Origin of the sequence: Domibacillus indicus, from assembly GCF_000970685.1 — a bacterium.
Lineage (GTDB): Bacteria > Bacillota > Bacilli > Bacillales > Domibacillaceae > Domibacillus > Domibacillus indicus.
Genome location: NZ_LAJB01000012.1, coordinates 1 through 57,671 on the forward strand (window position 1 = coordinate 1; position 57,671 = coordinate 57,671).

General features: G+C 45.8%; 55 protein-coding genes (1 of these 55 running past the window's edge). 31 read left to right on the top strand and 24 right to left on the bottom strand.

Annotation, left to right across the window (positions count from 1 at the left end; all coding sequences use genetic code 11):
* The first annotated feature begins 144 nt into the window (after nucleotides 1–144).
* Complete coding sequence (locus VP98_RS13590; protein ID WP_046175945.1) at nucleotides 145–945, top strand: YihY/virulence factor BrkB family protein; 801 nt, start codon at nucleotides 145–147, stop codon at nucleotides 943–945.
* A 32-nt stretch (nucleotides 946–977) separates the two neighbouring features.
* Here VP98_RS13590 and VP98_RS13595 read toward each other — a convergent pair whose 3' ends face one another.
* The 5 genes from VP98_RS13595 to VP98_RS13615 form a co-directional block, all read right to left on the bottom strand.
* Complete coding sequence (locus VP98_RS13595; protein WP_046175946.1) at nucleotides 978–1,385, bottom strand: DUF3021 domain-containing protein; 408 nt, start codon at nucleotides 1,383–1,385, stop codon at nucleotides 978–980.
* Entirely contained in the window at nucleotides 1,382–1,840 is a 459-nt protein-coding gene (locus VP98_RS13600; protein ID WP_046175947.1) for a LytTR family DNA-binding domain-containing protein, read from the bottom strand. The genes VP98_RS13595 and VP98_RS13600 overlap by 4 nt, the downstream gene beginning before the upstream one ends.
* 61 nt (nucleotides 1,841–1,901) lie before the next feature.
* On the bottom strand, nucleotides 1,902–2,642 hold the full coding sequence (locus VP98_RS13605; protein ID WP_046175948.1) for an ABC transporter permease: 741 nt from the start codon (nucleotides 2,640–2,642) through the stop codon (nucleotides 1,902–1,904).
* Nucleotides 2,639–3,376: an ABC transporter ATP-binding protein gene (locus VP98_RS13610; RefSeq protein ID WP_046175949.1), complete on the bottom strand. Its 738-nt coding sequence runs from the start codon at nucleotides 3,374–3,376 to the stop codon at nucleotides 2,639–2,641. Before VP98_RS13610 ends, VP98_RS13605 begins: the two co-directional genes overlap by 4 nt.
* A 121-nt stretch (nucleotides 3,377–3,497) precedes the next feature.
* Nucleotides 3,498–4,052 carry a hypothetical protein gene (locus tag VP98_RS13615; RefSeq protein ID WP_046175950.1) on the bottom strand — a complete coding sequence of 185 codons (555 nt, stop codon included), beginning with the start codon at nucleotides 4,050–4,052 and terminating at the stop codon, nucleotides 3,498–3,500.
* A 48-nt stretch (nucleotides 4,053–4,100) separates the two neighbouring features.
* On the opposite strand from VP98_RS13615, the gene VP98_RS13620 reads away from it, so the two are divergent.
* The 4 genes from VP98_RS13620 (at nucleotide 4,101) to licT (ending at nucleotide 7,429) form a co-directional block, all read left to right on the top strand.
* Complete coding sequence (locus tag VP98_RS13620) at nucleotides 4,101–4,610, top strand: dihydrofolate reductase family protein (RefSeq protein WP_046175951.1); 510 nt, start codon at nucleotides 4,101–4,103, stop codon at nucleotides 4,608–4,610.
* 4 nt (nucleotides 4,611–4,614) lie between these two features.
* Nucleotides 4,615–5,628, top strand: coding sequence for a PQQ-dependent sugar dehydrogenase (locus VP98_RS13625; protein ID WP_046175952.1), 1,014 nt, complete (start codon nucleotides 4,615–4,617; stop codon nucleotides 5,626–5,628).
* A 97-nt stretch (nucleotides 5,629–5,725) separates the two neighbouring features.
* On the top strand, nucleotides 5,726–6,400 hold the full coding sequence (locus VP98_RS13630; RefSeq protein ID WP_046175953.1) for a DsbA family oxidoreductase: 675 nt from the start codon (nucleotides 5,726–5,728) through the stop codon (nucleotides 6,398–6,400).
* Between the two features lie 168 nt (nucleotides 6,401–6,568).
* Nucleotides 6,569–7,429 (top strand): BglG family transcription antiterminator LicT, encoded by an 861-nt coding sequence (licT, locus tag VP98_RS13635; protein WP_046175954.1) that lies wholly within the window; start codon nucleotides 6,569–6,571, stop codon nucleotides 7,427–7,429.
* A 1-nt stretch (nucleotide 7,430) separates the two neighbouring features.
* On the opposite strand, the gene VP98_RS13640 is transcribed toward licT, so the two are convergent.
* Nucleotides 7,431–8,894, bottom strand: coding sequence for an FAD-dependent oxidoreductase (locus VP98_RS13640; protein ID WP_231584184.1), 1,464 nt, complete (start codon nucleotides 8,892–8,894; stop codon nucleotides 7,431–7,433).
* A gap of 69 nt (nucleotides 8,895–8,963) precedes the next feature.
* On the opposite strand from VP98_RS13640, the gene VP98_RS13645 reads away from it, so the two are divergent.
* Nucleotides 8,964–9,539, top strand: a complete 576-nt coding sequence (locus VP98_RS13645) for a metallophosphoesterase family protein (protein WP_046175955.1) — start codon at nucleotides 8,964–8,966, stop codon at nucleotides 9,537–9,539.
* Here VP98_RS13645 and VP98_RS13650 read toward each other — a convergent pair.
* The gene (locus VP98_RS13650; protein ID WP_046175956.1) at nucleotides 9,536–10,441 is read right to left on the bottom strand and encodes an AEC family transporter; all 906 of its coding nucleotides are present in this window, start codon (nucleotides 10,439–10,441) and stop codon (nucleotides 9,536–9,538) included. The two genes, VP98_RS13645 and VP98_RS13650, sit on opposite strands and share 4 nt — an antisense overlap.
* Nucleotides 10,442–10,589: 148 nt before the next feature.
* Here VP98_RS13650 and VP98_RS18955 point away from each other — a divergent pair, with 148 nt between their 5' ends.
* The 6 genes from VP98_RS18955 to VP98_RS13680 all read left to right on the top strand — a co-directional run bounded on the left by VP98_RS18955 (nucleotide 10,590) and on the right by VP98_RS13680 (nucleotide 15,233).
* Entirely contained in the window at nucleotides 10,590–10,745 is a 156-nt protein-coding gene (locus tag VP98_RS18955) for a hypothetical protein (RefSeq protein WP_156151396.1), read from the top strand.
* Nucleotides 10,729–11,490, top strand: a complete 762-nt coding sequence (locus VP98_RS13655) for a threonine/serine exporter family protein (RefSeq protein ID WP_046175957.1) — start codon at nucleotides 10,729–10,731, stop codon at nucleotides 11,488–11,490. The genes VP98_RS18955 and VP98_RS13655 overlap by 17 nt, the downstream gene beginning before the upstream one ends.
* A gap of 12 nt (nucleotides 11,491–11,502) precedes the next feature.
* The gene (locus tag VP98_RS13660) at nucleotides 11,503–11,961 is read left to right on the top strand and encodes a threonine/serine exporter family protein (protein WP_046175958.1); all 459 of its coding nucleotides are present in this window, start codon (nucleotides 11,503–11,505) and stop codon (nucleotides 11,959–11,961) included.
* A 24-nt stretch (nucleotides 11,962–11,985) separates the two neighbouring features.
* Complete coding sequence (locus VP98_RS13665; RefSeq protein ID WP_046175959.1) at nucleotides 11,986–12,909, top strand: DMT family transporter; 924 nt, start codon at nucleotides 11,986–11,988, stop codon at nucleotides 12,907–12,909.
* 568 nt (nucleotides 12,910–13,477) lie between these two features.
* Nucleotides 13,478–14,098: a polysaccharide deacetylase family protein gene (locus VP98_RS13675; RefSeq protein WP_046175961.1), complete on the top strand. Its 621-nt coding sequence runs from the start codon at nucleotides 13,478–13,480 to the stop codon at nucleotides 14,096–14,098.
* A 316-nt stretch (nucleotides 14,099–14,414) separates the two neighbouring features.
* Nucleotides 14,415–15,233: an alpha/beta hydrolase gene (locus VP98_RS13680; RefSeq protein ID WP_046175962.1), complete on the top strand. Its 819-nt coding sequence runs from the start codon at nucleotides 14,415–14,417 to the stop codon at nucleotides 15,231–15,233.
* 52 nt (nucleotides 15,234–15,285) lie between these two features.
* Here VP98_RS13680 and VP98_RS13685 read toward each other — a convergent pair whose 3' ends face one another.
* Nucleotides 15,286–15,918: a hypothetical protein gene (locus tag VP98_RS13685; RefSeq protein ID WP_046175963.1), complete on the bottom strand. Its 633-nt coding sequence runs from the start codon at nucleotides 15,916–15,918 to the stop codon at nucleotides 15,286–15,288.
* Between the two features lie 445 nt (nucleotides 15,919–16,363).
* On the opposite strand from VP98_RS13685, the gene VP98_RS13690 reads away from it, so the two are divergent.
* From VP98_RS13690 to VP98_RS13705, 4 genes are all read left to right on the top strand, one after another.
* Nucleotides 16,364–19,261 carry a DUF3427 domain-containing protein gene (locus tag VP98_RS13690; RefSeq protein WP_046175964.1) on the top strand — a complete coding sequence of 966 codons (2,898 nt, stop codon included), beginning with the start codon at nucleotides 16,364–16,366 and terminating at the stop codon, nucleotides 19,259–19,261.
* A gap of 1 nt (nucleotide 19,262) precedes the next feature.
* Entirely contained in the window at nucleotides 19,263–19,655 is a 393-nt protein-coding gene (locus tag VP98_RS13695) for a (deoxy)nucleoside triphosphate pyrophosphohydrolase (RefSeq protein ID WP_046175965.1), read from the top strand.
* A 386-nt stretch (nucleotides 19,656–20,041) separates the two neighbouring features.
* On the top strand, nucleotides 20,042–23,152 hold the full coding sequence (locus VP98_RS18340; RefSeq protein ID WP_052712247.1) for a PAS domain S-box protein: 3,111 nt from the start codon (nucleotides 20,042–20,044) through the stop codon (nucleotides 23,150–23,152).
* 159 nt (nucleotides 23,153–23,311) lie between these two features.
* Nucleotides 23,312–23,722: a VOC family protein gene (locus VP98_RS13705; protein WP_046175966.1), complete on the top strand. Its 411-nt coding sequence runs from the start codon at nucleotides 23,312–23,314 to the stop codon at nucleotides 23,720–23,722.
* 119 nt (nucleotides 23,723–23,841) lie between these two features.
* Here the strand turns inward: VP98_RS13705 and VP98_RS13710 are convergent, their stop codons facing one another.
* Nucleotides 23,842–24,384 (bottom strand): general stress protein, encoded by a 543-nt coding sequence (locus tag VP98_RS13710; RefSeq protein ID WP_046175967.1) that lies wholly within the window; start codon nucleotides 24,382–24,384, stop codon nucleotides 23,842–23,844.
* 301 nt (nucleotides 24,385–24,685) lie between these two features.
* Here VP98_RS13710 and VP98_RS13715 point away from each other — a divergent pair, with 301 nt between their 5' ends.
* Nucleotides 24,686–25,663, top strand: coding sequence for an aldo/keto reductase (locus VP98_RS13715; protein WP_046175968.1), 978 nt, complete (start codon nucleotides 24,686–24,688; stop codon nucleotides 25,661–25,663).
* Between the two features lie 559 nt (nucleotides 25,664–26,222).
* Here VP98_RS13715 and VP98_RS13720 read toward each other — a convergent pair.
* The 4 genes from VP98_RS13720 to VP98_RS13735 are packed head-to-tail and all read right to left on the bottom strand — an operon-like array spanning nucleotide 26,223 to nucleotide 30,338.
* Complete coding sequence (locus VP98_RS13720; RefSeq protein ID WP_046175969.1) at nucleotides 26,223–26,999, bottom strand: PHP domain-containing protein; 777 nt, start codon at nucleotides 26,997–26,999, stop codon at nucleotides 26,223–26,225.
* Nucleotides 27,000–27,014: 15 nt separating this feature from the next.
* Complete coding sequence (locus tag VP98_RS13725) at nucleotides 27,015–27,833, bottom strand: energy-coupling factor transporter transmembrane component T family protein (protein WP_046175970.1); 819 nt, start codon at nucleotides 27,831–27,833, stop codon at nucleotides 27,015–27,017.
* Nucleotides 27,812–29,518 (bottom strand): ABC transporter ATP-binding protein, encoded by a 1,707-nt coding sequence (locus VP98_RS13730; protein WP_046175971.1) that lies wholly within the window; start codon nucleotides 29,516–29,518, stop codon nucleotides 27,812–27,814. Before VP98_RS13730 ends, VP98_RS13725 begins: the two co-directional genes overlap by 22 nt.
* On the bottom strand, nucleotides 29,511–30,338 hold the full coding sequence (locus tag VP98_RS13735) for a cell division protein FtsQ (RefSeq protein WP_407919220.1): 828 nt from the start codon (nucleotides 30,336–30,338) through the stop codon (nucleotides 29,511–29,513). Before VP98_RS13735 ends, VP98_RS13730 begins: the two co-directional genes overlap by 8 nt.
* Before the next feature lie 207 nt (nucleotides 30,339–30,545).
* Between VP98_RS13735 and VP98_RS13740 the strand changes: the two genes are divergently transcribed.
* Complete coding sequence (locus VP98_RS13740; protein WP_052712248.1) at nucleotides 30,546–31,367, top strand: MurR/RpiR family transcriptional regulator; 822 nt, start codon at nucleotides 30,546–30,548, stop codon at nucleotides 31,365–31,367.
* Nucleotides 31,368–31,486: 119 nt separating this feature from the next.
* Nucleotides 31,487–32,296: a sugar-phosphatase gene (gene yidA / locus VP98_RS13745; protein WP_046175974.1), complete on the top strand. Its 810-nt coding sequence runs from the start codon at nucleotides 31,487–31,489 to the stop codon at nucleotides 32,294–32,296.
* Between the two features lie 62 nt (nucleotides 32,297–32,358).
* Here the strand turns inward: yidA and VP98_RS13750 are convergent, their stop codons facing one another.
* The gene (locus VP98_RS13750) at nucleotides 32,359–33,231 is read right to left on the bottom strand and encodes an NAD(P)-dependent oxidoreductase (protein ID WP_046175975.1); all 873 of its coding nucleotides are present in this window, start codon (nucleotides 33,229–33,231) and stop codon (nucleotides 32,359–32,361) included.
* 120 nt (nucleotides 33,232–33,351) lie between these two features.
* Here VP98_RS13750 and fdhD point away from each other — a divergent pair, with 120 nt between their 5' ends.
* The 4 genes from fdhD to VP98_RS13770 all read left to right on the top strand — a co-directional run bounded on the left by fdhD (nucleotide 33,352) and on the right by VP98_RS13770 (nucleotide 38,903).
* Nucleotides 33,352–34,143, top strand: a complete 792-nt coding sequence (gene fdhD / locus VP98_RS13755) for a formate dehydrogenase accessory sulfurtransferase FdhD (RefSeq protein WP_046175976.1) — start codon at nucleotides 33,352–33,354, stop codon at nucleotides 34,141–34,143.
* Between the two features lie 281 nt (nucleotides 34,144–34,424).
* Entirely contained in the window at nucleotides 34,425–37,382 is a 2,958-nt protein-coding gene (fdhF, locus tag VP98_RS13760; protein WP_082087936.1) for a formate dehydrogenase subunit alpha, read from the top strand.
* Nucleotides 37,375–37,992: a DUF1641 domain-containing protein gene (locus tag VP98_RS13765; protein ID WP_046175977.1), complete on the top strand. Its 618-nt coding sequence runs from the start codon at nucleotides 37,375–37,377 to the stop codon at nucleotides 37,990–37,992. Before fdhF ends, VP98_RS13765 begins: the two co-directional genes overlap by 8 nt.
* A 119-nt stretch (nucleotides 37,993–38,111) precedes the next feature.
* On the top strand, nucleotides 38,112–38,903 hold the full coding sequence (locus VP98_RS13770) for a formate/nitrite transporter family protein (protein WP_046175978.1): 792 nt from the start codon (nucleotides 38,112–38,114) through the stop codon (nucleotides 38,901–38,903).
* Nucleotides 38,904–38,970: 67 nt separating this feature from the next.
* On the opposite strand, the gene VP98_RS13775 is transcribed toward VP98_RS13770, so the two are convergent.
* Nucleotides 38,971–39,960, bottom strand: a complete 990-nt coding sequence (locus VP98_RS13775) for a sodium:calcium antiporter (RefSeq protein ID WP_046175979.1) — start codon at nucleotides 39,958–39,960, stop codon at nucleotides 38,971–38,973.
* 153 nt (nucleotides 39,961–40,113) lie between these two features.
* The gene (locus VP98_RS13780) at nucleotides 40,114–40,893 is read right to left on the bottom strand and encodes a Cof-type HAD-IIB family hydrolase (protein WP_046175980.1); all 780 of its coding nucleotides are present in this window, start codon (nucleotides 40,891–40,893) and stop codon (nucleotides 40,114–40,116) included.
* Nucleotides 40,894–41,109: 216 nt separating this feature from the next.
* Here VP98_RS13780 and VP98_RS13785 point away from each other — a divergent pair, with 216 nt between their 5' ends.
* Entirely contained in the window at nucleotides 41,110–41,442 is a 333-nt protein-coding gene (locus VP98_RS13785; RefSeq protein ID WP_046175981.1) for a hypothetical protein, read from the top strand.
* Nucleotides 41,443–41,507: 65 nt separating this feature from the next.
* Here the strand turns inward: VP98_RS13785 and VP98_RS13790 are convergent, their stop codons facing one another.
* Nucleotides 41,508–42,380 carry a cation diffusion facilitator family transporter gene (locus VP98_RS13790; RefSeq protein WP_046175982.1) on the bottom strand — a complete coding sequence of 291 codons (873 nt, stop codon included), beginning with the start codon at nucleotides 42,378–42,380 and terminating at the stop codon, nucleotides 41,508–41,510.
* Nucleotides 42,381–42,555: 175 nt separating this feature from the next.
* Here VP98_RS13790 and VP98_RS13795 point away from each other — a divergent pair, with 175 nt between their 5' ends.
* The gene (locus VP98_RS13795) at nucleotides 42,556–43,362 is read left to right on the top strand and encodes a ZIP family metal transporter (protein WP_156151398.1); all 807 of its coding nucleotides are present in this window, start codon (nucleotides 42,556–42,558) and stop codon (nucleotides 43,360–43,362) included.
* Nucleotides 43,363–43,410: 48 nt separating this feature from the next.
* Here VP98_RS13795 and VP98_RS19125 read toward each other — a convergent pair whose 3' ends face one another.
* Nucleotides 43,411–43,566, bottom strand: coding sequence for a hypothetical protein (locus VP98_RS19125; RefSeq protein ID WP_197076598.1), 156 nt, complete (start codon nucleotides 43,564–43,566; stop codon nucleotides 43,411–43,413).
* 70 nt (nucleotides 43,567–43,636) lie between these two features.
* Nucleotides 43,637–44,104 (bottom strand): GyrI-like domain-containing protein, encoded by a 468-nt coding sequence (locus tag VP98_RS13800; protein WP_046175984.1) that lies wholly within the window; start codon nucleotides 44,102–44,104, stop codon nucleotides 43,637–43,639.
* A gap of 114 nt (nucleotides 44,105–44,218) precedes the next feature.
* Between VP98_RS13800 and VP98_RS13805 the strand changes: the two genes are divergently transcribed.
* From VP98_RS13805 to VP98_RS13820, 4 genes are all read left to right on the top strand, one after another.
* Nucleotides 44,219–45,538 carry an FAD-dependent oxidoreductase gene (locus VP98_RS13805; RefSeq protein ID WP_046175985.1) on the top strand — a complete coding sequence of 440 codons (1,320 nt, stop codon included), beginning with the start codon at nucleotides 44,219–44,221 and terminating at the stop codon, nucleotides 45,536–45,538.
* Nucleotides 45,535–46,533 carry a methyltransferase domain-containing protein gene (locus VP98_RS13810; protein ID WP_052712249.1) on the top strand — a complete coding sequence of 333 codons (999 nt, stop codon included), beginning with the start codon at nucleotides 45,535–45,537 and terminating at the stop codon, nucleotides 46,531–46,533. The genes VP98_RS13805 and VP98_RS13810 overlap by 4 nt, the downstream gene beginning before the upstream one ends.
* Nucleotides 46,534–46,570: 37 nt before the next feature.
* Nucleotides 46,571–47,401, top strand: a complete 831-nt coding sequence (gene dat / locus VP98_RS13815) for a D-amino-acid transaminase (protein WP_046175987.1) — start codon at nucleotides 46,571–46,573, stop codon at nucleotides 47,399–47,401.
* Between the two features lie 123 nt (nucleotides 47,402–47,524).
* Nucleotides 47,525–48,397, top strand: a complete 873-nt coding sequence (locus VP98_RS13820; protein WP_197076599.1) for an SGNH/GDSL hydrolase family protein — start codon at nucleotides 47,525–47,527, stop codon at nucleotides 48,395–48,397.
* 43 nt (nucleotides 48,398–48,440) lie between these two features.
* Here VP98_RS13820 and gdhA read toward each other — a convergent pair whose 3' ends face one another.
* Together gdhA and VP98_RS13830 are read right to left on the bottom strand one after the other, a co-directional pair.
* Nucleotides 48,441–49,820: an NADP-specific glutamate dehydrogenase gene (gdhA, locus tag VP98_RS13825; RefSeq protein ID WP_197076600.1), complete on the bottom strand. Its 1,380-nt coding sequence runs from the start codon at nucleotides 49,818–49,820 to the stop codon at nucleotides 48,441–48,443.
* 225 nt (nucleotides 49,821–50,045) lie between these two features.
* Complete coding sequence (locus tag VP98_RS13830) at nucleotides 50,046–51,383, bottom strand: sodium-dependent transporter (protein WP_046175989.1); 1,338 nt, start codon at nucleotides 51,381–51,383, stop codon at nucleotides 50,046–50,048.
* A 136-nt stretch (nucleotides 51,384–51,519) separates the two neighbouring features.
* On the opposite strand from VP98_RS13830, the gene purU reads away from it, so the two are divergent.
* On the top strand, nucleotides 51,520–52,428 hold the full coding sequence (gene purU, locus VP98_RS13835) for a formyltetrahydrofolate deformylase (protein ID WP_046175990.1): 909 nt from the start codon (nucleotides 51,520–51,522) through the stop codon (nucleotides 52,426–52,428).
* Nucleotides 52,429–52,713: 285 nt separating this feature from the next.
* Here the strand turns inward: purU and VP98_RS13840 are convergent, their stop codons facing one another.
* On the bottom strand, nucleotides 52,714–53,607 hold the full coding sequence (locus tag VP98_RS13840) for a manganese catalase family protein (RefSeq protein WP_046175991.1): 894 nt from the start codon (nucleotides 53,605–53,607) through the stop codon (nucleotides 52,714–52,716).
* 215 nt (nucleotides 53,608–53,822) lie between these two features.
* Here VP98_RS13840 and VP98_RS13845 point away from each other — a divergent pair, with 215 nt between their 5' ends.
* Nucleotides 53,823–55,661, top strand: a complete 1,839-nt coding sequence (locus VP98_RS13845; protein ID WP_046175992.1) for a cation:proton antiporter — start codon at nucleotides 53,823–53,825, stop codon at nucleotides 55,659–55,661.
* 277 nt (nucleotides 55,662–55,938) lie between these two features.
* Here the strand turns inward: VP98_RS13845 and VP98_RS13850 are convergent, their stop codons facing one another.
* Nucleotides 55,939–57,447 (bottom strand): acetyl-CoA hydrolase/transferase family protein, encoded by a 1,509-nt coding sequence (locus VP98_RS13850; RefSeq protein ID WP_046175993.1) that lies wholly within the window; start codon nucleotides 57,445–57,447, stop codon nucleotides 55,939–55,941.
* A gap of 125 nt (nucleotides 57,448–57,572) precedes the next feature.
* Nucleotides 57,573–57,671 carry the end of a LytTR family DNA-binding domain-containing protein gene (locus tag VP98_RS13855; RefSeq protein WP_046175994.1) on the bottom strand. 552 nt of this gene lie beyond the right edge of the window, so only the last 99 of its 651 coding nucleotides appear in the window; its start codon lies off the right edge, out of view — the gene reads right to left on this strand; it ends in the stop codon at nucleotides 57,573–57,575.

Consider the following 57,671-nt stretch of genomic DNA (forward strand, 5'->3'; position numbering starts at 1 on the left):
AGGCATCTTTTTTATTGATTGAATGAAGGACCTGCGGTACACACATACTTTCTAATGAGATGAATAAAATGAAAGGTCTTTTGAGGAGCAGAGTAAAAGCTGGGACGATTGCAGCTCCAGGGAAACAATGAGGGAGGTGAAGGGATGGAAGTGCTCAGGCAAATGCTGGCCCGCTTTTTCAGCGAGCGCTTTTATGACCAGGCAGCGCAGACTGCATACTATTTGTTATTGTCCGCTGTGCCGTTTATTATCTTTATGCTTTCCTTAATCAGCTTTTTTCCCATTAATCAAGCAGCTATCCTTGAGTTTGTCCGTCCTTATGCACCGGGTGAATCCTTTTCCCTGATTGAAAAAAACGTTAGAGCCGTTCTGTCGGCGGAGAAGGAAGAAATCCTGTCACTGAGCCTGGTGTCAACCTTCTGGCTGTCCTCAATGGCTGTACAGTCGCTTGGAAGATCACTGAATGATGCAAATGGTATTGCGAGGGACCTGCCGTTTTGGAAAGGCCTTTTGCGCGACTTCGGTGTTACGCTTATTTTCATGGTAATTGTACCAATGTCCCTTGTTATTCCGCTGGTAGAGAGGTTTTTAAGAGAGCTGATCGCAAAGTCGGATACAATTGAATATTGGGCCGGCTGGCTTGGCAGCTGGTCAGCTGCCCGCTGGGGGCTTGGAACATTATTTTTAGTGGCATTCTTTATCGCCTTTTATAAAATAGTGCCGAATGAGCGGCAGACTGTTCAATTTGTCCTGCCGGGTGCGCTGTTTGCTTCGCTCGGCTGGCAGGTGGTCTCCTGGCTGTTTGGCACGTATGCCTCCATGTTCAGCTACACCCGCTTATACGGGCAGCTGTCAGGGATTATCGTTCTCGTCCTCTGGTTTTATTTAACAGCGGTTGTGATTTTGCTTGGCGGGCTGCTCAATGCGGAAAATGCCCGCCGCTAGAAGGTTCCTAATAAGTATGGAGTCTTCTTTTTTTACAGTCGATTCAATTTTTCGTTCATTCGGCGAGCTTCTCTTTTAAAGTAAAAGTAAAAGCTGAGCCAGATAATCACGTAAATCAGCAAAAAGACAAGAACAGCGAACAGAGCGCTTTGAAGATTAAAAGGAACCCAGCCAATGGTGAAGGCCAGAACGAAATACGGACAGGCAGCGGCGAAGAAGTGCAGGGCGGTCTGCTGGATAAGCCGAAGAGACTGAATTTCAAAGAAAAGAGGAGTCACAGCAAAAAGCCAGCCGCAAAGCATAAAGCCAATCGCATTTTTTACGAAAAGACTGCCATTTAAGCTTTCCTGTCCCGTCCAAACGGCTGCAAAGACAGCAAGCGTCATCAAGAAGGCTCCGAAAAAAACGCCGGCTGCGCCTTGTAATAGAAATCGTTTCATTTGTTTTTCCCCCTATTCAGGTTAAGCGCTTCTTTAATATGGCTGACGTAATGGCGGGAGACATATTCTTTAGCGCCCGATTTAAAGTAAACACAAAGTGTTCCATTAAAAGAAGCTTCAAAGCGGCTTAGCTCGTGCAAATTGGCAATCACCGATTTTGACAGGCGGACAAATCTTGAAGCCGGCAGCATTTTCTCAAGCTCATACAGCTTTTCTTTTAATTTAAAGGCCCCCTCATCTGTTACTGCGATTACCGATTCTTCCGCGGTGTGAAAATAGTGAATGGACGCCGGCTTTAAAATATGCTGCATGTCGCCATTTCTGCCAACGAGAAACTCTGTTTCCCGTCCTTTCAAAAAATCCAGAATCTCCTTAATATCTTCATCGATTTCCCTGCAGTGAATCGTTACTTTTGTTTGCTCGTGGTCACTGTCAATATCAAGCGATACTTTCACAAACAAAACCTCCTTGCCGAATAGTGTTATACAAGTTGAATAAGTGATTTCACATATTATTTTACACTTTTTTCCGGCCAGGCAGAGACAGAATAATACACGATCCAACAAAAACAAAGCTCAAAAAAGAAACGGCTGTCCAGGTGCTGCTGTTCCAGGCAAGCTGCCCGTTCCAGACATCAATAAATAAATGGTTCATATGATACATTGGGTTTGCCCTGGCTGCAGCCTGCACAAAATCAGGCATCATGTTAACCGGAAAAGAAAAGTCGCCGGTTATCATTACAACTTGAAAACAAATAATGGAAAACACGAGAGCGCTCTTCATATTTTTGAAAAACGAGTAAACAGCAGAAGCAGCAGTCATCATAACAGCGTTGAGCAGCAAAAACAGCGTATATGCAACAGCAAGCTGTACAGGCTTCAAGGATAAGTCATAAAGGAAAAAACCGATCGCATGAATGAACAGAAAGCCAAAGCTTGTAATGATAATCGATTTTAAAACACTGGATATAAGCAGGGTTTTAGACGAAACCGGTGAAAGCAGAATGCGCTTCTCCACTCCCTCCGACCGGCTGGCAACCTGGTCGAATCCAAAAGCGAAAAAAATAACGGTGAATGCAATCAGCAGCACAAAGGATGGCGTGGCCATATCTGCATAAGACAGACCGGAATAAGTGCTTTCTTTAAAGAGCTGGCCTAAAAAAATATAGGTTGCCGGCGGAACGAGCAGTGAAAACACCACATAGAAGATTTCCCGGAAAAACATCAGCAAATCATATTTAAGCTGGGTGGCAATCATGACACACTCTCCTCTGAAGAAGGCACATTTTGAAGGTAATAATCATTCATCGACTGATAACCGGAAGCGATGATCCGCCTCACTGTATCAAATTGCTTTGTCCGTCCATTCTCAATCAGCATCACCTTGTCGCAAAAGCGCTCTACTTCATCCATTGAATGGGTGGTAAGAATAACCGTTCCTCCTGCTTTCTGATTATAATGCTGAATATACGCCCAGAGTGTCTGGCGCATATGCGGATCAAGACCGGTTGTCGGTTCATCAAGAATGAGCAGCTTCGGTTTGGACAAAAAAGCAATGGCGAGGCTTACTTTTTGTTTCCAGCCGCCCGACAATTTTTCAAAATATGTTTTTCGGTGAGAAGCAAGGCTAAAGTCTGCAATCATCTGCTCGATGCTTACATCGGATTGATAATACGCTTTAAATAAGCGGAGCAGCTCTTCTACCTTTAGTGATTTATAAAACTGTGTCGGCTGAAGGACAGCGGAAATATTTCTGCGAAGCTCATCTAAAGCGGCGCCGTGCGCTTCTTCAATATTTTTGCCGAACAGCCGCACTTTCCCCTGATCAAAGGATTTCAACGTCATAATGATTTCAAGAAAAGTTGATTTGCCGGCGCCATTTTTTCCGATCACGCCAATAATTTCCCCGGCGTGTGCCTCAAAATGGATGCCTTTTAATACGTGGCGGTTTCCATACGATTTATGAAGGTTCTGCACTTCCACAACGTTCATTGTTTCTCCCCCGTTTCTCTTGATACGTACAGTATAAAAGAGAAACAAACGGCCGGCATTCAAATCCCGCTAACATGCAAAGGATGAACGGTCACCGGCCGGGAAGAAAAGGTAACCTGCATTACGAATTGTCACTTAAAAAAGACAGGCACGTTAAATAATGCGTATTCAAGTAGTCCTGCTTTGTTAAACCTGCTGCCTGGGAAAATCCTTCGTCAAGCAGCTCTTCAAACTCCTCCTCCGTTTCAAAGAAGTGGACAAGCAGCGCCGAGTTTGCCTCCATTGGCAGTGCCAGGCCAATTACATGGGTATATTCGCTTTGAATGCGAAGCTTATTTCCGTTGCTCCAGCCGGTAAATGTGTTTTCTGCAGTCCGGCTCCCGGCAAAAACAAATGGCTGCTTCCATTGTTCCAGTATGTTTTGAATAACAGGTTTCACTGTAAGAGCGAGCTGTTCTTCGATATAATGGAGCCACAAAGAATAGTCTTGAAGCATCGCGTGCCATTCATCAATGGCTGCTTCCACTGCGTCGTGTGTCACATATGTACTTAAAAGCGGAATCCATGTACGGTAGAGCTGTTCCAGTTTATGCTGGTCTGCGTGCTGTTCAATAAAGCCTGGAAATCCGCCGAGAATCGCAGCCAGCTCACGTTTATGAAGAGAAGCAGCTGTCAATATCAAAACCCCCTTTTTAAACTGATTATACGGGAGAGGATGAGAAAGATGGGCAAAAAAATTCTTTATATTGCGGCGAGTCTGGACGGGTACATTGCAGGAGAAGACGGCTCGGTGGGCTGGCTGGATGAAGTGGAAGGAGACGGAGGAGATAATGGCTATCAGGCTTTCTATGAAACCATTGATTCGCTTCTTATGGGACGCAGCACCTATGAAAAAGTAATGGAGCTGACCGATGATTTTCCTTATTCCGGGAAGAAGTGCTACGTGCTGTCGAAGAAGTTAAAAGGCCAGACCGAGCATGTCACGTTTACGAATGAACCGCTCCAGGAAGTGCTGGCACGGGCAGAGGGAAACGTCTGGATTGTCGGCGGGGGCAAGGTAGTCAAAGACTGTCTTGCCTATAATTTGCTTGATGATGTGTATATTACAGTCATTCCCAAAGTATTGGGCGGCGGTATACCTTTGTTTCCCATAGGAACGAAAGCAGATCTTTCACTCGTCAGTGCAGAAAAAATCGGCGATATGGTATCCATTCACTATAAGCGAAAGGACTGACACAATGGCGAAAAAGTGGCTGGCCGCGCTTGTATTGCTGGCAGGATGCGGAGCGCAGGAATCGGAGCAAAAAGAACAGGCAGCGGAAGAAGAAAGAATTGAGGCAGAAGCGCAGGGTTTACATGTTCCATGGTCGATTGAGCAGGCTCAGGATGTATTTTATATTTCCGAAAGGCCGGGAACGATTGCCCGGGTGGAAAATGGACAAGTAGAGCATCAGCAGGTGAATTTGAATGCGCCGCTATCCGAAACGGCAGAAACCGGCCTGCTCGGGTTTGTGCTGAAGCCTGACTTTAGTGAGTCAAAGGAAGCGTATGCTTACTATACGTATGACAAAGACGGAAAGCCGTATAACCGGATTGTCGTGCTGAAGCTGGAGGGCTCACAGTGGGATGAAACAAAAATTGTTCTTGATGGCATTGAATCCGGAAATGTCCACCACGGCGGCCGTCTGGAATTTGGACCGGACGGAGCGTTATATGCCGCGATTGGCGATGCCTCCAATCCACAAGCTGCCCAGGACCCTGAATCATTAAATGGAAAAATAATTCGAATTGCTGAATCAGGAGAAGCCGCTGTTTACAGTCTGGGCCACCGGAATCCGCAGGGCATTGCCTGGTCGGATGACGGGGTAATGTATGCCTCCGAGCATGGGCAGTCGGCAAATGATGAAATCAATTTTATTGAAGAAGGCAGCAACTACGGCTGGCCGCTGATTGAAGGAACGGAAGAAGCAGAAGGGCTGCAGGCTCCGCTTGTGACATCAGGGAGTGATGAAACGTGGGCCCCGTCCGGCATGGTCTGGCATAAGGGTAAATTGTATGCCGCTTCTCTCCGTGGAGAATCCATTTTGGAAATTGATCCTGAAACAGGTGAGACCGCCCAAAAAGTAGAAGGCCATGGACGTATTCGGGATGTTTTTTCTGATGGCAGGAGCTTATATTTTGTCACCAATAATACAGACGGACGTGGAACCCCTGCAGAACGCGATGACAAGCTGTACCGGATTTTAAATTAAAGCCGCTCTTTGCAAAACAAGCATAATTCAGGCCGCAGGCAGATTAGTTGCGGCTCTTCTTATTTCCTCCTACTCTAAAGAAAAGGAGTGGAGAACGATGAAAGTAGAAATTTGGTCTGACTTTGCATGCCCGTTTTGTTATATAGGCAAGCGCCGGTTTGAGCAGGCGGCTGCACAGTTTGATGGAAATATAAAAGCAGAATTCCGCAGTTTTGAGCTTGATCCACAGGCCCCGCGCAAATCAGAAGAAAACGTGCACAGCGCACTGGCGAAAAAATACGGTATGACACGGGAAAAAGCAAAAGCCATGAATGACCAGCTGGCCGAGCAGGCAAAAGAAGCCGGCTTAGAATACAACATGGACACATTGATTTTAGCGAATACACATGATGCCCACCGCCTGGCTCATTTTGCCAGGGAAACAGGAAAAATGAATGAATTTACCGAGCGGGTCTTCAAAGCCTATTTTACAGAATCCGGGCATATCGCAGATTTTGATTTACTGTCACAGCTGGCAGAAGAAACGGGGCTGGACAAAGAAGAAGCGATGGATGTCTTGAAAAGCAGCAAATACAGCAGCCGCGTCCGGGACGATCAGGAAGAAGCCCGCGAGATTGGAATAGAGGGGGTACCGTTTTTTGTGTTTAACGAAAAATATGCAGTCTCGGGTGCCCAGTCTGTCGAAGCGTTTAAACAAGTACTGGAAAAAGTCGCTGCGGACGAGCGGGTAATCGCTGAAAAAACAGAATGGTGCGATGGAGACGGCTGTTGACAGTGAAGATTGAATATGGTAAAAAAGTAGTAAGCGTTTCCAAAAAGAACGAAAATCAGGATTGTTACTGGTAGGCAGGCAAAACCTGAATTTGTGCTGGATGTGTATTTCCGGTGGACAAATTCGGGTTTTTTTGTTTCCAATAAGGCGGAGGTGTGATGGAAGCAGATGGAGATTAAGAAGGTATTTAATAATAATGTCGTGCTCACTCAAAATAACAAAGGGCAGGAAATGGTCGTCATGGGGCGCGGGCTCGCGTTTCAAAAAAAAGCCGGTGAAATGGTCGAGCCTGATAAAGTAGAAAAAACATTTGTTCTCGACAACCGGGGAGTATCCGACAAAATTGGCGAGCTTTTGCGGGAAGTGCCGGAAGAGTATTTAGCCATTGCAGACCGGATTATTTCAATGGCAAAAAACAAACTCGGCTCCGGCATGGACGATTACGTATACGTAGCGCTGATGGATCACATCAGCTTTGCGGTTACACGCCACAAGCAGGGAATGGTATTGCGTAACGCCCTTATTTGGGAAATAAAAAAATATTATCAAGAAGAATTTCAAATCGGGCTGCGGGCGCTCGATGTAATTGAAGAAGTTGCAGGCATCCGGATGGAAGAAGATGAAGCGGCGTCCATTGCCCTTCATCTCGTCAACAGCCGGGTATCCGGTGAAGGGCTGGATTCAGCCGTTCAAATTGTCAAGGTCGTTAATGATACGCTGAACATTGTAAAATATCATTATAAGATGGAGCTTGACGAAACATCTATCAATTACGAGAGATTCCTAACACATCTGCGCTTCTTTGCTATCCGCCTTGTCCGCCGTGAAAAGACAGAAGCAGTGCCCGGTGATGATTTCATGTTTACGCAGGTACAGGCCCGGTATCCTGAAGCATTCGCCTGCAGTGAAAAAGTGGCAGCCTATGTGGAAAAAACATTTAACTGGCCGGTGTCAAACGATGAAAAAGTATATTTGACGATTCATATCCATCGTGTTACTTCAAGGCAGGAGCTAAACCGGCAGGGCTAGTTTAAAGCTCAAACAAGCCGGGCGCAATGGAGCGTGCACAGTGAATTCCGCTCGCTGTTGCGCCGATTGTGCCGCCGCCGGGAAAAATTGAATCGCCGCACACCCAGAGATTTGGCAGGCCGGTACGGTGCGATAAGGAGCCGAACAGTGCGTGGCCGGCTGTCTGCGGGAAGCCGCCGACAAATCCGCCTGGCCGAAGTGTATACCGTTCCCAAGCTTTTGGTGCACCCGTTTCGGCAGCTAAAATGGCTTTTCGAAAATTCGGGTAAACTGTTTCAATAAGGGAAAGCATTTTTTCTGTTAAAGCAGGCTTATACGCATCATATTGTTTTTTTGATGACCAGCAGTCCGGCGAGGAATGAGTCGAAACAGTCATGGTCCGTTTTCCTTCCGGCGCACGCAGCCGGTCATCCGGCGCGGAGACGGACATAAACAAGTGACTGCCCTCGCTCATCGAATCGGCTGATATTTGCTGGAACAGCGGGAATGATAGAGGGAGATCCGCATTATTAAGCGTCAGGTACAAAGTATGCGTCACCCATGTAGGCGTGCCTGCCATCACCCGATGCTTTCCGGACAGTTCCGGAGTGAGTGATGGAAGCTGCTGAATCGCGCCGTTAAAAATAATATGTTCTGCGTGGTATTCATTGCCGCGCTGATCGACAGCGGTCCAGCCGCTGTTTCTTTTTATGGAAACAATTCTCCGGTTTTTCTTTACAGCACCGCCGTTTTCCCTGATTGATTCGGCCAGCACTTCCGCTGCGCGGTACAAGCCGCCTTCCACGTAATAAGCCCCCTCATGATAAATATCAAGGGCTGTTGCAGCCATTAAATAAGAAACATGGCGCGACGTTGTCTGCATGCTGTCAATCAGCTGGCCGTCAAGCAGGCGGACAAACGCTGTTTCTTTCTCAAGGCCATGGGCACATAGCCGGTCCATCAATGTTTTTCGGCCAAAAGGAGCAAGCTTGATATGTTCAGGGCGGAGAGAAGAGAAAAGATAAGCCCACTCGCCGGCGGTTTTCGGCGGCAGAGCAGGGAGCGGCTTCATCAGCCTGCGGATCGAAGCCGCAATTGCCCGCAGCTCGCTGTAAAAAGCGCGAATTCGGCTCGCTGCGTGCGGAAAGCAGTCACAAAGAGAAGCAAGGTGCTTTTCGCGATCGCGGTAATAAGGAATCGACCCGCTCGGAAAATGAATGGTCATTACCTCATCGAGCAGGCGCACCGGCACTTTTTTGCCAAGAAGCCGGAGTACCCGTTCGTGGAGGCCGCCCCGCTCAAACCCCATACCAAGTGTGGCTCCGACAGGAAACAGTGTGTCCCGGCGCCGGAACTTTCCAGCGCAGCCGCCCCACTCCGAGGATGCCTCCACTAATGTGACGTCATGCCCGGTTTTTGCCAAAAGCGCTGCGGCTGTTAATCCGCCAAAGCCGCCGCCGATAATAAGTGTATGCAAAAAAATCACCTCTTTCTCCATTGTGAAAAAAAGAGAAGACAGATGCAATTTTAAACTTTTTGAGAGGAAGACGATTAGATGAAATATGCGCTGCTGGGAGACCTGCATTCCAGTGTAAAAGATACAAAAGCGGTGCTCGCCCATATCAGCCAATGCGTGCCTGATGCAAAAATAATCGGGCTTGGTGATTTATATGAGTGTAATATTGGAAAGCGAAAAGCGGAGACAATCCGGGATATACCAATGAAAAAAGCAGCGCGTATGCCGAAGGAGTTTGCGCCGCTTCTCACTTTTCCATCAGTGAGAGGCAATCAGGAAGAGCGGATTATGCTTGTGACCGGGCGTGATGACTTTAAACAGCTTCCCGAGAAAATAATTATTGACGGAGCTGTTATTATGCATGGCCATCAATGGAGGTGGACAAAGGACTGGCTGCCGGTTCTGCCCAAAACGGATCCACCGCTTCTGTTTTTCGGACACAGTCATGAGGCAGGACTGTACAGGAAAAAGAAACGGCTGCCATTTGTATATGGCGAGCCGGTTTTCTTAAAGAAGAAGCGATATGGCATTAATGCCGGCGCTGTCTGGGGCTCACGCGAATGGGTCCTGTATGACTCCGATGCAAAAACGGTTACCTTTATGAAGGTGGATTAAACACCGATAAAAAACAAAACGAGCGGGATTGTCGCAATGCTCAAAATGGTGGTAATCAGCGTAGTGAACGAGACAAGATCCGGCTCCGTTCCGAATTGAATGGCAAACATGGTGGTATTGGCGGCTGCCGGCATTGCTGCGAGCAGAATCATAACGTCCCTTAGTAAATCGTTGACCGGGATAAACGAGACAATAAGAACCGCCAGAAGCGGCGATACAGCCATCCGAATAATAGAAACGGCATGAACATATTTGTATTCAACCCGCTTTGTGGCAATGACTGCCAGCTGCATGCCGAGTACAATCATAACCGTTGGAATGGACGCATCCGCAACAAGGCCAATCGCATCCATAAAGGTCGGCGGAATTCGGACATGAAGCAGCTGCAGGGCAATGCCAAGAATGGCGCCATGCAGAACCGGCATCCGGACAACGCGCTGCAGGGACTGCTTGAGAGTTGTTTCTTCCTCACCGCCGAATGACGCCGCAAACAAGCCAATTGTATTCATTAAAAATGCCTGGAATACCATAATAATAACGGCATAGTCAAAACCGGCTGCACCAAAAGCAAAGAGCACGACAGGAGCTCCGTAATTACCGCTGTTCATAAACACGCCGCCGAGAATCATTGCGGCCATTTTCTGCCGGGATGCTTTCATAAATGTGCCGGTAATCAGCACAACAATAATTAAGGCAAGCGATAAAATCAGGCAGAAAAGGGTTATGTATAAATATTCCATTGTTAACTCGTTTGTATAAAATGTGCGAAAGGCAAGAAAAGGCGACATTAAATAAAGGGCGGCCATTGAAATAGATCTGATCTCGAACCCGATCAGTTTTTGTCCTATGTAACCAGTGAAAAAAATAAGAAAGGCCGGCAAAACAATCATTAATAAATCCAAAGAAGTTTCATCTCCATTTCATCTCCTTTCTTATCATATCAAAACTTTTAAAAGCAAAATAGCCGGATTTCCATAGACTGCTGCAGGCGAATCGGCTGTCTTCATGTATAAGACAAAATGCTGTTTTTCATAAGCAGAAATAAAGCAGATGAAAAACCGGCTGGCAAACCGTTTGGCTGCATTCGAAAAGGGTAAAGAAGAACTCGTCAGCAATCGAGCCGGCGGGCTTTTTTTTATGTCCGTAAACGTCTATAATGGGGGCATTGATAACGAATGGGGTGATGCGGATGGATGCCTTGCTTGAAAAACAGTATGACATCATGGACGTCAGCCTGCTCGCGGGAAAAATTATGTTAGAGAGCGGAGCAGAAACCTACCGGGTGGAGGATACGATGATGCGGATTGCGCTGTCGTACGGCATTGAAGAGTCGCACAGCTTTGTGACACCGACAGGCATTATGTTTTCCATTGAAACGGATGAACCGACGAAAACAAAGCTAATGAGAATTTCCAGCCGGACAACAGATTTATATAAAGTAAGTGCAGTTAACGCCATTTCACGAAGAATCAGCGCAGGAGAGCTGACTGTTTCTCAAGCATATAAAGAACTGAAGGCGATTCAAAAAGCGCCCATGTTTTTTTCATTCCTGATGCAGATAGCAGCGGCGGCTTCCACAAGCGGCTGTTTTGTCATTTTACTGAAAGGTTCATGGGACAATGTTCTTCCTGCTATGCTGGCAGGAGCGCTTGCCTACTTTCTCGTTTTAAAAGTAGCAGACATTGTACCCACCATGTTTTTCTCGGATTTTATTGCTGCCCTTGCCGGCGGGGGGGCCGCTTATTTGCTTTTTCGCATGGGCCTTGGCAGTGATCTTGACCGGATCATTGTCGGAACGCTGATCCCGCTTGTACCGGGGTTGCTTATTACCAATGCGGTTCGGGATTTAATGGCCGGCCACTTTCTTTCCGGACTGGCGAAAGGAGCGGAGGCCCTGTTGACGGCGCTGGCTATTGGAACAGGGATTGCCGTTGTGATGACGCTGATTTAAGGAGGTGTGAGCTTGACCATTTTAACCAATATGCTGTTTAGCTTTCTGGCTGCGGCAAGCTTCGGCATTATGTTTAATGTGCCAAAAAGCCTGCTGTTTAAGTGCGGAACGGTCGGAATGGCCGGCTGGATGGTGTACTACTTTTTATCGGAGAACAAAATAGACCCGCTCCCATCAACCGTGGCAGCCGCTTTTACGATTGCCTTGATTGGCCACGTTTACGCAAGGGTGTATAAAACACCAGTCATTATTTTTACAATCGCGGGTATTATTCCGCTTGTTCCCGGAGGTACGGCTTACCGCGCCATGCGCTCATTTGTCCAGAACGATTATAATACCGCGATCAATCTCGCAGCAAAAGCGTTTATGATTTCAGGGTCTATTGCACTCGGGCTGATTTTATCGGACGTTTTTTATCAATTGATTCTCCGAAGAAAACCAGCTGTAACAAAAGCGTCTGCAAGAAAATAAGCAGGCAAAGAAAGAAGGGGCATTTTGCAAAGAATAAAGCCATATATTTTGCTGATTTTCGTGATGATGATCTGGGGCTTTAATGTTCCGCTCATTAAAATGCTGGTCGGCACATTTGAGCCGGTAACAATTACCGCCTTTCGAATTTTTATCGCTTCACTTGTTGTGTTCTTAATTTTAGGGAGAATGGGAAAGGTGCACTGGCCGGCGATTTATCATTGGAAGTTTATTTTAGGCGGGGGCCTGTTTAACGTCTTTTTTCATCATTTATTTTTAGGGCTTGGTGCCGCTGGAACAAGTGCTGTACATACAGGAATCATTCTTGGACTTGGACCTATTTTAACGGCGATAATGTCTGTCATTTTCTTCCGCCGGGGGCTTTCTTTTCTACGGGTTCTCGGGATCGCCACAGGCACTGCCGGTGTGCTTGTGACGGTGCTCGGCGGAGGTGGCGGAGTAAGCGGGTTTGTTCTCGGTGACTTGTATATCTTTTTATCCATTACTGCCCAGGCATTCAGCTTTATCCTCGTAAGCCGGGCAGGCCGGGATATGGACCCGCTGCTGTTAACAGGCTACATGCAGCTGTTTGGCTCACTCGGGCTGCTGGTTACCAGCTTTCTCCTGGAACCGGCAGGGCTTGCCTCGCTTGCAAACGTAAACGTTACGATGATCGTTGTGTTTCTGCTGTCAGCTGTCGGTGCGACCGCTGTCGGCCACTTAGTATACAACAACACGATTACAAAAATCGGGCCTGCGGAAGCGGCAATTTTCTTAAACTTAAACACCTTTTTCTCGATCGTCGGTTCAGCGGTCATTCTCGGTGAACCGATTTATTATTATCACTGGCTGGGCCTTCTGCTCATTGTACCCGGTGTTTTAATGGGATCGGGAGCATTGGAGGAAATGATTCGAAAGCGGCGGAAGTCCGTGGCAGAGGTAAATAAATAAACAACATGAAGCCGGGCTAAAAAAGTCCGGCTTCATGCTGTTGGAAAAGAAATTTATTAATCTGGAGAACTTAAACTTAATAAGAGGCATAAACGCAGTACCATTCCTTGAATAAAAGAATGGGAATGGCGCCGGCTCCACGTAATGGTTGTGCAGAGCGTGGTGAAGCGTTTACAATGAAAGTATTACACTGCCGCTGGAAAACAGGGGCCTCTTATTTTCTAACCGCCGCAGAGTTTAATCTTGACTCTGTGGCAACAGTCCCTTTTGTATCCCGGGGAAAGGAACGGAAACCATGCCCCACAAAAAAAGCGCGAAGAACATGAGCCCGAAGGAACTGGAGAAAGAACTTGAATTCCTCGGGATAGAAAATGTCTGCTGAAAAAAGTTGAATGCCTTAGTTCAGGAACGAGAAGCTGCCGAAAAAAAAAGACAAAGTCCAGGCCGCCACCGCTGCTATGATAACTGTTTATACTTTTTCAGCTTTTTGGCACTCAGCCGCTGTTTCAAGATATGGAAGCCTTGAAAAATGAAAGGGAGCAAATAAGACGTGAGAGGAGCCAGAGCGTTGAGCGGAATACTGATCAATGAAGTTAAAACATCTAAAAAAGCGATTGCCATTACGTTTGATGATGGCCCGAACCCCGTCTACACACCGCAGGTACTTGAGATTTTTTCAGAACATGGAAGCAAAGCGACCTTTTTTATGATCGGAGAGCAAATAAATGCGCATCCGGATATGGCCAGGAGAGCCGCTGAACAAGGACATGAGATCGGGAACCATACCTATTCACATGCAAAGCTGTCCGAATTGAACCGGCAGGATTGTGTCAAGGAAATCGCGAGAAATGAAGTTATTACAGAGAAGATAACCGGGCAAAAGCCGGTTGTGTTCCGGCCTCCCTACCTTGATTATAGCGAAGAAACCGAATCGGTTATTCAAGAAAAGGGCTATCCAATGATTGGTGCGCTTAACCTTGGGGCTCGTGATTGGGAACAGCCTGGAGCTGATTTTATATTCAACGAAACGGTAAAGTGGGCAGGAAATGGCAGCATCCTCATTTTTCACGATGGATACGGGGACCGTTCTCAAACGATCGAAGCTGTCCGGAAGCTGGTTCCCGAGCTGAAAGCGCAAAACTACGAACTTGTTACAGTGAGCGAGCTGCTGCGGCTGTCCGGCTGTTAGCCAGGCTGCAGCAATACCAGAAAAAGAAAAAGACTGCCCTTTAATCAGGCAGTCTTTTTCTGTTATCCGGCTATGAATACAGCCTGTCCTTTTTCAAAGGCTGGTCGGCTCTTGCTTTCATATGGCTGGTCACAGCCGGAATTTTTATCACTGCTCTTCCAATTGTTGAAGCGAGAAGGGCAAAGAAACAATAGTCGCCGATTTGGCGGACTTTTTTGTGTTATTTTAAAAAAACGGGGAAATAAGAAAAGAAAGCGATATTAATGGAAGAAGCCAGGTGTTAAGATTTAATTATCTTTATGCAGGAGGGATCTTTATGAAAAAAGAAATGATTCTGCATTCGTTTGACGGAACCGAGCTGTATGTGCAAAGGGATGCACCTCGGAATCCGCATGCAGTGATCGTTATTGTCCATGGGCTCGGTGAGCATTCAGGCCGGTATGAGTATGTCACAGAAAAACTGAACGGGTATGGATACGCTGTTTACCGCTTTGATAACCGGGGACATGGAAAATCCGGCGGGGCAAGGGGCTATATAGAGGATGCCTCCAAGTTCGTTGATGATGCCCACAAAGTGGTCAGGACAGCCCAGCATAACTATCCGGGTTTGCCGCTTTTTATGCTTGGCCATAGTATGGGCGGCTTTATTGCAGCAGCGTACGGTGTCCAGCATAAAGATACGCTCGCCGGTCAAATTTTTTCCGGCCCGGTCATTCAGGAACTGCCGGCTTTTGAAGATTTGAAGCAGCTTGATATGGAAAAAGAAGCATTGACCCGGATTCCTAATGGACTTTCTCACTTGATCTGCCGAAGCCAGGCTATCGTCGAAGACTATGAAAATGACCCGTACAATTTAAAAGAATTCACAGTGCAGCTGTTAACGTCCGTTTTCCATGAAGGTGTACAGAAGCTGCTGAAAAAACTTCCTCTATACACATATCCTTGTTTCATTCTTCACGGCGAAAATGACCAGATCGTTCCTGCTGATTCAGGAAGGTATTTATACGAGCGCATTTCATCTGAAGACAAATCCATCTGTATAATCCCGCAGCTGTATCACGAAATTCTAAATGAAGAAAAAGAAAAAGACGAAATTTTACAGGAAATCTACGAGTGGATTGAAGAGAGGGCCTAGACATTATGCTTTTGCAGGCGGAATAGCCATTATAAAGCGGAGACTATTCTGCCTACAATGTTTTTGCCGTTCCGCACTGTTTTTCTTTTAAAAGAGGGCAGTATGAACACTTTTCACAGCCAGGCACTTCTTTATATAAACAGCACGTAAGCCGGCTGAAGTTTGCCATTGCTTCTTCAGGCGTCCGATTCTGCAGAAATCGTTCGTACTGCTTTAAAAGCGGCAAATCCCTTGTATCCTTCACTATATGCACATACATCCAAAGTACGTAGCCGAAAATGTTTTCACGTGAAATAACCGCGGGCAGCCTGGCGTTTTTCGCCAGCAGCTTAACAACAGGATCAACAAGCCGCGCTGCTATTTTTTCGGCTCCTTCTTCTCCGCACTTCTCCCATTTTTGATGAGACAGCTGAAACAAAATCGGCCAAGCCTCTCCTTCGCCTATTACAACCTCTATCTCATCGGGCGTTCCTGTCCAAATGCGCCTTTCAGCTGAAAAAACCGCTAAATGGCCGGCGATAAACAAACCATAGCGGCGCATAAACATAGAAGCCGCCACAGGAAGAGAGTCAGTGCCCAGTCCTTTTTTGACGGACGCTGCCAGTATATCAATATCTTTTGTCCAGGAAAAAACCGTTCCGGCCGGGATTTTTCCTTCCGTAAACGTAAACATTGTTAAATCCATTTCAATCACCACCACCTGGTTCCATTATAAGTGAAAATGATTATCACAATCAACATGAGTGCCAGGCCGTGTCTTGCCGGATTTTTTGTGGATATGATGTAAGAGAGAGCGGGGGTGAGAAAAAATGAAAAAGCGTGACTGCGGATGCGGCTGCAAAAAACAGGAGGGCTTTAACCCGGGGCGGAAAAACAGCAAGAAAAAAACAGCCGCAAGCTCGGCACCCCGGCCTTTAAAAAGAAAAGTATAACAAAATCATAGGGTATCAGTTCCCGCCTTTTCCAAGCAGCAGGGGACTGATACCTTTTTTGTCAAGAGCATTAGTCAGGTTAAGTGGAGTTATTTTCCAATGAGCAGATAAAAGTATGCATTTTTAATGGATAGAAAGAATCCGCCCCGGGTCTTTTAAATGGTAATATAGAGGAAAAGAGAGAAACAGGGTGAGCTTGTGGGAAATTTTATTGAAAATCTGCAAGGATCTTTATATAAAGGATTCATCAATCAGCATGAAGCAAAGCCGGGCAATTTTAAGCCACAGCTTTTGATCAATAACGGAAAACAAAGTGAAAATGTTCTTACAACTATTTTAGAAGAATTGGATAAAAGCTATTCCTTTCTGTTTTCCGTTGCTTTTATTACCGAAAGCGGGTTAGCCACGTTAAAGTCAAAGCTGCTTGATTTAAAACAAAAAGGCATACGCGGACGAATTTTAACGTCCACTTTTCTGAATTTCAACCAGCCAAAAGTATTTAGCGAGCTTATGAAAATTGAAAACGTAGAAGTTCGCATGACAAATGTAAAAGGATTTCATGCGAAAGGATATATTTTTGATCACGGAAACTCTTTTTCACTCATTGTCGGCAGCTCGAACTTAACAGCCCATGCATTAAAAGTGAATTATGAATGGAATGTGAAGCTCACTTCTCACGAAAACGGAGAAATTGTCCACCATTTCAAAGATCAATTTGAAGACGTATGGGAAAAAGCTGAGATTTTAACACAGGACTGGATTGATCGTTATGAGGCTGCCTATCGTGCAACAAAAGAACAGCGGATGATGCAGCAAGTCATCGAGCCTCCAACGAATTATGAAACAAATTCTCTTCAAAAGGCTCTGGCAATTACGCCGAACAAAATGCAGGAAACCGCTCTTCAGCAAATCCAGGCGCTTCGTGATGCGGGAAAACAAAAAGGACTGGTTATTTCTGCAACAGGTACAGGGAAAACCTATTTATCAGCATTTGATGTGCGTGCATTTCGTCCAAAGCGTATGTTATTTATCGTACACCGTGAACAAATCCTGCAAAAAGCTATGAATGATTTTAAAAGGGTTTTAGGCGGAAGTGAAGAAGACTTTGGTATTCTATCTGGAACATCCAAACAGGCTGAGGCCCGTTATTTATTCGCAACCATTCAAACAATCTCAAAACAAGAAGTGCTGCCGCAGTTTGCTATAGATGCGTTTGACTATATTTTGATCGATGAAGTACATAAAGCAGGGGCAGAGTCTTATCTGCGTGTGATCCATCACTTTAAACCGGCCTTTTTAATGGGTATGACGGCAACGCCGGAGCGGACAGATGACTTCAATATTTATGAATTGTTTGATTACAACATAGCTTATGAAATTCGACTGCAAGAAGCACTGGAAGAAGATATGCTTTGTCCTTTTCATTACTTTGGAGTAACAGACCTGGAAATTGACGGAGAGCTTATTAATGAAACTGTGGCGTTTACCCGGCTTGTTTCCGATAGTCGAATTGATCATATTCTTGATAAGATTCAATACTATGGATTTTCTGGACAGACGGTAAAAGGACTTATGTTTTGCAGCCGAAAAGATGAAGCAAAAGAGTTATCGGCTAAATTAAATGAGCGCGGATACCGCACAGCCGCTCTAACAGGAGACAATAGCCAGGAGCAGCGTCTTCACCGGGTAGAAGAGCTTGAAAATGGAGAGCTGGACTATCTTCTAACAGTTGATATTTTCAACGAGGGAATTGATATTCCCTGTATCAATCAAGTTGTCATGCTTCGGCAAACCCAATCGAGCATTGTGTTTATTCAGCAGCTTGGCCGCGGTTTGCGCAAGCATAATTCAAAAGATTTTGTGACCAGTATCGATTTTATCGGAAACTATAAAAATAACTATATGATCCCGGTTGCACTCTCCGGAGATCAGTCACAAAATAAAGATAACATTCGACGAAAAACAGCCGAGACAAATTATATTAGCGGCGTTTCAACGATCAACTTTGAGGAAGTTGCAAAAAAACAAATTTTCAAGGCGATCAACAATAGTACGTTAAATACCGCGAAGCTTTTAAAAGATGCCTTTGTAAATTTAAAAAACAAAATTGGACGTATGCCGCTTTTACATGATTTCATCACAAATCATTCAATTGATCCTGTTGTTGTTGCAGAAAAAAGCAATAATTACTATCAATTTTTAATGAACATAAAGGAAAAGGTGCCTGGCCTGACAGGATATGAACAGCAAGTATTAACAATGCTGTCTGCGGAAATACTGGGCGGAAAACGGCGCCATGAAATTATTTTGTTAAAGCAGCTGCTTCAAGAGAACCAAATTCATAAAGAGTCATATATAAATAACCTGAGTGAAAACGGCTGTTTGTTGGATGAGCAAACGACCGAATCGGTTCAACGTATTTTTGATTTATCTTTCTTTAATCAAAATACGCGTAAAAAATACGGAGATGAGCCTATTATTATTTTCGAAAATAATATATACCATTGGAACGAAAAAGTTCGGAATAGCTTTTCACAAAATTTATTTTTTAAAATGCTTGTAGAAGACGTAGTCCAGACGGCAGATGAGAAAAACAAAAACTATCAATGTGACCAATCGCTGACGCTGTATCAAAAATATTCGCGGAAGGATGTGTGCAAGCTGCTAAATTGGAAAAGCGATGAAAGCTCAACGATTTACGGGTACAAAACGAAGTATGAAACGTGTCCGATTTTTATCACGTACCATAAAAATGACCAGGTAGAATCCAGTGTGAATTATGAAGATGAATTGATTAATCCTGAATTGCTGAAATGGTTTACGCGCAGCAAAAGAACGCTGCAGTCTGAAGAAGTCAGAAAGATTATCGAGGCAGAGGCAAACGGCATTGACATTCATATTTTTATGAAAAAAGACAATGATGAAGGAACCGATTTTTATTATTTAGGCAAAGCTCTGCCTGATCAGGAAACGGTTGAACAAGCTTCAATGCAAGATAAAAATCAAAAAGAGATCCCGGTCGTCCATATGAATATGATAATGGAACAGCCGATTGAGCATTCTCTTTATCACTACTTAACCGAAGGAGCCAATTAAGATGAAAAAAACAGTTCGGGTTGTAGGAGCAGTAATTGAGAATAGTAAGAAAGAAATTCTATGTGCCCTGCGTTCTCCAAGCATGACATTGCCGAATTTGTGGGAATTTCCTGGAGGGAAAATTGAAGCCGGTGAAACACCGGAACAAAGCTTAAAAAGAGAAGTTCGGGAAGAGCTAGCCTGTGAAATTGAAGTGGGAAGCAAAATCGAAGAAGTGATCCATGAATATGAAGCCGTTATTGTAAATCTCTTAACATACCGTTCTCAAATTACGGCAGGTACACCGGTAGCAGAAGAGCATGCCGAACTCCGCTGGGTTTCACGCAGTCAACTGGAAAGCTTGGAATGGGCGCCTGCTGATATTCCTACAATTGACCGACTTATCAATGAGTAGGAGATCCATGGAGTTGCCTTTAAGCTGAATTCATTATGTAAAGAAATTGTCGAGCCGGAAGAAGGAAAGCAATAAACCCTGGATAGAGGAAGCGCAGACGATATGCCATATTTATGGATAGTTCTGTGTGTCCTTTATTAAAAAGGTGTAAAACAAACCGTTTTCTTATACTTTTATCTTTTATGAGAGTTCCCTTACGTAAACTCAATTACTAATTTTTTAAGTATTATTTCCCTTTTATAATTATCTGAATATTTACAATTGCATTCTTTAAACCATGTTATAATTAACCCAATAAAAAAGCCAAGAAAGCGTGCAGGCGCTGTTTTCAAGCGGAAGGCTGCACTAGAAGGCATGGTTTGTATTGTCAAAGAAGGAGGGACATCATGGAAGTATTTAAAGAGGAGCCGATTACAGAACATCTATACGCAGACGCGGTTTCGACAGATGAAATGGCGTCTATTCTTAATTTACATACGTGGATGATTAAAACGCTTGCAAGCGGTAATTCTCTGAATGCGACGATGAGAGCATTGACAGTGAAGCTTGAAGAGCATTTTAAGCGAAAAACGTACTGTTCTCTTTTAATGCTGAATGAAGAGAATAGGCTGTCTATAGAATATGCACCGACTCTTCCTCATGAGTATCAGCAGGCGATTCACCTCGTTGAAGCAGGTCCGAAAGCCGGTTCATGCGGAACAGCCGCTTATCGAAAAGAAACCGTTATCTCACCAGATATAGAGAATGATCCGCTCTGGGAGGATTTTGGTGAAGAAGCTCTTCGCTTTGGACTGAAAGCCTGCTGGTCCAGCCCAATTATGATAGAAAACCAGGTTGTCGGCACATTTGCGGTTTACCATTCTGACATTTGCATGCCTGCTGCCCATGAAGTGGAAATGCTGGAAACATGTGCGAGCCTGGCGGGGCTTGCGATTGAGCGGGACCGGCGGATTAAGCTGGAGAAGCAGCTGCAGGAAAGCGAGCAGCGGTTTAAATCACTGTTTGATTATTATCCGGAATCCGTTTGTATATTTTCATTGGATGGACATTTTCTTGATTTTAATCAAGGATCAGGGCCTCTATCTGGAGATAACAGCGAATCACTGATTGGAAAGAGCTTTTTTTCGTTCATTGTTCCCGAAGAAAAAGAAAAAGTGTTAAGTCATTTTAATGAAGCGAAAAAAGGAAATATCCAGCATTTTGAGTGTGGATTAAAGCATAAAAAGGGCAATCCCATAACGATAAGCCAGACCTATGTCCCAATCATGGTGAATGGCAAAGTTTCAGGCATATATGGAATTGGCCGCGATATTACACGTGAGAAAGAATTAGAAGGTAAGCTGATTGCCGCTCATAATGAAATGGAACACCTTTTTAAAAATCATTCAGGCTTTATTTTTAAGTACAAGAAAGAAAATGGCGGCTTTATTCATACATTTGGAGAGGGGCAGCTGATGGAGCGGATAGGCTTCAAAAGAAGGGATGGTGTCGGGAAAACATTATATGAACTTTTGCCGGCCGGGCTCGCTGCCCAAAAAGAGCATTTCTATCAAATGGGGTGGGAGGGAAAAGAAGGGGTTTATGAAATAGAACTGAACGGCTTTCACTACAATGCCATGTTTAGCCCTGTTTTTCAAGACGGGAAAGTCGTTGAAGTTATCGTTACCTGCAATGATATTACGGAATTTAAAAAAACCCATGAAGAACTGCGGGAGACGAAGGAGCTGCTGGAGTCCTTTGTAAATAATACAGCGGATGCCATTGTGACGGTAAATGATCAAGGACGGATCACATATGTGAATCAGGCTTATATAGATTTATTTGGATGGCGGGAAGACGAACTGATAGGCAGTGAGATTCCGAATGTGCCAGACTACGACAGGGAAACATTCGCCCGTCTCACACGACTTGTTTTTTCCGAAAAAAGAGTAAGCCGGTTTGAGACAGAGCGGCTAAGCAAGGATGGAAGAATCATTCCCGTCAGTGTAACACGGTCGCCGTTAAAAGATAAAAACGGTGCAGTAACCGGGGCCTCCTCGATTATGCGGGATATTAGCGAACAGAAAAGAGCCGAACGAGAGCTTGAGGAAAGCAAACAGCGTTACGAGTCTCTTTTTCACCTCAATCCGGACATGGTATTCAGCATGGATGCAAATGGTTCCCTGCTGAATACGAACCTTTCGTTCCATAAAGTACTAGGCTATACGCCTGAGCAGGCGAAACGGAAAGGGTGGAAAATGCTTGTAGAAGAGCAGTCTGTTCACGAAGCGAAGCAGTATTTTAAAAGAGCCCTGCAGGGAACACCTCAAAACTATGAAACAGTCGGTATTCATCAAAACGGCCAGAAAGTGATGGTTCATGTAACGAATATGCCGATTGTGGTAGATGATCAAATTGTCGGTGTTTATGGTATTGCAAAAGATATCACGGAACAGAAGAAAACACAGCAGGAAATTCTTTCGTTAAAGCAAAAAATGGAACTGGTGCTGGATTCGATCGGGGACGGTATTTACGCAGTCGATGTAAATTGGGAACTCACGTTAATCAACCCGGCGGGCAGAAAAATGCTTGGTTATGACATCCAGGAGCTGTTGGGTAAAACGCCAAAAGATACGTTCAAGTATCCGTATGATCTTGAATGCTGTATGTCTTATCAAACATTGCTGGATGGGAAAACCCGCCATGTAACGGACGAAATCTTTTATAGAAAAGACGGTACGTGTTTCCCTGTTGAATACATTGCCTCTCCTATTTTAGAAAATGGAGAAATCAGGGGAGTAGTTATTGCCTTCCGGGATATTTCTGAGAAAAAAATGGCCGAAGAATACCTTTTAAAATCAGCGAAACTGGAGATGGCCGGGCAGCTTGCGGCGGGAGTTGCCCACGAAATCCGCAATCCGCTTACCTGCATTCAAGGATTTGTCCGGCTATTGGAAGAGACGACAAGGAGCGAATCTGACTACTTTCCCATTATAAGGTCGGAGTTTGAACGGGTTGAAGGGATTATCAGTGAGTTTCTGGCCCTGGCTAAACCCCAGGCATTAAACTTTCAAGAGAACAATATCGAGCTTATTTTAAAGCAGACCATTCACCTGATGACTGCCCAGGCTATTATGCATGATATTGAAATCGTTTCGGACATTGAGCCGGGTCTTCCCCTATTTCAAGGAGATAAACACCAGCTTAAACAGGTGTTTATTAATGTCATTAAAAATGCAATCGAGGCTAGTGTCTCGAAAGGAAGGCTGGCTGTTATCTGTAAAAAAACCGGTTCACATCTTCATATCGAATTCCGGGATCAAGGAGAGGGGATACCGCCGGAACGGCTCAAGCACCTTTTTGAACCCTTTTATTCTACCAAGGAAAAAGGAACAGGCCTGGGATTGATGGTCAGCTACAAAATTATTGAAGAACACAAAGGGACGATGAAAATTGAAAGTGAGGAAGGAAAAGGCACAACGGTTCATATTTTTCTTCCTGTTCAAAATCATTTATAACAAGGAGTAAAAGAAGGAATTACAAAGAGCTGCGTTGAAAACTATAATTGATGAAAGTTATATTGCAGGAAACGCTTGTTTTCTGTTTTTATTGATGGTCTTCTTAAGGTGCCCCGTGTTGTGTTATGCAAATGAATATGAAGAATAGGAGTGATTCAAATGGCGGTTCAGCCATACCTGGTCTTTGACGGAAACTGCGGAGAGGCTCTTTCTTTTTATGAAAACGTGTTTGGCGCAGAAGCAAAACGGATGACCTTTGGAGAAGCGCCGCCGCATCCGGAGTATCCGCTTCCGGAAGAAGCGAAAAACCGGATTATGCATGCGAGCCTGGAAGCAGAAGGCACTACTCTGATGTTTTCTGACACGCTTCCAGGCATGCCGTATCAACAGGGAAGCGCAATTACACTGGCGGTAGTCAGTTCGAATGCGGACAAGCTGCGCTCCTGCTTTGAAGAGCTTTCTGAAGGCGGAGAAGTGACGATGGCGCTTCAGGAAACATTCTGGAGCAAAGTGTACGGGCAGGTGCGTGACCGGTTCGGCATTGAATGGCAAATCAGCCATCAGGAATAATGGCAAAAAAGGTGTTCGGGCTTTTCTGGCCGAACACCTTTTTTGAATAGGCAGCCTGCTTTGTTTCACGAAAGCAGGTTGTTTTTTATTTTAAATTGGTAAAAGGGAAAGTCTTTTTTTTACGCAATTCGGTACATGTGGGTGTTAATGGAATGGGAGTTTGTAAATGTATGATGAATTTTTTCACGCTGTGCTTCTTCAACTTCTACGAGTACCAGGATGTTTCCATCTTTTAAATATTTTTCGTACTCTTCGGCATCCTTTTCCGGAATACCGGCTCCAGTTAAAGCGCCGACAAGACCGCCGCCGGTTGCGCCGATTGCTGCGCCGCTTAACGTTGTAGCGAGTGGCCCCGCTGCCGCTAAAACACCGATGCCCGGAATAGTAAGCAGGCCTACTTCGGCAATTAAGCCGACGATACCGCCCAGTACACCGCCAGTGCCGATACCAATGCCGGCGCCTTTTCCAGCGTTGGATGCGCGGCCGGAATCATTATCATTTGTTTCAATGTTTGTTCTGCTTTCGATTTTATCCAGATCGTCGTCATCCTTGGCAAAAACAGAAATATCTTTTTCTTGAAAGCCGAGGTCCTTTAGTGACTGAATCGCATGCAGTGCACGGTCTGCGTTTTCAAATACTCCGCCTACAACTGATTTTTCCATTAATAACGTCCTCCTTTAAAAATAAACAAGCTGTTTTTGATCCTTCTCTTATCCCGTACCCGGCACATTTTCGACTAAACTACTTTTTTGGCTGTATGGACAGCTGCCGTTCAATTGGCTGCAGCTGTCCTGTCGTCCGGATGTTTAAGCGGGAAAGCAGCTCTCTGTTATCCTGTTCCCGGCAAAAAATTGAGTAAACATTCAAGGATGCAGAGCGAAGCTAATTTGCTTTCCGATCGCATTAGGGACGGTTTTATGCTTCAATGAAAGAGGATACATGCCGAGAAAAGGAGAGGATTTTATGAAAAAACTTCCAATTGAAAAACATGGATTGAATACAAGCCGGCTTGTGCTTGGCTGTATGGGGTTTGGAGGCGGCTGGAGCCGTGATGCCATTACAGAGGAGCAGGTTAAACAGGCCCATGAGGCGGTGAATGCGGCGCTCGAATCGGGTATTAATTTTTTTGACCATGCGGATATTTATGCATTTGGAAAAGCAGAAGAAGTATTCGGGCGAGTACTGAAGGAACGTCCCGGACTGCGGGATGAGATTTTTATCCAGTCCAAAACAGGCATCACCTTTCCGGATAAAGAAGCGGGCCTGCCAACGCGCTACAATTTCTCAAAGGAATATATTTTGAATGGGGTAGACGGCACCTTATCCCGGCTGGGCACAGACCATTTAGATACACTGCTTCTGCATCGTCCGGATGCGCTGATGGAGCCGGAGGAAGTAGCGGAAGCATTTCATGCATTAAAGTCATCCGGCAAGGTACGCTATTTTGGCGTATCAAACATGAGTGCAGGACAAATCAAATTATTGCAAAGCGCGATCAGCGACCGGCTGGTTGTTAACCAGCTAGAAATGAGTCTCCATAAAATCGGCTGGCTCGAATCCGGCGTGCATGTAAACCAGCCGGAATTTTGTGAAACTATTTTTCCAGAAGGCACCCTCGAATACTGCAGGATGGAAAACATTCAAATCCAGGCATGGGGACCGCTTGCACAGGGCTTATATTCAGGCGCTTCTCTTGAAGGAAAGCCGGCGGCTGTAAAAGAAACAGCCGGGATTGTGAAAAAGATGGCACAGGAAAAGGAAACAACGACAGAAGCGATTGTACTTGCCTGGCTGATGAGGCATCCAGCCATGATCCAGCCGGTAATTGGCACGACGAGCCCCGAGCGGATTCGTGCTTCCGCAAAAGCGATGAATGTGGTACTAAGCCGGGATGAGTGGTACACCCTTTACGTATCATCACGCGGCGTAAATTTACCGTAAATGAAAACAAAAGGCCTTTTAAAAAAGATTATAGGTTATAAGCTGATTTTTAGGCCTGGCCTTTTTTGATTCCGGCAGTCTCCATTCTGTTGAAATAAGATACTATCTATGTTTTCTCCGGATTAAATCCAACATACTTATGTATGTCCAGGACTTCAATAGGATGGAGAGCGCACCGATCTTGGCCCTGGCGGGGAATTCATCCGGTTACACCCGGTTTATGTCCCGTTCCTGATGAGAAAGGGAAGAATAAATAGGCTTTTTCATGCCGCTTTTTTAGAAATACAACGGGCGGAGGGCTGCCGGCGGAGACTTCCGTGGGACGAGTGGACAGGTGAAACAGACGGCACGCAATGGCGGGTGGTTCACCGTTCGCCCCACAGAAAAGCGCAGCCCGCAGACCGCAGTCCCTGACACTGCTTTTAAAAAAATAACGTGTTTCCAGCCTATAAAAAGAAGACGATTTTAACTCAAAGCTGGAATACCTTCTTGACGACTCTCTTTTTCAACATTGCAAGACTGCTGGCAAAGCCAGCAGTCTTACTCTTTCTAGGGAGGGTTAGCTGGCGGACGGCTCCGTTTGAAGCGTGAGCAATTGCTTAATCAATTTTTTTGTTAAAGAAGCGGATTTGACCTTTAAATGCAGATCGGCTGATATATGAACGGTGAACGCGCTTTGCTGAATGGCTGCTTTTAAATCGGAGATCGTCCGGCAGTCCTGTTGAATATTGTTCATTACAGCCCCATATTGAAGGAATTGATGGGTATCGCTGCCGCCCAATACCGGCAGCCCGATTTTCCGGGCAAATGTGTACACCAGTTCTTTGTTTTCTTCAATTCCAATTGTGTGAAGGTCTTTTCCGTTTAAATCAAATGCATCCAGGCGCTGAAGCTGATAAGGATCATGCTGGGTAAGCGGTGTTCCCGGGCGGAAGGGATGCGCACCGATTTTGATTGTGTTAAACGATTCAGCCAGTGCCATTAAATCCGAGAAAGAAATAAATGTTTCTTTTTCGAGATGGGGCTTTAGTTCATCGTGCATGCTTAAAATATGTTCACGGCGGCTGATCAGTAAAATGTGGCCGGTTTCTTTTACATCTACTTCCATACCAGCAAATACCCTTAACCCATCCACGCTGTAATAATCATCTATATACGGAAAGTGATGATCTAAATATGCGTACACATCTGAAAAATTTAATGTATTAAAATGCTCGGTTAGCGCAATGGCATCCAGTCCCGCTTCTTTTGCTTCACCAACCATTTCTTCAAAATATTCCGGCATAAAATCTGATTTTTTTGCAATTTTAACATGTGTGTGAAAGTCCATGTTCATCAAAATCACTCCTTATTAATAATAATGGCCTAAAAGAAACAGGGCTGTTATAAAGGTGAAACTGATCGCAAGAAAAAAATAATCCTGGCCGCCCATACGCAGGGAAGACAGCTTCAGCTTTTTCACCGCGGGATTTGTAAATGCGTTTTTGCTTCCTTTCGTTTCGAGAGCTTCTACCGTAGTACGGGCACGCTTGGCTGTACTGAGCAAAAGCGGATAAAACGAAATAACGGACAGCTTAACAAAGTAAGCGGCCATTCGCCAGTAAAGCAGCCCTTTTTTTTCAGGAGCTTTTCCGCGCAGCCGGTAACACATAAACACATGATTGTATTCTTCAAGCAGAACCGGAAGCATCCGGTAGCCATATGAAATGGAAAAAGACACCTGTCCGGGAACCCCGATGCTCAGCAGTCCGATGCTTAGCTTCTCGGGACTCATTGAGCAAAAAACCGTAATGCTTGCCAGTGAAATAACAGCAAGTTTAACCGTCAGCAGAAGCAGCGGCTGCAGGACGGCCAGGTCACCGCCGAAAAACAGTGAGGCGATAAGAAGGTAGCCGCCCTGTCCCAGCAGCCCGAGAATTAAAATAAGAAGAATGAGCCGGCTTACTTTCGTCATGATAGTGGTTGTCACTGTAAATGCAAGCAGGCCAGCCAGGATAATTGTGTTATGGATAAACCAGGGGGCAATGCCGAAAAAGGCATACCAGAGAAACAATGTGCGCGGATCGAGTCGGGCAATAGCGGTCCGGTCATTCGCGTAAGCCGTGTTCAGCAGCTCAATTTTCGCCTGCTCGATGCTTAACTTATCCATCATATTTTTTGCGTAATCCATGACTCAGCCTCCCGATACAGGTTAATGAACGAATCGATTGAATATGCCGCAGGGAAAAGGCCCAGCCGGTGGCTCAGCTCGACAATCTGCGGAGGGACCAGTCCCGCTTTTTTCATTAAAAACATATTGGAAAACAATTCTTCTTTACTGCCGTCATAAATAATTCCGCCTTCATGCATGACGATAACTCGTGTGGCCCACTCGCTGACCAGCTGCATATCATGGGTAGCGATCATGACCAGCTCCGTATGCTCTTTTAATTGGTCGATAAATCCGGTCAGCTGCTTGCGGGTAGCAATATCAAGATTCGCGGTTGGCTCATCCAAAAGAATAATAGCGGGATTCATGGCAGCCCCGATGGCAAGAGAAGCACGGCGCTGCTGGCCCCCGCTCATCAGCCTGCTGTCTTTATGCTGCAAATCCGTTAAGTGAAATTGTTCAAGAATGCGGTCTACTCGGGACTCGAAATCTTTAATCCGGCGTGCTTTCAAGAAAAACTCCACATCCTTGCGGACAGAGTCCTCAATAAACATTTGCTCGGGGTTTTGATAAATGTAAGTCACCTTGTCTGCCAGCTGCTCCGGAGTCAAGCCGGCGGTTGTCTGCCCGAGAACCGAGACCGAGCCGCCGGCGGGCTTTCGAAAGCCGGTCAGCAGGCGCAGGAGTGTTGATTTTCCGGCGCCATTATTGCCGACAAGCGCCACTTTTTCTCCTTTATAAAACGTAACAGTGATGTCCTTTAAAACAGGAGTGACGGTGCGGTTGATTGTTTTATAAAAAAACTCTGCGTTCTCAAACCGGGCTGCCGGTTCGCCTTCTATTTCGTTCGGTTTGTTTTCTAAAGGTGCTCTTTTTTCAAGAAAGAGTGCTTTGAAATACTCATCCGCTTCTTCAAGCGTAACCGGAAGCATGCCGCCGAGGCCGAGCTCGCGGGCGGCCTGGGTAACCTGAGGCGGATAAATGCCCCTCTTTGTCAGCTCATCAACAGCCGTTAATGCTTCTTTAACGGGCTTTTTCCAAACGGCTTTTCCTTCATCCACAAGCAGCACGCTTGAACAGTAATCGGCGATAAACTCGGTATGATGCTCAATGACGATAATGGTTTTGCCGTGCTGCTTATTCAAGGTTTCTAAAATTTTATACATTTTTCTGGCGTGATGGGGGTCAAGCTGGGCGATAGGCTCATCCAGTACAAGGATATCCGGCTGGAGTGACAGGCAGCCGGCCAGCGCGAGCAAATGCTTCTGGCCGCCGCTAAGCTGCCAGATAAATTCATCCTCGCACTGGTCGAGCTCCACCAGGCTCAATGCCTGACGGGCCCGTTCCTCGTAATCAGGGAATCCGAAGTGAAGGGGAGCAAAGGCCGCATCTTCTAAAACTCGTGCCTGCACAAGCTGGTTTTCAAAATCCTGATACACGTAACCGACATGGGAAGACAGGTCTGCCACAGAACTGTCCGCAGCCTGGAGGCCGTTTACTATAACGGAGCCTTCAAAGTCCCCGGTATAATAATGGGGAATTAAGCCATTGAACAGCTTGCAGAGAGTGGATTTGCCGCTTCCGTTCCCGCCAATGACAGCCAGAAACTCGCCTTTTTGAACTGAAAAACTCATATTCCGTAAACTCGGCCTGGTTTCTCCCGGATAGGTAAAGGTAACATTCTGAACATCGATCACATTATTCATGGGCGATTCGGTCCTTCGCTTTTTTATTTCGTGAAATGATGGCAAAAAGAATAGAAAGTGAAAGAACGGCTGCAACACCAATGCTGATCCAGATAAGATTTGTTTCAAGCTGTTCGGCAAAAGGTGCTTCCCATTCGAAAATGTTTAAATCTGTTTCCGACAGGAATTCAAACCCAAATGCGGCAAAGGCCAGAAGAACAGCTGCTATCACCAGTTTTGGACGCAGAATCCCACGGGTAGAATGGGTATTTTCACGGGTGCGGGGCTTCATGCCGAGCAACGGCTCAATTTTGCCGTAGAGACGCGGCACAAAATACAGAGTCGGAATGAGAGCAAAGAGAATGCCAGAAAACAAAACATCATTGAAAAAAGCAAATCCTTCGACAACAACGACACTTTCAGCGAGGCCAGGCAGAGTTTCAAAATCGTCGACTCCTATCCATACTTTTCCTATATCAACCATCATGCTGATTAACTGATGAATGATAACACCGGAAAGAGCGGCCATCCCAACCTGCTGTCTGTTTTTTGGATCCGTCACCATAATGCCGGCAATGTACATCGCGAGCGAGAAAGAAATAAACTTTTCAAGCTCACCAAAGCCGCCGAATTGGCCAAGCATAAGCTCGCCGAAAATCACTTCACCGAGAGAAGCGCCAATGGCCGCATAAAGCGGGTGAAACAAGATACATAAAGTAAGTGGAATAAAAGCAAAATACTCAATCGAAAATTCAACAGGACCAACATAAACAGACGGAACAAGCTCGGTAATCATGTTCGATAACCCGTAAAGCGACATTGATAAAATAAAGACCATCATCTTTTGGGACTGCGTCAGTGTGTATCGCTCTTTTACTGTTTGCATAGTTTATTCCCTCCTGGGTTCAGCTTGCTATTTATTGTAAGAGGGGAATATGAATCCGCCACAGCATTTATGTAAATCCCTCGTAAACTTATTATCATTTTTTTTAATGTTGTAATTTTTTTATCAATGCATGATAGGATAAAGAAAAAAAGGATGAATTCTGTGTTTGATATCAATCATTTGTCTCCCAGCCATTTGAAAATTGCCCAGTGGATCCGCCATAATGAGTCAGCGGTCATGATTGCTTCTGAGAAGGATATTGCGGAAGCGACCGGTGTCAGTATAGCATCGGTTTCGCGCTTTTGGAGAATGATCGGCTGCCGGAATTTAAAAGAATACAAGCAAAAGTTAAAAGCAAAGCAGGAAGTAACACCGGCAAAAAAAATGCTGAAAACAATCGGGAATCTTGAATACACAGATGTACAAAGCCATCATCTAAGCCGAAGCATCCGTCACCTGCAGGCTACACTGGACCATTTTCAGCGGGATCCCTTCAATAAGGCGGTAAAGCTGATTCAAGAATCAAGCCGCCTGTATGTTTACGCGCCCGGTCCTTCTATCAGCCTGGGAGAGCTGCTTTGCTACCGTCTCAGGCGATTTGGACAGGATGCCCGCTGTCTGAGATGGATGGGAAGCGAACTATTAGAAGAAATGGTTCATATTGATAAGTCCTGTACGGTTTTGATTTTTGCTTTTGGGCGAATTTTAAAAGAGGGAGAAGTTTTGCTTAAGCATGCCATGGACACCGGTTATAAAACGATTGTTGTCACAGACCAGCTTGTGCTGGACACTTCTTTTCCTTTTGATGTTTTTTTATACGCGGACCGTGGAGACAAGGATGAATTCCACTCTATGATCGCCCCGCTGTTTTTACTTGAGAACCTGATTATGGAAATGGGCAAAGCGGGACAGCCTCATCAAATGGAGCATTTGGAACGGCTCGACAGTCTCCGGAGAAAGTACAGGGACGATTTGCCAAGGTGATGGATAAAAGACAGGTACTGCACGGCGCGGTATTTACCGGCCGGGGCCAAAGCGATTTGCCGCGGCGGCATCGCTCGTATATCATAAAAGGTAGACTGGACAGACAGGAGAGCAGATGAATGTACAAATTGATTGCGATTGATATGGATGGAACGCTTTTAAATGATCATCATGAGGTAACAGATGAAGTGCGGAATGCGCTCGATGAAGCCCGGGCTCAAGGCGTAAAAATAGTGCTTTGCACGGGACGGCCGCTTGCCGGCATCCGCCGTTATTTAAAAGAGCTTCAGCTTGAAGAGGAAGAAGATTATGTGATTGCGTATAACGGTGCAATTGTGCAAAATACGCATACAAATGAAGTTGTGTTTAAGCAGTCACTCGGCTATGAGGATTTCCGCCTGCTGCATAGCTTAAGCATAGAGCTCGATACGCCGATGCACTTTTTTGACACAGACTATTTATACACAACCAATAAGCTGATCAGCCCGTATACGGTGCATGAAGCGTTTATCACGAAAATTCCATTCCGCCACACGTCCGCAGAAGAGGTGCCCGAGGACATTGCGATGCCGAAAGTAATGTATATTGATGAGCCCGAGCAGCTTGACCGGACGATTGCGGCAATCCCGGCCGAGGTCAATGAGAAATATATGATGGTGAAAAGTGCACCGTTTTATTTGGAAATTCTGCCCCGGGAAGTAAGCAAAGGCAATGCCGTAAAGCGTTTGTCTGAGAAGCTGGGCATTAAGCGTGAGGAAGTAATGACCATCGGCGATAACGGCAACGACTTATCCATGATTCAGTTTGCCGGCTGCGGAGTTGCGATGGAAAATGCGATTCCAATGGTAAAAGAAGCAGCTGATTATCATACAAAATCCAATAATGAGCATGGAGTTGCTCATGCAATACGAGAGCTTGTACTCGTTTAAGGAAGAAAAAACAGAACGCCGGATTCCTGCCGCACCAGGCAGGAATCCGGCTTCTTTTTGTCTCAGCTTTCTCCTTTTAACAGCAGGTAAATGGCCTGTGTTCCTTTATCGTCATGACCCTGCTCAGAAAGCTTGTCGTAAAGGGAGCTGGCAAGGGCCAGGCCGGGTGTGTTCATACCCATTGCCCGGGCTGATTCAATGGCAATGCCCATGTCTTTAATAAAGTGTTTGATGTAAAAACCAGGTTCAAAATCCCCTTTAATCATACGCGGTGCCAGGTTTGAGAGTGACCAGCTGCCCGCTGCCCCGCTGCCAATGCTGCCGAGTACCTGTTCCGGATCAAGACCTGCTTTTTCCGCATAAACCATCGCCTCTGCCACCCCCATCATATTGGAGGCAATAGCTATCTGGTTGCACATTTTTGTATGCTGGCCGGCGCCGGCTTTTCCCTGAAGAATAATGTTTTGTCCCATTGCTTCTAAAATCGGCTTAACCGCCTCAAAATCGGCCCTGTCACCGCCGGCCATAATGGTAAGCGTGCCGTTTTTGGCTCCGATATCACCGCCTGAAACAGGCGCATCCAGCACATGGATATTCTTCTTTTTTCCTTCTTCGTATAATCTTTCGGCTAAAATGGGGCTTGAAGTCGTCATGTCAATCGCATAAGAACCCGGTTTGGCATTTGCCAGAATGCCGTCTTCCCCAAGATAAACGGCTTCAACATCTTTTGGATAGCCGACGATTGTAATCATCACGTCTGCTGCCTGTGCGACGGCTGCAGGGGTTTCTTTCCAGACCGCACCTGCTGCAAGCAAATCTTCGGCCCGCGCTTTTGTCCGGTTATAAACGACAACTGGGAAGCCTGCATTCATTAAGTGGCCGGCCATGCTTTTTCCCATTACGCCTGTTCCAATAAATCCAATTGTTTTGCTCATATGTATCCGCTCCTTCCAAAAGTTGCTTGCTGTTTTATTGTACCAAAAAATTCTAGATGGTTGTTTTAGATTTGGCTGGGGGTGGTACAATGCAGATAATGAATAAAAGGAGGAGCACAAATGAAAGAGGTCCAGGCAAAAAGAACGGTGCTCCGTTTTGAAAATGGAAGAGCCGGCCGGGTAACAGATATTATTGTGACTGAACAGCCGGTAACCGTTAAAATCAATGGGGAAGAATTCGTTACGATGGTCTGCACGCCGGAATACATAGAAGACATGGTGATTGGCTATCTGGCTTCAGAAGGTGTTATCCGCCGGTATGAGGATATCCGCTATCTCCGGATTGACGACGAAGGCTTTGCCCACGTTGAGCTTTCGCGCATTAATCCTTTTTTTGAAAAACTGCAAAACAAGCGGTATATAACCTCCTGCTGCGGGATGAGCCGGCAGGGATTTGTGTTTGCGAACGATGCCCTGACAGCCAAAAAAATGCATGATATTCATATTCGGGTAAAGCCGGAGCTCTGTTTTTCACTAATGAAAACGATGCAGAATGAAGCGAAAATGTTCAAGGAAACTGGCGGTGTCCATAATGCTTCTTTAGGAGATGAGTCGGGCATCCTCCTGAGCCGGATGGATATTGGCCGTCATAATGCGCTTGATAAGCTGTATGGCTACTGCTTAAAAAACGGCCTGTCCACAAAAGGGAAAATTCTCGTATTCAGCGGGCGTATTTCCTCGGAAATTTTGCTGAAGGCAGCCAAAATTGGCTGTGAAATTGTTCTTTCGAAATCTGCGCCGACGGAGTTTGCTCTTCAGTCTGCCGAAGAGCTTGGCATTACGACAGTCGGGTTTATCCGCAATGGCTCCATGAATATTTACACGGTGCCGGAAAGGATTATATTGCCTTAGAACTGTTACTCTGATAAAATAGATAGCGCTTACAGTAAACGGTAAGAAAGATGAAGAGAAAACATGGCCTGCTTTCTTTTTATCATGATACTAATGGTGCTCAGCTTTTCTGTTTTTCACGCAGAAGCCGTAGACAGTATTCCAAAAGCCTGGATTAACAAGCTTTTGGAATACTGTCCTTTTTTTGTTTTTTAAAAGAAAGAAGAGGGTATGGGAAAAGAGTATTTACCGGGAAAGCTATATTTAGAAGATTAATTGAGAAAGAGAGAGGAGTTTTGGCGTTGACGGAATACGTGGGGATTAAAGTGAATGGGCAAAACATGAGCATTCCAGGCGATGTATCGGTGATGCAGGCGCTGAAGGAGCAGGCGATTGATATTCCGAGCGTATGCTACCATCCATCACTCGGGGCAATTGAAACGTGTGACACCTGTCTGGTGGAGGTGAACGGGGAATTTGTCCGGTCATGCTCTACACCGATTCAGGATGGCGACGAGATTAACACTGCTTCTGGTGAAGTCAAACGTGTTCAAAACATTGCGATGGACCGGATTTTGCACAATCATGATTTATATTGCACAGTTTGTGACTACAACAATGGCCGCTGTGAAGTACATAACACGGTCAAGCAAATGAAAATTGAACATCAGAGCGAGCCATTTGAAGAAAAGCCTTATGAAAAAGATTTTTCGAACCCTTTTTACCGTTATGACCCCGACCAGTGTATTTTATGCGGACGCTGCGTAGAAGCGTGCCAGGACCTGCAGGTAACAGAAACGTTATCCATTGACTGGAGCTTGGAGCGTCCCCGGGTTGTATGGGACGACGACCGTCCAATCAATGAGTCTTCATGCGTATCTTGCGGCCATTGTTCAACGGTGTGCCCATGTAATGCCATGATGGAAAAAGGCATGGTGGGAGAAGCCGGCTTTTTAACAGGCATCAAACAGGATACGTTACAGTCAATGATTGAATTAACAAAAAATGCTGAAACGGGCTTTAGTTCAATCATGCCGATTTCGGATGCAGAAGCGGCCATGCGGCAGACACGCATCAAGAAAACAAAAACGGTCTGTACGTATTGCGGTGTCGGCTGCAGCTTTGATGTTTGGACCAAAGACCGGCATATTTTAAAAGTAGAACCCCAGGTAGAGGCTCCGGCCAATGGCATTTCCACTTGCGTAAAAGGGAAGTTTGGCTGGGACTTTGTGAACAGCGAAGAACGCCTGACCAAACCATTAATCCGTGAAGGCGATGCGTTCCGCGAAGCAGAATGGGACGAAGCTCTTTCGTTAATCGAAACAAAATTCAAAGAAGCGAAAGATACGTACGGACCGGATTCAATGGCTTTTATTACATCTTCTAAATGCACGAATGAAGAATCATATTTAATGCAAAAGCTGGCCCGCGGCATAATCGGTACAAACAACGTCGATAACTGCTCGCGCTATTGCCAGACACCGGCAACGGTCGGGCTGTTCCGCACGGTCGGCTACGGTGGCGACTCCGGCTCCATTACGGATATCGAGCAGGCGGGACTTGTCATGATTGTCGGAGCCAACAGTGCGGAATCGCATCCCGTTCTCGCTACACGAGTCAAGCGGTCGCATAAATTATTTGGCCAAAAGCTAATTGTTGCTGACTTGCGCAAAAATGAAATGGCTGACCGCTCTGACCTATTCATTCAGCCAAAAGCCGGTACGGATCTTGTCTGGCTGTCAGCGGTCACGAAATATATTGTGGACCAGGGCTGGGCGGACGAAGAATTCCTTCAAAAACGGGTTAACGGCATCGATGAATATATTGCAAGCCTTGAGCCTTACACAATGGAATACGCAGAGCAGGTAACCGGCATTTCAAAACAGGATCTAATCACTATTGCCGAAACGATTCACAATACAAAATCAACATGTATCCTGTGGGCAATGGGTGTTACCCAGCATCTGGGCGGAAGTGACACAAGCACTGCCATTTCCAATTTGCTTTTAATTACCGGCAACTATGGAAAACCGGGTGCCGGAAGCTATCCACTGCGCGGCCACAATAATGTACAGGGCGCAAGTGATTTTGGCAGCATGCCGGACCGTTTCCCGGGCTATCAGCATGTAACGGATGATGCTGTCCGTGCCAAGTATGAAAAAACCTGGGGGACAAAGCTTCCAGCAGAGCCGGGCTTGAATAACCATGAAATGGTATCAGGCATTCATGCAGGCGATGTAAAAGTGATGTATTTAAAAGGCGAAGATATGGGTCTTGTCGATTCAAATTTGAATTACGTCCATTCTGCCTTTGAAAAGCTTGATTTCTTTGTGGTACAGGATATTTTCTTGTCAAAAACAGCCCAATTCGCCGATGTAGTGCTGCCGGCTTCTCCATCGTTTGAAAAAGAAGGAACATTCACAAATACAGAGCGCCGTATTCAGCGCCTGTACCAGGTGTTTGAGCCGATGGGCGATTCCAAGCCGGACTGGCAGATTATTATGGAAGTGGCCAACCGTCTTGGCGCCGGCTGGGAGTACAGCCACCCGGGTGAAATTATGGCAGAAGCCGCAAGCCTCATGCCGCTTTACTCAGGGGTAACCTATGAACGGCTGGAAGGCTACAACAGCCTGCAGTGGCCGGTGGCAGAAGACGGAACGGATTCACCGCTCCTCTTTAAGTCAATGTTCCCGTTTCCGGACGGCAAGGCGCGTCTTTACCCGGTTGAGTGGACGAAGCCGCTTCAATATGAAGAGGAGTATGACCTGCATGTGAACAACGGCCGGCTTCTTGAACATTTCCATGAAGGCAATATGACGTACAAGTCCGCCGGTATTTCCTCAAAAACTCCAGAGGTCTTCCTGGAAGTGTCACCGGAGCTTGCGGCTGAGCGGGGTCTTGAAGATGGTACTCTTGTACGGCTGACGTCTCCGTATGGAAGTGTGAAAGTAAAATGTCTTGTCACTGACCGGGTCAAAGGCAAGGAAGTTTATCTGCCGATGAACAGCCAGGGAGAAGGGGCGATCAACTACTTAACGAGCAGTGAAGCGGACAAGGACACAGATACGCCTGCTTACAAAGAAATCAGCGCGAAAATGGAAATCCTGTCAGGCAAAGGGGAAAGCCCGCTGCCAAGAATCAATCACCGAAACGGCAACCCGCAGCCGCAGATCGGTGTGCAGGTTGAGAAAAAATGGGCACGGCCGGATTACGTGTTCCCGGGCGACTTGTTAACGAAGGGAGTGTCCAAGCGTGGCTAAAGCAATTACGAAGATTCACCATCTGGAATTGAGTGAAGAAGAGCAGCGCCGACGGGATCTTGAAGAGCTGGAAACTATGCTGGTTGAACATAAAGAGGTCATAAAGGATTTCCTTCATATGCTCGATAAAATTCAAAGCCGAAGCGGCCTGGATGTTGTCACCGGGTTATTCGATAAAGGCGATGAAGTACTTGATGTTCTTGTAAAAGCAACGGACAAGCCGGAAGTCGCTAAGATTATTAAAAATACGCTGCTTATGCTGGGCGCACTTGGAAAAGTCAATATTGAAGATATGAATCCATTTATCGAGAAAATAAACGGCGGCCTGCACGGGGCTGTTCAATCTGAAAACAAGGAAGCCAGCTACGGGTCAATGCTTCGAACTCTGGCAGCACCGGAAACAAAAAAAGCAATGGCGTTTCTTTTGTCTTTCCTAAGTGGAATGGGCATTGAAAAGCCGAAGCTTCCGGCTGCGGCTGCTGAGAAAGAACAAAAAAGCAGGAAGAACTGGCTGCTGGCAGCAGGCCTGTCACTTGCAGGAGCAGCGCTGCTCTCGACTCAGTTCAGCAAAAAAGAATCTGCTCAATATGAAATGATGCACCACCAGTAAAAGTGTAAAAGAGGCGCTTTTAAAAGAAAAAAGCTTTTGAAGCGCCTCTTCTTTTGAACGGCGAAATGGATTATCAATGTAAGACATTAACCTATTTTCAAAGATCAGGAGGGCTTCCATTGGCATATTATTCTCCCAAGGAAATCGCACATGTTGCCATAGAAGCAGGCAGCAATAAAGCAAAGCTTCCCCTTCTAAGCATGCTTATCCTGGGTTTTTTGGGCGGCGCTTTTATCGCAATCGGCTATCTTCTCGCAATCCGGGTATCGGCAGATGTTCCCCATGAGTGGGGCTCATTCGCTTCTTTTTTAGGCGCAGCGGTTTTTCCGCTTGGCCTCATTTTGATTATTGTCGCCGGCGGAGAGCTGCTGACCGGCAATATGATGGCACTTCCGATGGCATTTCTGGCTAAAAGAGTGACCATTCGGGGACTGCTGAACAACTGGTTTTGGATTACTATCAGTAATTTTATCGGCGCTCTTTTTGTTGCCTATGTGTTTGGACATCTTGTCGGGCTGACTGAAACCGGCCCTTATTTGGATAAAACCGTTTTAACGGCACAGGCCAAGGTAGATACGGATTTTTGGCCGGCATTCTTCTCTGGCATCGGCTGTAACTGGCTTGTTGGGCTGGCTGTCTGGCTGGCTTATGGTGCTGATGACATAAGCGGAAAAATTTTAGCTATTTGGTTTCCCATTATGGGATTTGTCGCGATTGGCTTTCAGCACGTTGTCGCCAATATGTTTGTTATTCCAGCCGCGATTTTTGCCGGAGAGCTGACATGGGGTGACTACATTCAAAACTTTATCCCAGTTTATTTAGGAAACGCGGTGGGCGGCGCTGTTTTTGTTGCTCTTATCTACTGGACTTCGTATATAAGGAAACATTCAGATGCGCCGGACAGCAAATAGATTACGAGATTGGTAGAAAGATAAAGGGTCTTTAAGCCATTTTGTCTGGCTCGAGGCCCTTTTTTCTTTAGCTGACGAAGCTGAAATAGGAAAAGTACAGATACAGGACAATAATGAGGATGGATGGAATTAAATAGCGAAAAGCAGGCATTCTTTTTCTTCGCAACAGGGCCAGCAGCAGAAGGGATGACAAAATGGCCGTAGAGGCTGAGGTACTTTGGAGAATAGGCGATACTTCGGATAGAATAGGTCCTTGCCGGTAAAAAACATCGGACCCGGTTAAGATAAGAATATTAAAAACATTGCTTCCGAGTATCGATCCGAGAGCCAGATTGACGTTTTTCAGGCGGAGAGCCACAAGGACAGCAATTGCTTCAGGCATGGAGGTAGTGGCTGCTAATAAAAAGCTGCCAACAAAGCTTGCGTCTATTCCTGTTACTCGGGCAATCTCGTCACCGGTGAAAGAAAGCATCGAGCCGGCACCCGTTATAACAACAGCCATCAGTGCAAAAGCTGTAATGGTTTTCTTTAGCGAAAATGCATTCAGACTGCCAGCCGGCTCCTGATTTGTTTCTAATGTTTCGGGGTGAGAAATTCTGCTGACGATGTACATGCCGAGTATACAAGCAAAAGCAATAAATAATGTGTCACTACCTATTCCGTAAACCGTATAAGCTGACTGTCTTGTAAGAGCCAAAAGAAGCATAAGGGACAGAAGCAGGCCAAGTCCGGCCGTATACTTGTGTTCGCTGCTGACGGACTGATACAGGCGAATTTTTCGGTACCATACGTCAAAGCAGGCAATAATAAAAAGATTAAACATATTTGACCCAATCATATTCCCGATGGCAATATCCGGATTCCCAATAAAAACGGCAGAAAGACTGGTTGTGACTTCAGGCAGCGAAGTGGCACCAGCCAGAAAAACAGTACCGACGAGCAGGCCGCCAAGAGATGTTTTCCCACTTAGCTCGTCTGCATAACGGGAAAGCGCAATCGCAGCCAGAATGGTGGAAACAGCGGCCGTGAAAAAAAGGGTAAAAAGAACAAAAAGCATGATGATAAGCCTCCTCCATGCTGCCAGAATAAAATAATAGCTTGTACCATTCATTCTATAAGCGCAATCCCGTATTCATTCCCTGGCAGAGAAAAAAGCGGAACATCAAAAAAGACAGCCATGAAGGTCATGGCTGTCTGTACTATTTACTGGTTAGTCAAGCAGGCCGACCATTTTCAAGCCATTTAAAATGCCGTCTTCATCGACATTCGTTGTTACATGCTTTGCGGCACTTTTGGCTTCTTCATGGCCATTGCCCATTGCCACACTGTTTACAACTGTCTTAAGCATTTCCACATCATTCAGGCCATCGCCGAATGCGTAAATGTTTTCCGGGGAAATGCCGAGCTGGTCAATAATCTTCTGGATGCCTTTTGCTTTTGAACCGCCTGCCGGAACAATATCGACTGACACCGGGTGCCAGCGGACAAAGTCAAATTCAGGGAACTGCTTTTCGTACTCTTTATCTTCGGGGTCCTGGCAGAATAGGAGAGACTGATACAAATCACGCCCCTCGTGGTAGGATGGATCATGGCCCGGGAAGTAATTAATTTTCAATGAATCGATGCCCGCTGTTACATATTCATGTTCCGGCGTATTGGCTTTCATGTCTTCATGATCCATGAACACGACCGGATGATTGTGTTCAACAGCCACGTCGGTTAAACGGAGCAGCGCTTCTTTATTAAGCGGATTACGGTAGAGCGGCTTTCCTTTGAATACAACATATTGCCCGTTATAGCTGACGAATGTTTCGATCCCTAATTCTTTACGCAGGCCCTCAAACATAAATGGTGCGCGGCCAGTCGCAATAGCCACTTCATGCCCGCGTTCCTGCAGCTCCTGAACCGCCTGGCGGGTAGAAGCTGGCAGCTGTTTATCATGGTCGTACAAAGTGCCGTCTATATCAAAGAAAACGATTTTTTGGCTCATACAAATCCCCTTCACGTTTTATTATTCCTTTCTATACTAGCAAATGCCAGATCATTGAACAATTGAAACATTGTGTAAGCGGTTTTAATGATCTGTTGACTCCTGCGTCATATGGTCCCCGGTGTGCCGCCAAAAGAAGCAGCAATGTTTATCCGGCCTGCAGGAGGCATATACTAGAGAAGAAGCAGGGAAATAGGTGTGAAGGAGTGGGGCTTAATGAAAATTTCTGAAATGAAAGCCGGCCTTTATTGCACGCGCTGTCACGATGAAACAATCCACCGGGTTGTATACGTAAACAATAGTATTCAAAGCATTAAATGTGAAGGATGCCATCGAGTGACCGGCATGAAAATTAATGCGAAAAAAGAATTGTATGAGGAAATATATAATCGAATTGCGACAAAACCGTCCCGGGTGACACAGGAATACAAGCAGGACTTAAGCAGGTTTGTCTCCGGTATGCCGCTCAGGATGATCAGCAAGCCTTACCGGCTGATAAAATACGTGAATGAAACAAGAAAAGTATTAAAGGAGTTTAAGCACTCTTAAACACGGCATGCTTTTGAGAAGCGTCCGTTTTTTTTATACGCTAAAAGTAAAAAACGGCCCGCTGTTCAGCGGCCGTCGGGTTCAATGTGAACATGGGTAATATGGATATCGTGTTCCTGCAGCAAGGCTTCTTCAACATATTCAGTGATATCATGGCTTTCAATAACGTTTAAATCTGGATCTACCAGAAGCACAACATCAACAAATGTCACATTGCCGTGCGATCGGGCTTTAATACTTGGTACTCCGCGAACACCAGGCACTTTTTCCACTGTTTTTTGCATGCCTTTCAGCTTATCGAGGTCATAGGCATCTGTTAACGTGAGCGCCGCGTCAGAAAAAATGTCCCAGGCGGTTTTTAAAATAACAACGCCGACAATAAAAGCAGTGAGTGTATCAAGCCAGCCCAATCCCAGCCTCGATCCGATAATTCCAACGAAGGCACCAATGCTGACTAGCGCATCGGAACGGTTGTCCTGAGCAGCTGCCATAATGGAGGAGCTGTTAATTTTTTTGGCAAGGCGCGAATTGTACATATATACACCGTACATAATGGCTGCAGCCGCAAGTGCAGTCCAGGCGGTCATCATGTCGGGTGTTTCATGTTCAGCCTGAAAGAGGGAGGTTCCGGCTGAAATCAGCACCTGGATGGCCACTGAGGTCATGATAAAAGCAGCGAGAAGAGAAGCAACTGTCTCCGCACGAAAATGTCCATAGCGGTGATTTTCATCCGGCGGCTTACGGGCAATTTTTAAACCGATCAAAATGGCCACGGAAGCAATAATATCGGTTGAATTATTTAAGCCGTCAGCTCGCAGTGCTGCCGAAGCACCCAGCCAGCCGATGGTCAATTTTAATGTTGAAAGGAATAAGTAGGCGATGATGCTGATCCAGGCGCCGCGTTCTCCTTTTTTTAAATCCTCATATGCTGTTTCCACCTGTATTTCCTCCAAGAAAGTTAGTGTTTTTACTATACCAGCCCGTATCCGGGTGGGTCTACGGCAACATGATTGCCATTGTCTTAACAAGTTGCCCCCGCGCTAAAGTTATTTCTTTCGACAAAAAAGGAGTCGAATCTAAAAAAACGGGGAAGAGAAAAGATAGGTGGTGAAGATGATGGATACATTCAGCAGTCTGCACCCTGCGCTGCAGGCCCTGATTGGCGGTTTGATCAGCTGGGGCATGACAGCGCTTGGTGCAGCAATTGTTTTTTTCTTTCGTCATATAAAAGAATCGTTAATGAAAATGATGCTGGGATTTGCGGCAGGAGTTATGATCGCTGCCTCGTTTTGGTCGCTGCTGGCTCCGGCAATCCAATTCAGTGAAGAAAATGGGCAGATTGCCTGGCTGCCGCCGGTAATCGGCTTTTTGCTAGGGGGCGTGTTTATACGCCTGCTTGACGTCGTTGTTCCGCATGTACATATTGGAAGGGAAAAAGGGGAAGGCCCGTCTACAAAAATGCAAAAAACCACGCTCTTATTCTTGGCCATTACGCTTCACAATATTCCGGAAGGACTGGCCATCGGGGTTGCCTTTGGAGCGGCGGCGCTGGACATGAACGGGGCAACCGTTGCAGCAGCACTGGCGCTGGCATTTGGGATCGGTATTCAAAATATGCCGGAGGGGGCAGCTGTTTCTGTTCCATTGCGGGGAGAAGGAATGTCGCGGGCAAAAGCGTTTAACTACGGGCAGCTGTCCGCAATTGTTGAACCGATTGCAGCTGTCGTCGGTGCAGCGGCTGTCCTGTTTATCCAGCCAATTCTGCCGTATGCTCTTGCGTTCGCGGCGGGAGCCATGATTTTCGTGGTGGTAGAAGAATTAATCCCGGAATCCCAAACCTCCCATCACACGGACCTTGCCACGGCAGGCGTTATGGTAGGCTTTGCACTGATGATGGTGCTTGATGTTGCCCTTGGATAATAGAGGTATAACATGAAAGCAAAGAATCTACAGACACAAAAAGCAGCCTCAATGTAAAATCGAGGCTGCTTTTTGGGGGATAAAGGCAGTTTGAAGCTCGTAAAAGAAAATGAGACTGAAGCCGGGTAAATAAATAGAAGGTTTTTGTTCCGCAAGTTCATCTATCACTGGCTGTTCCTCCCTTATCCGTTCAGGTTTCTTCATGCAGGTACTTCCATTATGAAAGAACAAATAAGGGATGTCTTTTTTTATGTTAGAAACCCTTACATATTTTTTAAACAGCTTCTTCAATCGCTTCGCTTTTTTTATCTGCAAGCCGCCAGTATAGCTGATGCTCGATATCGCTTACAGTTACATGAATCCGAAATTCATTGGCGTCAAGACGGATCTTGTGCTCGCGGGCCCACGACAAAATAGAGCGAAAGCCGTATTTTACATCCTTTGATTCTCCTGAGAATTCAAGCAGCACATATGAACCGGCAGGAACCGTCAGACTTGACATGCCAGAAGGAATAATATCGATATGATTCACTTCCATCGCAATGCAATGAGTATACAGCTGGCCGCTTCGTTTAAGGCAAATGTCCATTAAGTATCCGTCAGTCTGTCCGGGAATCTGGCTGGCTGCTTCTAAAAAACGCTTTTTCCATTCAGGACGCATCGCTTCGATTTCTTTTTGTGTGCCGCTCATTTCATACCCCACAACTGTGACGGCACGAACATCTACGAGTTTCGGATTCATGTGCTCAGCTCCTTTTTCCTTCTCTTTTCCCTTTTTCCCGTGTTTTCACACCGTCCGGTCAGGGAATAGAAGTTGTAAAAAGAATGAACAAAAGTTGTACAGGGAGGGATCCTTGTGAAAACAAATGTGTTTATTTCAGGCGGCGGCATTTCCGGCCTCCTGCTAGGGCTGATACTTGCACGCAGCAGCATTGATGTAATCGTGGCCGAAAAAGACCCAAAGCCTTCCGTCAAGTACAAAGGGGAGCTGCTGCAGCCCAAAAGTCTGGAAATGATGAACCAGCTAGGGCTGTATGAAGAAGTGAGCGCCTCGGGGTTTCCTATCCATACTACCTCGATTACAGAATATGACAGGGACCGGGTCATGAAGAAAATTGAATACCGCTACGATGTAATCAACCATCAATTTAATAAAGCGCTCATGGTTCCCCATGAAGAGCTGAAAGACATTATCCGGAAGCGGGCGGAACAGTACTCCCACTTTCATTTTTTAAACCCGGCAAAATTTACGGGCTTTCAAGAAGCTGCCGATATTAAAAAAACAGCGCTTGTCGCTCATAAAGAACAGGGAGACCTGGAAATTCAAGCAGATTTTTTTGTCGGTGCGGAAGGCCGGATATCCCCAATTCGAAACAGTCTTGGCATTACATTAAAAGAAACAGAGTATAATCATTATTTTCTTACCGTCACGTTCCCGCGCCCTGCCCATTTAACGGAAGGAGAGATGCTTGTGCGGGGGCATTACTTTTTAGGGCTGTTTCCGCTCCCGAATTCGAAGGTGCGCACTGTACTGCTCATTAAAAAAGAAGAATACAAGGAAATGAAACGAGCAGGGCTTGAGTCCTTTTACCGCTGCTACACAAGCTTAAAGCCGGAGCTTGACGGGTATGTGCAGGAAATTACAACGTGGAAAGATATTCAGCTTATGGTGCCGACTCGCCATAATGCAGATCGGTACATAAAAGGAAATTGCGCACTTATCGGCGATGCTGTGCATACCGTTCACCCAATGGCTGGTGAAGGCATGAATTTAGCGATTCAAGATGCCTGTACACTTGGTGAGATGCTCTCCCATATGTATAAAGACAGTAACCTGGACACAGGGCAATTAACCGAGTATGAGCGGGTCCGCAAGCCGCGGGCTGAATTTTTGTCTTCACTCTCACACTTGTCCGCTCTGGCTTATTCGTACTGGCAGGGGCCATGGCCGAATATAAGGTCGCACGTATTAAAACGGATTGAACATGTCCCGACGCTTCATTACAAGCATATGCTGAATATTTCAGGCCTGGGAATGTGGAAGGACACATTGCTCGACCGATTCGTGCAAATTGGACTTTTGCCCGGCCGTATTTTGCCGAAAGTGAACGGCACGGAGCATCAATATAAAAAGCATGATGATTATCCGTGGATAAATGAGGAGGAATGGAAATGATTGCAGAGTACCGGAAAATATGGGAAGCCCGCAGCTGGCTGAAACGAAATGAACCATTCTTGCCAACATGGCATGCGTATGTCGGCTACCGGCTTGACTTATTTGAAAAGCTCTCCGGCGGTGCGACACTTCAATCGCTGGCTGATGAATATGGATATACAGAAGACCTGCTGCGTTCATGGGCAGATACAGGAGTTGTCCTTGGTCATTTAAAAGAAGAGGGAGACAGGCTGGTTCCTTCAAAGAAAATGCTTAAGTTTTTTTCGCAAAAAAGTGATGATACGGTGGGCGAGCTGTTAAAAGAGCTGTTCGAGATGCACATGCCAGCGCTTATGAACTATCCAGAGATGATGGAATCCAATCAAAGAGGGCGGTTCAAAGAAGATGACTTTGGCAAAACGGTTGCTGCAACCTCCGCGTTAATTGAAAAAAGAGCGTTTGGCCATGTGTTAGCAGAAATAAACGCACAAAAACCAAACTGGGTGCTTGATATTGGCTGCGGAACGGGCGGTTATTTAATGAAATTGGCTAAAAAAATGAATCGCGGCACGTTCGTCGGTGTAGATATAAGCAGGGACTGTATTGAGGAAGCACGTGAAAAAGCAGTGAAAAAACAGTTAGATGAAAAAGTGAAATTTTATTATGCGGATATTAACACCTGGGATGTGCCAGGCGGCTTGTTTGATGTAGTGATGATGAACAACCTTCTTCATTATTACTCGCCGGATGCCCGGGAATCACTGTTCAGCCGCGTCGCGGAGCTTGTCCGTAAAAAGGGAACGGTTATTATTGTTACACCGCTTTATTTGGAAAAAGGAGGCCGGCGTTTTTCAGCCGCGTTTAATTCGTTTATGGAGGCACATGAAAATTTATATCCGCTCCCAAGAAAAGAAGAGCTGATCCGCGATGCAGAGGCGGCGGGCTTTAAACTGAAGGATGTTAAAACCGTTGTTCGGGAAGGAAGCTGGTATTGTATGAGTTTTTCGAAAAAATGAGTATAATGAGGGTAAATAACCGAAGGGAGGCAGGAGTATGTCAATTGGTTATTTAAATGGGAAAATAATCAATCCGGGCGATCCGGTACTGCCGATTGACGAGCGCGGGCATCAGTTCGGAGACGGCGTTTATGAATATATCCGTGTTTATGGCGGCCGGGCTTTTATGATGAAAGAACATATGGAACGGTTTTTTAAAAGCGCTGAAGCGATCAAGCTGAATCTTAGCCATACGCCTGAAGAAATCCAGGCGATTGTAGACGATCTAATAGAGCGAAGCGGTTTATCCGACTGTGATGTTTACATGCAGGCGACCCGTGGGATTGCTCCTCGTAATCATTTGTTTCCGAACGTTCCGGCATCTATTTCCATGACGGTAAAGCCATTCCGGGCAATGGATGAAACACTGCGTGAGCAAGGAGCAAAAGTGAAGTTGCTGCCGGATGAGAGATGGCAAAACTGCTGGATTAAAACGCTGAATCTGCTGCCAAATCTTCTCGCTAAACAAGAAGCTTTTGAAGCAGGTGCTTTTGAAGCGGTTCTTGTCCGCGATGGCATTGTTACAGAAGGCTCCAGCTCAAATATCTTCCTGGTGAAAGACGGAACCCTCGTTACGCCGCCGGCAACGAAGCATATTTTACACGGCATTACTCGAATCGCTGTTCTTGATATCGCAGCGGAGCTCGGTATTTCTGTGGAAGAAAAAGAATTTGCGCCGGAAGCGGTTTTCGAAGCAGAGGAAGTTTTTTTAACAAGTACAGGAATTGAAATTGTGCCGGTTACTTCCGCCGATGATCAAGTGATCGGCAGCGGCAAGCCAGGTGCTGTAACTAAGAAAATTTATGAAGCATTTATGAAGCGTGTTTAAAAAGCACCCATCCTATAAAATGAAGGAAGCATAGAGCGGTTCATTCAAGCGTAAACACTGCTTCTTTTGATACAATAAGAAGAAGACTTATCAAAGGAAGTGGCGTTTAGGATGAAACGAAACATGCTTATATGCATTTTGCTTATAAACAGTATGCTGCTCCCGGCGCAGGCATCCGCCATGAATTACACGGCGATTGGAGACTCGCTGGCGGCCGGCCAGACACCGAACAGGGAAATAGGCGCGGGCTACGCAGATATGCTGGCCCTTGCACTGCAGCCTGACGCTTATTCCAAGCAGCTTTCCGTGCCCGGCTATACCGTAGAGAAGGTTATTGGGCAGGTAGAGAGCGAAGCCGGGCAGAAAGCAATTCAATCAGCTGATTTAATTACCATTTCGGCCGGCGCCAACGATTTGCTGCCGCTTATTCAAAATGATCCAAATCGTGGAATACTGTCCTTTAATGCGGTAACTGCCGCGTTTGCGCTGAATGGAGTGCGGGAAGATTACGCGCTTCTGCTGGAAAAAATAAATAAGCTTAATCCAGATGCAAATGTATATGCGATGGGCTACTATTTTCCGTATCCGCATGTATTTGACCAGCACAAGCCGGCTGTCAGCAGGCAGCTGGATGTGCTGAATGAGATTATTGAGCAGGAAGCTGAAAAAGCAGGCGCCACTTTTGTTCCGGTGGCAGACCGGTTTGGGCTTGATGGAGTCGAGTTTTTGCCGAATCCGGGTGATGTTCATCCGAATGAAGCCGGCTATTTAGAAATGGCCAATGCCTTTTTGGATGTCTACGCACCGGGCATGCAAATTCCGGCCTCGGTTCTTGAAAAACTGCCGGCGCCGGTGTCTCTCTCCAAGCTGATAAGACAGCAGGAAGCAGCCGATACGCCGGAAGAAGATCAGGAGCCGGAAGAGTCCCAAACAGAGGGGGAAACGGCCTCCATTCAAGGCTGCACGCGAGAAGAAGTATATACTGCTGCACGATAAAAAAGTGTTCCCGGATGTCCGGGAACACTTTTTGGATTGGATTTTACACAACACCTTGTGAAATCATGGCATCGGCAACTTTTATAAAGCCGGCAATGTTTGCGCCGACAACAAGGTTGTCTTCATAGCCAAATTCAGCTGCCGCTTGTTTTGACTGCTTGTAGATGTTCTTCATAATGTCATGCAGCTTCGCATCTACCTCTTCAAACGACCACGGAACACGCGCGCTGTTTTGAGCCATTTCAAGCGCAGAAACTGCCACGCCGCCTGCATTCGCCGCTTTCGCCGGTGCGAATAACACGCCATTTTTCAAGAAGATGTCAATCGCTTCAAGTGTTGAAGGCATATTGGCTCCTTCGCCGACTGCTTTAACACCATTGTTTACGAGAATTTGAGCAGATTCTGCATTGATTTCATTTTGAGTGGCACATGGAAGAGCAATTTTACACGGGATGCTCCAGATGCCTTCACAGCCTTCTGTATAGGTTGCGTTCGGATGATAATTTACATACTCACTGATGCGTTTGCGTTCTACTTCTTTTAATTGCTTGACAGTCTCGATATTAATTCCATTTTCGTCGTAAATGTAGCCGCCTGAATCCGAGCAAGCCACAACGGTTGCTCCAAGCTCTGTCGCTTTTTGCATGGCATAAATCGATACATTTCCTGAACCGGATACAACAACCGTGCGTCCTTTAAACGTTTTTCCTTTATCGCGAAGCATTTCATCCACGAAATAAACGGTTCCGAATCCGGTTGCTTCCGTACGTGCAAGGCTTCCGCCGTATGCGATGCCTTTTCCGGTTAAAACCCCTGCTTCATAGCTGCCGCGAAGGCGTTTGTATTGGCCGAACATGTATCCAATTTCACGGGCTCCTACCCCAATATCACCAGCCGGTACATCTACATCAGGACCGATATGACGATACAACTCTGTCATAAAGCTTTGAGTAAAGCGCATTACTTCGTTGTCTGACTTTCCTTTTGGATCAAAGTCAGATCCGCCTTTACCGCCGCCAATCGGCTGGCCAGTCAATGAGTTTTTAAAGATTTGTTCAAATCCAAGAAATTTAATAATGCTTGCATTTACAGAAGGGTGAAAGCGAAGTCCGCCTTTGTAAGGGCCGATTGCACTGCTGAACTGAACGCGGAAGCCGCGGTTCACCTGCACATTGCCATTGTCATCCGTCCAGGGAACACGGAAAGAAATAATACGCTCCGGCTCAACCATCCGTTCTAAAATATTCTGCTTGATATATTTTGGATATTTTGCGAAAACCGGTGTTAATGATTCAAAGATTTCTTGAACTGCTTGGTGAAATTCTGTTTCGCCAGGATTGCGTTTTTTAACAATCTCAAAAACGTGATCTACATATTGTTTAGCTGTCTTCATTTCTTCAGACAATACATTCGTTGTTGTCATCTTTGTTGTCTCCTTTGTGCATAATATACAATTTTCAGATAACAATATCATATTCTGAAAAAATGATGTCATCAATGCTTTAAATAGAACGAAACAATCTCTATAAGAGATGGATTCTCTGTTTAGCTTAAAAAATGATGATTTCTACACCGCATAACGCCGGTTTACTATAAAAATAAATAAAAAGCGTTCACGGATATTTGCCGTGAACGCTTTTTATTTTGCTTATAACTGGAGCATCGTATACACAAACACTACGGCAATAGTCAGCGGAACAACCCAGCGCATAAGAGACACCCATAAGCTGTAAATTGGGCTGAGGCTATGGGCATTTAATTCAAACTGCTCTTTAACGAGAGATCTGTCCATCCGCCAGGAGATAAACAGGGCGATCAGCAGACAGCCGAGCGGGAGCAGAATATTACTGACAAGATAATCAGTTAAATCAAAGATCGACCGGTCAAAATAGGAAATATCCGCCAGGATGCTGAATGAAAGCGCGGCTGGTATACCGGCGAGGAAAACCACTATCCCTGATATAAGTGCTGTTTTTTTGCGTGATGCTTCTTTTCCTTTTGTAAAAGCGGACGTAATAATTTCGAGCAGGCTGAACGATGATGTAAGTGTCGCAAACAAAAACAATAAAAGGAACATAAACAAAAACAGTTCGCCAAATGGCATTTGTGCAAAAACCGCCGGCAGCACAACAAATAAAAGTCCAGGTCCTTCAGCCGGCTCTAAACCAAAGGCGAAAACCGCCGGGAAGATGGCCAGGCCTGCGAGCAAGGAAACGAAAATGTTCATAACCGAAACCCAGCCGGCAGATGCCGGTATGCTGACATCTTTGCCTAAATATGAGCTGTAGGTGACCATGCAGGAAAAACCGACAGCCAGTGAAAAGAATGAATGCCCGAGCGCATAAAGAACGGCTTCGCCGGTAATTTTGGAGAAATCCGGCTGCAGGAAGAAGGATACACCTTCCATAGCGCCCTCCAGCGTCAATGAGCGGATAACCAAAACAATAAAGAAAATAAATAAAATGGGCATCATATACTTGCTGGCACGCTCGATTCCATTTTGAATGCCGGCTGCAATAACAATGATATTCATCAGCATAAAAATGGCGTGGCCGCCAATTGTCAGCCCGGCATTCGTTGTAACAGCGCCAAACAGCGCTCCGGAGTCACCATTGCCAATAATGCCTCCGTACAAGGAGCGGACAGTGTAAATAAGCACCCAGCCGCCAACAACGCTGTAAAAAGACAGCAGCAAAAAGCAGCCGGCCACACCAATTTTGCCGGTTACGGTCCAAAAAGAATCCGGCGCCAACTTTTTATAGGCGCTTACGGCTTCGCGGCCGGAACCACGTCCAATGATAAATTCTGAAATAAGCATAGGCAGCCCGATAAGCAGGGTGAAAAGGATAAATAAAAGCAAAAAGGCCCCGCCGCCGCTTTGCCCGGTTACATACGGGAATTTCCAGATGGCGCCCAGCCCGATTGCTGCTCCGGCTGATGACAAAATAAAGCCGAGTTTAGACGACCATTGTTGCTTCTTTTCCACGTGATTCGCCTCCTATTTACAAGTAATTTTTATTATTTCACTATAACACGAATTGAAAACGGCGGCTGAATATATTTTCAAAGCGAATTGAATCGTTTATAATAAGAAAATTAAATTAATAACTGGAGTGTACATGATGACTGTAAACATAAATACACATGAAAATATACAGAACGGGCAAAGCCGCCTTGAAAACCGCGGCAGGCTGCTTGTAAAATGCCCGGACGGTCCCGGCATTGTCGCTGCACTGTCAAAATTTTTATTTGAGCAGGGTGCGAATATTATCGAATCAAGCCAATACACAAGTGATCCGGAAGGCGGGACGTTTTTTATCCGTTTGGAATTCGACTGCGCTGAATTAGCTGAAAAGCGCAGCAAGATGGAAGAGGATTTTGAAGCGCTCGCGAAGAAATTCGAAATGGAATACCGTTTCGCTTATGGCAGTGACCGGAAAAAAACGGCTATTTTCGTTTCCAAGGAAACACATTGCCTGCTTGAGCTTTTATGGGAGTGGCAAAGCGGGGATTTGCAGACAGATATTGCTTTTGTAGCAGGAAATCACGAAGAAGCCCGCGGCATGGTTGAATCGCTTGGTATTCCGTTTTATCATATCCCTGCCAATAAAGACATCCGCAAGCAGGTGGAAGAAGAGCAGTCGCGCCTTATTGAAAAATACGAGGTTGATGTGATTGTACTGGCGCGGTACATGCAGATTTTAACGCCGGAATTTGTCGAGAAGTATCCGAACAAAATTATTAATATTCACCATTCCTTTCTGCCGGCATTTATCGGTGCACGCCCATATGAACGGGCGCATAACCGCGGAGTAAAACTAATTGGCGCCACATCTCATTATGTAACAAACGACCTGGATGAAGGTCCAATCATTGAGCAGGACATTGAGCGTGTGGATCACCGCGATCATGTAGCGGATTTGAAAAAAATCGGCCGCTTGATTGAACGGAGTGTACTGGCTCGTGCGGTGAAGTGGCATTTAGAAGACCGCGTGATTGTTCACGAAAACAAAACGATTGTATTCCAATAAGAAAAAAAGCCGTTTCTTTCTAGAATGGCTTGAGAGTGAAGACAAAGTTAAAAAGCAGGCTGATTGAAAACGTTTGTCTTTCCAGGAACGCCGCCGGCTGGGAAGCGGAGTGACCTTTTGGGGGTCATGAGCATCCACAGCCGGCAAGTGACGCCGAAAGCAAGCGTTTGTCAACAGCCTGAAGCCGTTTCTTTCTAGAACGGCTTTTTTTCTTATTGGCATGTTTTGCCCGATTATCTGCGTAATTCTCAAGGAAATGGGCGTGATTAGCAGCTCGACAGCGTGTCACATATGGTCCATCAGTTTTTTTGCGACCCATTCAAAATGGTCTGGATTTACACCAGGGGCGAATTCCTGCGGCAGGTCATCCAGGTCGGGAATAGGGGCGCCTTTTGGCGTTCCTTCAATTACCTTCAATGGCTCGTTATTTTCTGGATTTGTACCTTTCCAAATTTGGCGGATGCCTTCATACTCGCCGTTGCTATTCCATGTATACAGCACGTTATTCAATCCTTGTTCTTCAAATTTGCGGGCGGCGTCAAATTTAGAGTTCGATACATCAGGTGTCGGAATCATTTTTGTAACATCCGCACCGGTAATCATTTCAATCGCTTTTGCGTATGCCAGCATGTGAGTACCGCCGCGGACAAGCAGATATCCGATCATTTCCCGTGCTGTCGGATGATCTGTCATTTCATACACACGCATTTTATGCGTTCGGGCACCAGTTTCAAGAAAGAAGTTATGAAGCAGATCAAGGGTCAGGTTGCCGCTTGAAAAAACATAATTCCCATTCCACGGCATGCCCATTGAATCCATTGGCAGCGATGCCTGGGCACTAACAATAAAGTGATGCGTATTTCGTTTGTTTAAGCCGTTTTGCAGCGGCGTACAGTCCGGGTCGGCATTCAAGGTCGTACCTTTTAAAAGCAGGTTAATCGTTGTCGAAACGAGCTCTACATGGCCGACTTCTTCCGCGGTAATGCTTGCGATAAGATCGTAGAAAGGCTTCAACTTCTTTTTTTGCCGGAAATTAAATGACTGAAACAAGTAATTGTTTAATGTAGACATCTCACCGAATTTGCCGCCGAGCAGTTCCTGTACGGCAGCCGCCGAGTTGGCACAGCCATATTCGGGTATAGGGAGTTCCACGGCAAGCCGGTTTAAACGCTTGAACATAAAAAGCCCTCCTTTTTTTACCACGTTTTACTGTATGCATTGTGAAACGGGAAAGTGCCTATATGTAAAGAAATGTACCAGACAGACTGCCCGCAAATAACCATCTCCGCCGGTCAGTTTTGATGTAGGAAAGCAAAGTGCGTTTGTAAAACGTGAAATTTGGGGATAAACACGATAATATGAATTAAAGCGGATTGGGAAGAAAGGAAGATGTGATGTTTGAATCGTTATTATTTTATTTGATGGTTACGCTTGTAATCGGGATTGCTTCCCAATGGACAGCCTGGCGTTTCCGGCTTCCGGCCATTGTCGTTATGTCCGTGTCCGGTTTGTTAATTGGTCCGCTTTTTGGCTGGTTTAATCCAAAAGACGTGTTTGGTGACTTATTTGGCCCAATTATCTCCGCCGCTGTGGCGATTATTTTATTCGAAGGAAGTTTAAATCTTGATTTCCGTGAAATTAAAACGGTCCGGCAGCCGATCCGCCGCATTGTTACGCTGGGTGCGTTTATTGCCTGGATTGCGGGATCGCTTGCTGCTCATTATGTAGCCGGCTTATCGCTCGCTGTGGCATTTGTCATCGGCGGCTTATTTATCGTTACAGGACCGACCGTTATTTTGCCGCTGCTGCGGCAGGCAAAATTAAAGCCTCGCACCTCTGCAATATTAAAATGGGAAGGAATCGTAGTTGACCCTTTTGGCGCACTTCTTGCTTTATTTGCTTTTGAATCAATCAAATTTTTTACCGGGGAAGAAACAGCCGCGACGTTTATTAACTTCCTGCTTGGTTCCGTCTTCGCCGTTATTCTGGGGGTTGCTTTCGGAATTGGGCTGGGCAAGGCGCTTGAAAAAGGCCGAGTGCCCGAGTATTTAAAGTCTCCGGCTGTTTTCGTTGTCGTCATTGCCTGCTTCGTTATTTCGGACGAATTGATGCATGAAACAGGACTGCTGGCTGTTACAGCAATGGGGATGGTAATGGCAAATATGCACATTTCCTCTATCAGGGATATGCGACATTTTAAAGAGAATATTTCCATTTTGCTTATTTCCACGATCTTTATTATGCTGACAGCATCTTTAACGAGAGAAACACTGATGCAGATCTTTGATATCCGCATTATTGCCTTTGTACTGATTATGCTGTTTGTCGTCCGTCCGCTCTCGATTTGGCTGTCAACAGCCGGCACAGATATGTCCAGGCAGGAAAAAACGCTCGTTGGCTGGATTGCGCCGCGCGGAATCGTAGCTTTGACAGTTTCAGGATACTTTGCCCAGTCCTTGTTTGAAGCGGGTTATGAAGATGCTTCCTTATTAACGCCGCTCACATTTGCGCTTGTGTTTTCAACAGTAGTTGCCCATGGTTTTTCAATTGGCTGGCTGGCAAGAAAGCTGAATCTGGCTTCAACCGATAACCCCGGTGTGCTGCTGGTGGGAGGCAACGCGTTCACAGCAAGGCTTGGCAAAACGCTGCAGGATTTGAACATTCCTGTTTTAGTAGCAGATGAATCATGGCCAAGGCTTCACTCGGCGCGCCAGGCAAATCTGCCTGTGTATCATGGTGAAATCCTGTCAGAAAGTACGGAATACCATTTAGAGCTGACACCATATGAATATATGATTGCAGCAACGAACGATGAAGCGTATAATGCGCTCGTCTGCTCGACCTTTGTGCCGGAGATGGGGCGTGTAAATCTCTATCAGATTGCAGCAGGGCCAGAGCGTACCGAAACGGCGAAAGAATTTAACAAAACAGTTGGCGGAAAAGTGCTGTTTGATTCTTCTGCTCACTATCAAGCGCTTGTATCGCGTGCGACTGAATATGTGTTCCGGAAAACAGAACTAACAGAGCGATATGGCTACAGCACTTATTTAAAAGAGCTCGATGAAAACACACTGCTTTTATTTATTGTGAAGCCATCCGGAAAGCTGGAATTTTATACACGCGATGTATCACCAAAAGGGGAACCGGGTGATACGATCGTCAGCCTTATGCCGCCGGTGAAGGAAATGACGAAAGCAAAAGAAAAAATCGCGGAGCAGCGCCGTGAACAATAAAACGAAAAAAGCGGCCTTCAGCAGGCCGCTTTTTTCTGACAGTAAATCAGAGAGAGTATGGAATGTATTTTGTAAGTTAAGCCGATTAAGCCGGCTTCATAGGTAAATTATAAAAGTATGTGAAAGTGCTTTCATCATAAAGTGCACAAAATAACATATAGGTGACATAAAGCAGAAGATTTCAAACACAAAGAACAATTTCAAAAGGCGAAAATAACGGGACAATTTTATCATGAAAATAGCCCGTTTTGTCCCACTTTAAAAGCGGTGCAAGGAGTCAGGAAAAAGAAACTATCGGCTTTTCCAGCATGCTTCCTGTTTCAGCAAGGCGGGTATGCCAGGATAAGGCTTTTTCCAGAATATGAGGAGTCTGGCCGCCCCGTGAAACAGCTTCTTCGTAATAGCTGCGCAACGCTTCTTTGTAAGACGGATGCACGCAGTTCTCAATGATAAGAAGTGCCCGCTCCCGGGGTGCCAGTCCCCGCAGATCCGCATAACCCTGTTCGGTTACGATTACATCTACATCATGTTCGGTATGGTCAACATGGGAAGCAAATGGGACAATACTTGAAACCTTTCCATCTTTCGCAGTAGATTTTGTAACAAAAACAGCCGTCCGGCAGTTGCGGGCAAAGTCACCCGATCCGCCGATTCCATTCATCATTTTTGTGCCGGAAACGTGCGTAGAGTTAACGTTTCCATAAATATCAATCTCTAAAGCTGTGTTAATCGATAACAGGCCAAGCCGGCGAATAAGTTCCGGATGGTTGGAGATTTCCTGGGGACGCAGCACAAGCTTATCCCGGTATTTGCCGAGGTTTGAATACACCTCTTTCATTTTTTCTTCTGAAAGGGTAATAGAGCAGCCAGAAGCAAAACGGATTTTGCCATGGTCAGATAAATCAAAAACAGCATCCTGAAGCACTTCAGAATAAACTTCCAGGTTTTCAAACTCCGAGTCGATCAAGCCATGCATAACAGCATTGGCAATGGAGCCGATACCGGCCTGAAGCGGTGCGAGTTCATTTGAAAGGCGTCCCGCTTGTACTTCTTCACGAAAAAATGCAATTAAATGCTTTGCCATTTGTGCTGTTTCCGCGTCCGGCGGTACAATCGTGGACGGAGAATCCTGGGCGTTTGTCAGTACAATTCCTTTGATCTTAGCGGGATCTACACGAATGCCAATTTCTCCGATACGCTCATCGACAGATGTCAGCATGATCGGGCCGCGTTTTCCTTGATCGTTTGGGCTGTAAATATCGTGAAGCCCCTCCAGTTCCGCCGGCTGGGCAGTGTTTAGCTCGACAATTATATTGTTGGCTTTTTCAACAAAGATTGAGGAATTGCCAACGGAGGTTGCAGGAATAATCATGCCGTCTTCCGTAACGGCAACGGCTTCAACGACCGCATAATCAACCGGGCCAAGTACACCGCTGCGGACAGCTTCTGCAGTGTGGGATAAATGCTGGTCAACGAAAAGCAGGTGGCCGCTGTTTATTTCTTTGCGCATAACTGGATCAGCCTGAAATGGAAGGCGTTTATGAATAATTCCGGCTTCGGCCATCATTTTATCCAGGTCAAATCCCAGAGAGGCACCCGTAAAAATATTCACTTTAAATGATTCGGTTTTCGCCCGTTCTACCAGTGACATTGGAACGGCTTTTGCATCTCCTGCCCGTGTAAAGCCGCTTAATCCGAGTGTCATCCCATCTTTAATCCAGGATGCCGCTTCGTCCGCTGTGACAATGCGGCTTTTTAATGCTTCCATCCGAATACGTTCATTCATTCAATATAATCCTCCCTGTTCATTTTAGCCAGTGTATCAATATTTGAAAGGGGTTTCATTTGGATTCGGATAAAAAGCAGTAAAAAAGACGCGAAGGAGAAATTTCGCGTCATCAAGCAAGTTTGTTAATAATTGAGCGATTTACGAAAAGCACTCGTATACGTCTGGGTAACCGGAATCTTCGTCCGGTCTTTCATGATAAGCAAAAAGGTTGAATGGGAATC

What these genes read in the sequence shown, in the direction of transcription:
- VP98_RS13590 (WP_046175945.1), top strand. Translation starts at nt 145, where the DNA reads ATGGAAGTGCTCAGGCAAATGCTGGCCCGCTTTTTCAGCGAGCGCTTT.
- VP98_RS13595 (WP_046175946.1), bottom strand. Translation starts at nt 1,385, where the DNA reads ATGAAACGATTTCTATTACAAGGCGCAGCCGGCGTTTTTTTCGGAGCC.
- VP98_RS13605 (WP_046175948.1), bottom strand. Translation starts at nt 2,642, where the DNA reads ATGATTGCCACCCAGCTTAAATATGATTTGCTGATGTTTTTCCGGGAA.
- VP98_RS13610 (WP_046175949.1), bottom strand. Translation starts at nt 3,376, where the DNA reads ATGAACGTTGTGGAAGTGCAGAACCTTCATAAATCGTATGGAAACCGC.
- VP98_RS13620 (WP_046175951.1), top strand. Translation starts at nt 4,101, where the DNA reads ATGGGCAAAAAAATTCTTTATATTGCGGCGAGTCTGGACGGGTACATT.
- VP98_RS13625 (WP_046175952.1), top strand. Translation starts at nt 4,615, where the DNA reads ATGGCGAAAAAGTGGCTGGCCGCGCTTGTATTGCTGGCAGGATGCGGA.
- VP98_RS13630 (WP_046175953.1), top strand. Translation starts at nt 5,726, where the DNA reads ATGAAAGTAGAAATTTGGTCTGACTTTGCATGCCCGTTTTGTTATATA.
- licT (WP_046175954.1), top strand. Translation starts at nt 6,569, where the DNA reads ATGGAGATTAAGAAGGTATTTAATAATAATGTCGTGCTCACTCAAAAT.
- VP98_RS13645 (WP_046175955.1), top strand. Translation starts at nt 8,964, where the DNA reads ATGAAATATGCGCTGCTGGGAGACCTGCATTCCAGTGTAAAAGATACA.
- VP98_RS18955 (WP_156151396.1), top strand. Translation starts at nt 10,590, where the DNA reads ATGAAAAACCGGCTGGCAAACCGTTTGGCTGCATTCGAAAAGGGTAAA.
- VP98_RS13655 (WP_046175957.1), top strand. Translation starts at nt 10,729, where the DNA reads ATGGATGCCTTGCTTGAAAAACAGTATGACATCATGGACGTCAGCCTG.
- VP98_RS13680 (WP_046175962.1), top strand. Translation starts at nt 14,415, where the DNA reads ATGAAAAAAGAAATGATTCTGCATTCGTTTGACGGAACCGAGCTGTAT.
- VP98_RS13685 (WP_046175963.1), bottom strand. Translation starts at nt 15,918, where the DNA reads ATGGATTTAACAATGTTTACGTTTACGGAAGGAAAAATCCCGGCCGGA.
- VP98_RS13695 (WP_046175965.1), top strand. Translation starts at nt 19,263, where the DNA reads ATGAAAAAAACAGTTCGGGTTGTAGGAGCAGTAATTGAGAATAGTAAG.
- VP98_RS18340 (WP_052712247.1), top strand. Translation starts at nt 20,042, where the DNA reads ATGGAAGTATTTAAAGAGGAGCCGATTACAGAACATCTATACGCAGAC.
- VP98_RS13705 (WP_046175966.1), top strand. Translation starts at nt 23,312, where the DNA reads ATGGCGGTTCAGCCATACCTGGTCTTTGACGGAAACTGCGGAGAGGCT.
- VP98_RS13710 (WP_046175967.1), bottom strand. Translation starts at nt 24,384, where the DNA reads ATGGAAAAATCAGTTGTAGGCGGAGTATTTGAAAACGCAGACCGTGCA.
- VP98_RS13715 (WP_046175968.1), top strand. Translation starts at nt 24,686, where the DNA reads ATGAAAAAACTTCCAATTGAAAAACATGGATTGAATACAAGCCGGCTT.
- VP98_RS13720 (WP_046175969.1), bottom strand. Translation starts at nt 26,999, where the DNA reads ATGAACATGGACTTTCACACACATGTTAAAATTGCAAAAAAATCAGAT.
- VP98_RS13725 (WP_046175970.1), bottom strand. Translation starts at nt 27,833, where the DNA reads ATGGATTACGCAAAAAATATGATGGATAAGTTAAGCATCGAGCAGGCG.
- VP98_RS13730 (WP_046175971.1), bottom strand. Translation starts at nt 29,518, where the DNA reads ATGAATAATGTGATCGATGTTCAGAATGTTACCTTTACCTATCCGGGA.
- VP98_RS13735 (WP_407919220.1), bottom strand. Translation starts at nt 30,338, where the DNA reads ATGATGGTCTTTATTTTATCAATGTCGCTTTACGGGTTATCGAACATG.
- yidA (WP_046175974.1), top strand. Translation starts at nt 31,487, where the DNA reads ATGTACAAATTGATTGCGATTGATATGGATGGAACGCTTTTAAATGAT.
- VP98_RS13750 (WP_046175975.1), bottom strand. Translation starts at nt 33,231, where the DNA reads ATGAGCAAAACAATTGGATTTATTGGAACAGGCGTAATGGGAAAAAGC.
- fdhD (WP_046175976.1), top strand. Translation starts at nt 33,352, where the DNA reads ATGAAAGAGGTCCAGGCAAAAAGAACGGTGCTCCGTTTTGAAAATGGA.
- VP98_RS13775 (WP_046175979.1), bottom strand. Translation starts at nt 39,960, where the DNA reads ATGCTTTTTGTTCTTTTTACCCTTTTTTTCACGGCCGCTGTTTCCACC.
- VP98_RS13780 (WP_046175980.1), bottom strand. Translation starts at nt 40,893, where the DNA reads ATGAGCCAAAAAATCGTTTTCTTTGATATAGACGGCACTTTGTACGAC.
- VP98_RS13785 (WP_046175981.1), top strand. Translation starts at nt 41,110, where the DNA reads ATGAAAATTTCTGAAATGAAAGCCGGCCTTTATTGCACGCGCTGTCAC.
- VP98_RS13795 (WP_156151398.1), top strand. Translation starts at nt 42,556, where the DNA reads ATGATGGATACATTCAGCAGTCTGCACCCTGCGCTGCAGGCCCTGATT.
- VP98_RS19125 (WP_197076598.1), bottom strand. Translation starts at nt 43,566, where the DNA reads ATGAAGAAACCTGAACGGATAAGGGAGGAACAGCCAGTGATAGATGAA.
- VP98_RS13800 (WP_046175984.1), bottom strand. Translation starts at nt 44,104, where the DNA reads ATGAATCCGAAACTCGTAGATGTTCGTGCCGTCACAGTTGTGGGGTAT.
- VP98_RS13810 (WP_052712249.1), top strand. Translation starts at nt 45,535, where the DNA reads ATGATTGCAGAGTACCGGAAAATATGGGAAGCCCGCAGCTGGCTGAAA.
- dat (WP_046175987.1), top strand. Translation starts at nt 46,571, where the DNA reads ATGTCAATTGGTTATTTAAATGGGAAAATAATCAATCCGGGCGATCCG.
- VP98_RS13820 (WP_197076599.1), top strand. Translation starts at nt 47,525, where the DNA reads ATGCTTATATGCATTTTGCTTATAAACAGTATGCTGCTCCCGGCGCAG.
- gdhA (WP_197076600.1), bottom strand. Translation starts at nt 49,820, where the DNA reads ATGACAACAACGAATGTATTGTCTGAAGAAATGAAGACAGCTAAACAA.
- purU (WP_046175990.1), top strand. Translation starts at nt 51,520, where the DNA reads ATGACTGTAAACATAAATACACATGAAAATATACAGAACGGGCAAAGC.
- VP98_RS13840 (WP_046175991.1), bottom strand. Translation starts at nt 53,607, where the DNA reads ATGTTCAAGCGTTTAAACCGGCTTGCCGTGGAACTCCCTATACCCGAA.
- VP98_RS13845 (WP_046175992.1), top strand. Translation starts at nt 53,823, where the DNA reads ATGTTTGAATCGTTATTATTTTATTTGATGGTTACGCTTGTAATCGGG.
- VP98_RS13850 (WP_046175993.1), bottom strand. Translation starts at nt 57,447, where the DNA reads ATGAATGAACGTATTCGGATGGAAGCATTAAAAAGCCGCATTGTCACA.